The sequence below is a fragment of the Pseudoalteromonas sp. C8 genome, assembly GCF_011378685.1.
Lineage (GTDB): Bacteria > Pseudomonadota > Gammaproteobacteria > Enterobacterales > Alteromonadaceae > Pseudoalteromonas > Pseudoalteromonas arctica.
Window position 1 is genome coordinate 1 of record NZ_WTKT01000017.1, and the last position, 57,671, is coordinate 57,671.

General features: G+C 38.1%; 44 protein-coding genes (1 of these 44 running past the window's edge). 33 read left to right on the plus strand and 11 right to left on the minus strand.

Annotated elements, in window-relative coordinates:
* Positions 1-22 precede the first annotated feature (22 nt).
* Positions 23-2,443 carry a TonB-dependent receptor gene (locus GQR39_RS15300; protein ID WP_165736052.1) on the minus strand — a complete coding sequence of 807 codons (2,421 nt, stop codon included), beginning with the start codon at positions 2,441-2,443 and terminating at the stop codon, positions 23-25.
* A 218-nt stretch (positions 2,444-2,661) separates the two neighbouring features.
* Positions 2,662-3,939, minus strand: a complete 1,278-nt coding sequence (locus GQR39_RS15305) for an amidohydrolase family protein (protein WP_165736053.1) — start codon at positions 3,937-3,939, stop codon at positions 2,662-2,664.
* Between the two features lie 154 nt (positions 3,940-4,093).
* On the opposite strand from GQR39_RS15305, the gene GQR39_RS15310 reads away from it, so the two are divergent.
* The 19 genes from GQR39_RS15310 (at position 4,094) to GQR39_RS15400 (ending at position 30,807) form a co-directional block, all read left to right on the plus strand.
* A complete protein-coding gene (locus GQR39_RS15310; protein WP_165736054.1) occupies positions 4,094-5,935 on the plus strand; it encodes a DUF885 domain-containing protein in 1,842 nt (613 codons plus the stop codon).
* Positions 5,936-6,032: 97 nt separating this feature from the next.
* Complete coding sequence (locus tag GQR39_RS15315) at positions 6,033-6,545, plus strand: YcgN family cysteine cluster protein (RefSeq protein ID WP_165736055.1); 513 nt, start codon at positions 6,033-6,035, stop codon at positions 6,543-6,545.
* On the plus strand, positions 6,545-7,057 hold the full coding sequence (locus GQR39_RS15320; RefSeq protein ID WP_024591050.1) for an RNA methyltransferase: 513 nt from the start codon (positions 6,545-6,547) through the stop codon (positions 7,055-7,057). Before GQR39_RS15315 ends, GQR39_RS15320 begins: the two co-directional genes overlap by 1 nt.
* Positions 7,058-7,135: 78 nt before the next feature.
* Positions 7,136-8,029 (plus strand): transporter substrate-binding domain-containing protein, encoded by an 894-nt coding sequence (locus GQR39_RS15325; protein ID WP_165722024.1) that lies wholly within the window; start codon positions 7,136-7,138, stop codon positions 8,027-8,029.
* Between the two features lie 85 nt (positions 8,030-8,114).
* Entirely contained in the window at positions 8,115-9,371 is a 1,257-nt protein-coding gene (locus tag GQR39_RS15330) for a sugar MFS transporter (protein ID WP_007583255.1), read from the plus strand.
* A gap of 257 nt (positions 9,372-9,628) precedes the next feature.
* Positions 9,629-11,518, plus strand: coding sequence for a methyl-accepting chemotaxis protein (locus tag GQR39_RS15335; protein ID WP_165736056.1), 1,890 nt, complete (start codon positions 9,629-9,631; stop codon positions 11,516-11,518).
* 5 nt (positions 11,519-11,523) lie between these two features.
* The gene (locus GQR39_RS15340) at positions 11,524-12,606 is read left to right on the plus strand and encodes a GGDEF domain-containing protein (RefSeq protein ID WP_165736057.1); all 1,083 of its coding nucleotides are present in this window, start codon (positions 11,524-11,526) and stop codon (positions 12,604-12,606) included.
* A 13-nt stretch (positions 12,607-12,619) separates the two neighbouring features.
* A complete protein-coding gene (locus tag GQR39_RS15345) occupies positions 12,620-13,234 on the plus strand; it encodes a DsbA family protein (protein ID WP_165736058.1) in 615 nt (204 codons plus the stop codon).
* A 240-nt stretch (positions 13,235-13,474) separates the two neighbouring features.
* Positions 13,475-14,227 (plus strand): DUF3450 domain-containing protein, encoded by a 753-nt coding sequence (locus GQR39_RS15350; protein WP_165736059.1) that lies wholly within the window; start codon positions 13,475-13,477, stop codon positions 14,225-14,227.
* A 10-nt stretch (positions 14,228-14,237) separates the two neighbouring features.
* Positions 14,238-15,617: a MotA/TolQ/ExbB proton channel family protein gene (locus tag GQR39_RS15355; RefSeq protein ID WP_165736060.1), complete on the plus strand. Its 1,380-nt coding sequence runs from the start codon at positions 14,238-14,240 to the stop codon at positions 15,615-15,617.
* 3 nt (positions 15,618-15,620) lie between these two features.
* Positions 15,621-16,148 carry a MotA/TolQ/ExbB proton channel family protein gene (locus GQR39_RS15360; RefSeq protein WP_024591043.1) on the plus strand — a complete coding sequence of 176 codons (528 nt, stop codon included), beginning with the start codon at positions 15,621-15,623 and terminating at the stop codon, positions 16,146-16,148.
* Positions 16,149-16,202: 54 nt separating this feature from the next.
* Entirely contained in the window at positions 16,203-16,613 is a 411-nt protein-coding gene (locus GQR39_RS15365; protein WP_024591042.1) for a biopolymer transporter ExbD, read from the plus strand.
* 9 nt (positions 16,614-16,622) lie between these two features.
* Positions 16,623-17,228 carry an energy transducer TonB gene (locus tag GQR39_RS15370; protein WP_024591041.1) on the plus strand — a complete coding sequence of 202 codons (606 nt, stop codon included), beginning with the start codon at positions 16,623-16,625 and terminating at the stop codon, positions 17,226-17,228.
* A 45-nt stretch (positions 17,229-17,273) separates the two neighbouring features.
* Positions 17,274-18,602 carry a tetratricopeptide repeat protein gene (locus GQR39_RS15375; RefSeq protein WP_165736061.1) on the plus strand — a complete coding sequence of 443 codons (1,329 nt, stop codon included), beginning with the start codon at positions 17,274-17,276 and terminating at the stop codon, positions 18,600-18,602.
* A 284-nt stretch (positions 18,603-18,886) separates the two neighbouring features.
* Positions 18,887-22,975 (plus strand): hypothetical protein, encoded by a 4,089-nt coding sequence (locus tag GQR39_RS15380; RefSeq protein WP_165736062.1) that lies wholly within the window; start codon positions 18,887-18,889, stop codon positions 22,973-22,975.
* A gap of 64 nt (positions 22,976-23,039) precedes the next feature.
* The gene (locus GQR39_RS15385; RefSeq protein ID WP_165736063.1) at positions 23,040-25,742 is read left to right on the plus strand and encodes a TonB-dependent receptor; all 2,703 of its coding nucleotides are present in this window, start codon (positions 23,040-23,042) and stop codon (positions 25,740-25,742) included.
* A 220-nt stretch (positions 25,743-25,962) separates the two neighbouring features.
* On the plus strand, positions 25,963-27,102 hold the full coding sequence (gene asd, locus GQR39_RS15390; RefSeq protein WP_165736064.1) for an aspartate-semialdehyde dehydrogenase: 1,140 nt from the start codon (positions 25,963-25,965) through the stop codon (positions 27,100-27,102).
* A 339-nt stretch (positions 27,103-27,441) separates the two neighbouring features.
* Complete coding sequence (locus GQR39_RS15395) at positions 27,442-29,331, plus strand: bifunctional diguanylate cyclase/phosphodiesterase (RefSeq protein ID WP_206007875.1); 1,890 nt, start codon at positions 27,442-27,444, stop codon at positions 29,329-29,331.
* A 351-nt stretch (positions 29,332-29,682) separates the two neighbouring features.
* Positions 29,683-30,807 (plus strand): DUF748 domain-containing protein, encoded by a 1,125-nt coding sequence (locus GQR39_RS15400; RefSeq protein ID WP_165736066.1) that lies wholly within the window; start codon positions 29,683-29,685, stop codon positions 30,805-30,807.
* A gap of 88 nt (positions 30,808-30,895) precedes the next feature.
* Here the strand turns inward: GQR39_RS15400 and GQR39_RS15405 are convergent, their stop codons facing one another.
* The gene (locus GQR39_RS15405) at positions 30,896-31,705 is read right to left on the minus strand and encodes an ion transporter (protein ID WP_165736067.1); all 810 of its coding nucleotides are present in this window, start codon (positions 31,703-31,705) and stop codon (positions 30,896-30,898) included.
* Positions 31,706-31,805: 100 nt separating this feature from the next.
* On the opposite strand from GQR39_RS15405, the gene GQR39_RS15410 reads away from it, so the two are divergent.
* The 5 genes from GQR39_RS15410 (at position 31,806) to GQR39_RS15430 (ending at position 34,003) form a co-directional block, all read left to right on the plus strand.
* Complete coding sequence (locus GQR39_RS15410) at positions 31,806-32,018, plus strand: hypothetical protein (RefSeq protein ID WP_007583226.1); 213 nt, start codon at positions 31,806-31,808, stop codon at positions 32,016-32,018.
* A gap of 15 nt (positions 32,019-32,033) precedes the next feature.
* Positions 32,034-32,315 (plus strand): hypothetical protein, encoded by a 282-nt coding sequence (locus GQR39_RS15415; RefSeq protein ID WP_024591034.1) that lies wholly within the window; start codon positions 32,034-32,036, stop codon positions 32,313-32,315.
* Positions 32,316-32,383: 68 nt separating this feature from the next.
* Complete coding sequence (locus tag GQR39_RS15420; protein WP_007583223.1) at positions 32,384-32,575, plus strand: YwbE family protein; 192 nt, start codon at positions 32,384-32,386, stop codon at positions 32,573-32,575.
* Positions 32,575-33,093 (plus strand): DUF4240 domain-containing protein, encoded by a 519-nt coding sequence (locus GQR39_RS15425; RefSeq protein ID WP_165736068.1) that lies wholly within the window; start codon positions 32,575-32,577, stop codon positions 33,091-33,093. Before GQR39_RS15420 ends, GQR39_RS15425 begins: the two co-directional genes overlap by 1 nt.
* Positions 33,094-33,541: 448 nt before the next feature.
* Positions 33,542-34,003 carry a hypothetical protein gene (locus tag GQR39_RS15430; protein ID WP_010552920.1) on the plus strand — a complete coding sequence of 154 codons (462 nt, stop codon included), beginning with the start codon at positions 33,542-33,544 and terminating at the stop codon, positions 34,001-34,003.
* A 20-nt stretch (positions 34,004-34,023) separates the two neighbouring features.
* On the opposite strand, the gene GQR39_RS15435 is transcribed toward GQR39_RS15430, so the two are convergent.
* The 3 genes from GQR39_RS15435 to GQR39_RS15445 form a co-directional block, all read right to left on the minus strand.
* A complete protein-coding gene (locus GQR39_RS15435; RefSeq protein ID WP_165736069.1) occupies positions 34,024-35,283 on the minus strand; it encodes a Y-family DNA polymerase in 1,260 nt (419 codons plus the stop codon).
* Positions 35,271-35,684 carry a S24 family peptidase gene (locus GQR39_RS15440; protein WP_010552918.1) on the minus strand — a complete coding sequence of 138 codons (414 nt, stop codon included), beginning with the start codon at positions 35,682-35,684 and terminating at the stop codon, positions 35,271-35,273. Before GQR39_RS15440 ends, GQR39_RS15435 begins: the two co-directional genes overlap by 13 nt.
* 81 nt (positions 35,685-35,765) lie before the next feature.
* The gene (locus GQR39_RS15445) at positions 35,766-36,185 is read right to left on the minus strand and encodes a MarR family transcriptional regulator (protein ID WP_010552917.1); all 420 of its coding nucleotides are present in this window, start codon (positions 36,183-36,185) and stop codon (positions 35,766-35,768) included.
* Between the two features lie 561 nt (positions 36,186-36,746).
* Here GQR39_RS15445 and GQR39_RS15450 point away from each other — a divergent pair.
* The 5 genes from GQR39_RS15450 to GQR39_RS15470 all read left to right on the plus strand — a co-directional run bounded on the left by GQR39_RS15450 (position 36,747) and on the right by GQR39_RS15470 (position 42,925).
* Complete coding sequence (locus GQR39_RS15450) at positions 36,747-37,490, plus strand: siderophore-interacting protein (RefSeq protein WP_165736070.1); 744 nt, start codon at positions 36,747-36,749, stop codon at positions 37,488-37,490.
* A 141-nt stretch (positions 37,491-37,631) separates the two neighbouring features.
* Complete coding sequence (locus GQR39_RS15455; RefSeq protein WP_165736071.1) at positions 37,632-38,621, plus strand: LLM class flavin-dependent oxidoreductase; 990 nt, start codon at positions 37,632-37,634, stop codon at positions 38,619-38,621.
* A gap of 282 nt (positions 38,622-38,903) precedes the next feature.
* Complete coding sequence (locus GQR39_RS15460; RefSeq protein ID WP_165736072.1) at positions 38,904-39,917, plus strand: patatin family protein; 1,014 nt, start codon at positions 38,904-38,906, stop codon at positions 39,915-39,917.
* 419 nt (positions 39,918-40,336) lie between these two features.
* Positions 40,337-41,743, plus strand: coding sequence for an alanine/glycine:cation symporter family protein (locus tag GQR39_RS15465; protein ID WP_076924661.1), 1,407 nt, complete (start codon positions 40,337-40,339; stop codon positions 41,741-41,743).
* 138 nt (positions 41,744-41,881) lie between these two features.
* Positions 41,882-42,925: a patatin-like phospholipase family protein gene (locus GQR39_RS15470; RefSeq protein WP_165736073.1), complete on the plus strand. Its 1,044-nt coding sequence runs from the start codon at positions 41,882-41,884 to the stop codon at positions 42,923-42,925.
* 247 nt (positions 42,926-43,172) lie between these two features.
* Here the strand turns inward: GQR39_RS15470 and GQR39_RS15475 are convergent, their stop codons facing one another.
* Together GQR39_RS15475 and GQR39_RS15480 are read right to left on the minus strand one after the other, a co-directional pair.
* Entirely contained in the window at positions 43,173-43,826 is a 654-nt protein-coding gene (locus GQR39_RS15475; RefSeq protein WP_165736074.1) for a hypothetical protein, read from the minus strand.
* Between the two features lie 636 nt (positions 43,827-44,462).
* On the minus strand, positions 44,463-45,038 hold the full coding sequence (locus GQR39_RS15480; protein ID WP_165736075.1) for a YSC84-related protein: 576 nt from the start codon (positions 45,036-45,038) through the stop codon (positions 44,463-44,465).
* A 149-nt stretch (positions 45,039-45,187) separates the two neighbouring features.
* Between GQR39_RS15480 and GQR39_RS15485 the strand changes: the two genes are divergently transcribed.
* Together GQR39_RS15485 and GQR39_RS15490 are read left to right on the plus strand one after the other, a co-directional pair.
* Entirely contained in the window at positions 45,188-46,399 is a 1,212-nt protein-coding gene (locus tag GQR39_RS15485; protein WP_007583195.1) for a tyrosine-type recombinase/integrase, read from the plus strand.
* Entirely contained in the window at positions 46,399-47,592 is a 1,194-nt protein-coding gene (locus tag GQR39_RS15490) for a cation:proton antiporter (protein WP_165736076.1), read from the plus strand. The genes GQR39_RS15485 and GQR39_RS15490 overlap by 1 nt, the downstream gene beginning before the upstream one ends.
* Positions 47,593-47,778: 186 nt before the next feature.
* Here GQR39_RS15490 and GQR39_RS15495 read toward each other — a convergent pair whose 3' ends face one another.
* Together GQR39_RS15495 and ppsA are read right to left on the minus strand one after the other, a co-directional pair.
* Complete coding sequence (locus tag GQR39_RS15495) at positions 47,779-50,826, minus strand: FAD-binding and (Fe-S)-binding domain-containing protein (RefSeq protein ID WP_165736077.1); 3,048 nt, start codon at positions 50,824-50,826, stop codon at positions 47,779-47,781.
* Positions 50,827-51,516: 690 nt separating this feature from the next.
* On the minus strand, positions 51,517-53,892 hold the full coding sequence (gene ppsA / locus GQR39_RS15500; protein WP_165727947.1) for a phosphoenolpyruvate synthase: 2,376 nt from the start codon (positions 53,890-53,892) through the stop codon (positions 51,517-51,519).
* 157 nt (positions 53,893-54,049) lie between these two features.
* On the opposite strand from ppsA, the gene GQR39_RS15505 reads away from it, so the two are divergent.
* Positions 54,050-54,859 carry a pyruvate, water dikinase regulatory protein gene (locus GQR39_RS15505; protein WP_007583184.1) on the plus strand — a complete coding sequence of 270 codons (810 nt, stop codon included), beginning with the start codon at positions 54,050-54,052 and terminating at the stop codon, positions 54,857-54,859.
* Positions 54,860-54,922: 63 nt separating this feature from the next.
* Here the strand turns inward: GQR39_RS15505 and GQR39_RS15510 are convergent, their stop codons facing one another.
* Complete coding sequence (locus GQR39_RS15510; RefSeq protein WP_008167282.1) at positions 54,923-56,272, minus strand: 3-deoxy-7-phosphoheptulonate synthase class II; 1,350 nt, start codon at positions 56,270-56,272, stop codon at positions 54,923-54,925.
* 994 nt (positions 56,273-57,266) lie between these two features.
* On the opposite strand from GQR39_RS15510, the gene GQR39_RS15515 reads away from it, so the two are divergent.
* Positions 57,267-57,671 carry the start of a DNA replication terminus site-binding protein gene (locus GQR39_RS15515; protein ID WP_101217264.1) on the plus strand. It continues 471 nt past the right edge of the window, so only the first 405 of its 876 coding nucleotides appear in the window; it begins with the start codon at positions 57,267-57,269; its stop codon lies beyond the right edge, outside the window.

Here is a 57,671-nt window from a genome sequence, read left to right on the forward strand (position 1 = left end):
ACCATTACATCAGGTTAACTAGTTAAAGAGTGTAACTAAAACTTAGTTTTGCATTACGCTCTTCCCCTGGCATACCACCTAAAAACATCGCTTTTGAGTAATACTTTTTGTTGAACAAGTTATTTAAGTTTAACTGCATATGCCATTTATCAGTTGTATACGATACCGCTGTATCGTAAATCGTGTAACTTGGTACGTAACCATCAGGAATCGAGAATGAACTTGAATTAGTACTTCTGTTATCTACAAATGTAATACCACCACTTATATTTACAGCTTCAGGTAAGTTAAACATATCCGCGTAGTAGGTTACCCATGTACTTGCTGTTACGTAAGGCACACCTTTTTGGCGTGTGTCGTAACTGCTGCTGTTAGGATTACTTTTGTCACGTGCATCTTGATAAATACCGTTTACGTTTACTTTCCATTTATCATTTAAGTAAGCGTTTAAATCAAGTTCAATACCTGTTGTTTCTTCTTTACCATCATAATAGCTTTCAGGTACATTTGAGCCTGATGTTAAAGCGTCATAAAGCGTATTTGCGTATTCTAAATTAGTACGAGAGCTTTCGAATATAACAATAGAAGCCAGTAGTTGATCATCAAACGCTTTAAATCTAAAACCTAAATCGTTACTCATTGATTCAGAATCTTCTCTGTCTGCTTCATTACCCGCCACAGAGCCTAATACACTATACGCTGTACGGCCTTTTGAATGATTTACAAATACAGATAAATCTTCAGATGGCTGATACGTCGCACCCAGGTTATACGTTAAGCCAGAATCTGATGTACTCGCTTCAGGTGTTGGCTCTGCGCGGCTTGAGCTATAGCGCTCATCTACACCAAAGTGCTCATAAGTTTGCTCAATGCGGTTATATGCTACACCAATACGCGTTGTAAGCTCTTCAGTAAGATAACCAACATGTTGAATGCCTAAGCCCCATGCTTGTACTTTTTTATTGTAGTCGCTGGTTTTAAGTGGATCGAAGTCATCAAAGTTGCCAGATGGCCAATTTGGTTCTCTTATATCGTAAATATACGGCAATGAACCTTGGTACGTGACATCACCAGCATCGTTTGTGAGTACGTAATCTTGATCCCATATTGAGAATTGTTTAAAACGAATATCTCTATCTTCGTAGTTGGCGTTAACAAGTAATTCGTTATCTACGTCGCCTAACATAAAGTCATAACGTAAATCTAAAAAGTACTGCCATGATTTTTCATCTGCTTCTACTTGGCGGTATTCTTGGCGGCGTGCTGCATACGGGTAAAGTACACCGTCTTCAACTAATGGAGCACGAGGGTCGTTATTAATAATTCCATCGCGTGTTGAATAGACGTAGTTATATGCACCTGTTTGGCGCGCAAAACTAGATGTGTAGTTGCGGTACTGTAGTTGCTGGTTTAAAAACAAATCGTCAGTAATGTAATAGTTATGCGTTAATTTAAAACGCAGTTCTTCACCTTCGTTAGCATCAGCCATTGGTGAAATAATACCATTTGTGCCAAAGCTATAAGGTGTTAATCCATCAGATGAAGATAGCGAATTAGCAAGTTGGTCGCGTTGTGCATCACTTAACTGTACGCCGCTTCCTGTCGGATCGTTTACTAAATCGGCACCGGTTACTTCACCCGCGCTTAAACCATTTGCAGTTTCTGCATTGTAAATACGAATAGGGTGGCCAATAGAATCAACCGCTATTTCATCTTTTATATAGGCTGCAGAAAGCATGATGTTTTGTCTGTCGTTTAGCACGTATTTAAGCGAAGTATAAATTTCGTCGCGATCTTCTTTTAAATCGCGAAAGCCGTCACTTGACGCTGTTTTAGCCATTACACGATAGGCCAAGTCATCTGTTATAGCGTTAGTGCTATCAAACGATAATGAATAGCTATCCCACTGGCCAAGCTCAGCCGATACTTTGTGTTTCTCTTCAAACTCTGGCTTTTTCTCTATTAGGTTAATTACGCCACCCGCACTACCAATGCCATATAAACCTGTTGCAGGGCCTTTTAAAACCTCAACAGATTCAACATTTGTAAGTGAACGAGTTGGGTTAAATGTATTACCTAGGCCTGCACCACCATACATACCATCGTAGGTGTAGTTTGCATCTAAACCACGAATTACTAAGTTATCACCAATACCGTAGTTATTACCTGCTTGTGTTAAACCACTTACGTTTCTAACTAAATCTTGTAGGCTATCTACACCTTGAGATTCAATAAGTTCACGGTCAATAATAACAACCGGTGCAGGTGTTTCCATTAAAGACATGTCTGATTTAGTAGCAAGACCTGAGCTCATCACCACGCGGTTTTGTTTTTCGTATACGCTGATGCGTTCAATATCAGCATCAACTTGTGTATTTTGGGCAAATGCCATATTTGCATTTAAACAAGCAAGAGTAATAAGAGAGTACTTAAACGTTTTCATAGAGTGATAACTATTCGCGTTATTGAATTTGCGCGAATGATAATGGTTATTGTTTTTAAAGTGAATAGAAAGTTCATTTTATTTGATTAAATAAAACTGTTCGGATAATTAATAAACAAAGTTAAGCCTATAAAAGGTACGTTGTACCTTTTATAGGATGTTTGAGATGGGTGAGGGGTTTATTAAGGCTAAGTAAGCTCAGCCTTAATAGCGTGTATTTACAATTGGTTTTTATAAACAACACCTGCTTTCATTACGAAGGGTACTGACTCTAAGGTTTTAATGTTTTTAAGAGGGTTTGCTTTTACAGCAATTATATCAGCAGCAAATCCGGTTTTAATTTGTCCTAACTGAGTATCCATTTTTAATAACTTAGCGCTATTAATAGTGGATGCTTGAATGGCTTGTAGTTCTGTCATGCCAAATTCAACCATGCGGCTAAACTGTTTTGCATTATCTCCGTGCGGGTAAATTGCTGCATCCGTTCCAAAGACCATTTTCACACCCGCTTTTACAGCACGGCTAAAGCTATCACGTTGCCTTTTTGATACTTGGCGTTCTTTATTTAGATTTTCTTCGTCAACACCATTTTGCTCGCCATAAGTCAAAGTGTATTCGGTGTTATAAATATCCATAGAAAGCCAAGTTCCATGCTCTTTGGCAAGGGCTATGGCTTCGTCATCTAAAAAGCTGGCGTGCTCTACGCTATCAACACCTGCTTTAATGGCTGTTTTAATCCCGCTTGTACCGTGTGCATGAGCTGCAACAGGTAAATCTCGCATATGGGCTTCATCAACGATGGCTTTCATTTCTTCAAAAGAATACTGCTGTGCACCTACTTTAGTCCCTTTTGAAAATACTCCACCTGTGGCGCAAAACTTAATAGCGTTTGCCCCGTATTTAATGTTTTCGCGTACTTTTATACGCGCAGCCCATGGACCGTCTGCGACACCACTTGAAGTATATTTAAGCTCAGGAGGTAATCGGTTGTTATCACAGTGCCCGCCAGTAATTCCGAGTGATGGGCCTGCAGCCCAAATACGAGGGCCAACTATGTCACCCGCATTTATGCCGTCACGCACCGCTATAACGCTGTAACCTTCTGCGCCAACATTACGAACTGTTGTAAATCCGGCTTCTAAGGTTCTTTTAGCAAAATGAGCCGCTTTAATTGCCATTCTAGGAACTGACTGGCCTAAACGTTCACTGCGTGGAACCGTAGGGTCGCTTGTTAAATGCACATGCATATCCATTAAACCTGGCATAAGGGTTAAATCAAGTAGTTGAATATGTTTATCATCTTTAGTCAGCGTTGGTTTTTTATTTTGTTCAATGTTTGTAATTACGCCATCATCAATAGTAATCAAGGGCAATTTAATGAGCGTGCCATCTTCCACATTAACCATGGCTTTAGCCGATAGGTATGTAACGGCATGGGCATTAAAAGTAGTTAAACAAAGTAAGGCTATAGAGGTGCTGAGTAGTTGTTTTTTCATTTTATTTTTCTTTTAAATCATATTTGAATTAATAGAAATGTAACAAGCTCAGATAAAAGTGCAAATTTAATACGATGAACGCAATCTATCGTAATTACTTTATTAAGTAAGGCTTAATGCGCATAATCAAAAAACGATATTAAAAAGGATTATCATGAAATCAATTAAATTAGCATTAGTTGCCAGTGGCGTTATGTTTGCTTTAAGTGGCTGTATGAATACTGAGCTTAGTACACACACTAATACCAGTGCGCAGCTAAACACCGTTAACGCATCGGCAGGTATTGTTTCAGAGCTTTCAGCAGAGCAACAGCTCGATGTACTTGTTGCACAGTATTACGATGAATCGCTTACATATAGCCCCATCAGCGCAACGTATAATGGTCGTAACGAGTTTAACGATCAATTTACACCTGAGATTTCAAAAGAAAATAGAGCTAAAAAAGTGGCTTTTTATAAAAAATATCAACAGCGTTTAAACTTTATAGATAAAGCACAGTTAACAGGGCAGTCGCTTTTAAGTTTTGAAATATTAGAGCGCGACCTTGCACTTAAATTAGAAGGCATGCAGTTTCCTGATTATTTACTACCAATTAACCAAATGGCGGGTGCGCATAACACCTTTGCAGGTTTTGGTTCAGGTCAAAGTGCTCAGCCGTTTAATAGCGTTGAAGATTACACGGCTTTTATCTCGCGCAGCGAAGGTTTTGTAAAGTGGCTAGCCAGTGTAGAGCGTTCAATGGCGCAAGGCATTAAACTAGGTATTACGTTACCAAAACCACTTGCTGAAAAACTGCAGCCACAATTTGCAGCTCATGTAGTTAAAAATGCCGAAGACTCACTATTTTGGGGACCAATTAAAAAATTACCAGACTCGTTTAGCGCACAGCAAAAGCAAAAAATTACAGCGCAGTATCGTCAATTGATTATGAAGCACTTAGTACCTGCTTATAAAAGCATGAGTGACTTTCTAGCTAATCAGTATATTGTAAATAGCCGAGAAAGCGTTGGTTACAGTGACCTACCAAACGGTAAAGCATGGTACGAATACCAAATTAAGAAAAACACGACGCTTAGCTTATCTGCAGATGAAATTCATGACATTGGCTTAAGTGAAGTGTCGCGTATTTTAAGCGAAATGAAAAAAGTAAAAGAAACCGTGGGCTTTAAAGGTGAGTTATCAGAATTTTTTGACCATTTACGCGATTCAGATGAATTTTACTACGACACGCCCGAGGAGTTAATTGCGGCATATGAAAACGTTAAGAAAAAAATAGACGCACGTTTGCCTCTGCTTTTTAACATCGCACCCAAAGCACCTTACGTTGTAAAAGCTGTTGAAGCATACAGAGCGCAGTCTGCAGCTGGTGCATCATACGCATCTCCGGCGCCTGATGGCTCTCGCCCTGGTATTTTTTATATCAATGCTTATAACTTAAAAGCGCAGCCTAAATTTTTACTCGAAACTTTATCGATTCACGAAGCAGCCCCGGGCCATCACTTTCAAATAGCACTTCAGCAAGAAATAGAGAGCTTACCTGATTTTCGCAAATTTGGTGGTTACACTGTGTTTGCAGAAGGTTGGGCGCTTTACGCAGAAAGCTTAGGCAAAGAGCTAGGTTTATTTACCGACCCTTATATGTGGTACGGACGTTTATCAGACGAGCAATTACGCGCAATGCGTTTAGTGCTTGATACTGGTTTTCATGCAAAAGGGTGGACGCGTCAACAAGGTATAGACTACATGCTTGCAAATTCGTCTATGGCTAAAAGTGACGTAATTGCTGAAGTAGAGCGCTATATAGCATGGCCAGGCCAAGCGCTTTCTTACAAGTTAGGGCAATTTAAAATTCAAGAATTACGTGATTTTTCTAAAAAAGAACTCGGCAATAAATTTGATATTAAAGCGTTCCACACGCAAATATTAATTGATGGCGCATTGCCAATGCCAATCCTTGAGGAAAAAATTAAGCGTTGGGTTAAATCTCAAAGCTAATTTGTAGCGCAAAGCCTGTACTTTGAAAGGGTATTGGCTTTGCGCCATTTACAGCAATACGGTAGAATGCGCGCTCTTTAGGGGGCACGAGTAAACTATGTTTGATCAACAATTAGCAAATACACAATTTTGGCTTAAAAAAAGCTTAAGCGACATGAGTCAAAACGAATGGGAAGCCATTTGTGATGGATGCGGAAAATGTTGTTTAAATACGTTTATTGATAGCGAAGATGAAGACGAATTTACCGCCACCGATCAGTTACGCGAAGGTGAGCAATTAATATTTACTAATATTGTATGTCAGTATCTTGATAACAACACCTGTGGTTGTAGCGAATACGAAAACCGCCAAACGCTTGTTCCTTCTTGTGTAAAACTCACAAAAGAAAACCTTAAAGACATCTTTTTTATGCCACAAAGCTGCAGTTACCGTCGTTTACATGAAGGCCGGGGTTTGGCTTCTTGGCACCCATTATTAAACAGTGGCGATAAAGCAAAGATGCATGAGCTAGGTATTTCTGTAAAAGACAAAACAGTAAAAGATTGCGATGTAAAGCTAGACGACTTTGATTTGTACATCGCAGAGTGGCCAACAAAGGACGCTGAGTAATGAGCAAACAACAAGCGGTAATTGGGTTAATCAATCCTAAAAGCCCGACTAATGTTGGCGGTGTATTACGTGCAGCAGGTTGTTACGATGCCAAACAGGTGTTTTTTACAGGTAATCGTTACTTAAACGCTAAAAAGTTTCATACCGATACTAAGAACGCACTTGAGCGTATCCCTTTAACTGAAACTAATAGTTTAGAAGCGGTAAAACCAGAGGGCGCAACCGTTGTTGTTATTGAGCTTATTGAAGGTGCAACACCTTTACCTGAGTTTAAGCATCCTGAAAATGCGTTTTATGTTTTTGGCCCAGAAGATGGCTCTGTATCAAAAGACGTTTTAAAGTGGTGTGATGAAGTGGTATATATTCCAACTATTGGCTGCATGAACTTAGCGGCTACCTGTAATGTTGTTTTGTATGATCGCTTAGCTAAATTAGGCGGCGTTGAGAGTAGTGACGATACTATTATTAGCTCACGTGATACAAACAATAAAATGAGGTGGCAAAAAAGCTGATTAGTTAAGGTTTATTTGTGCAAAAATGTTAGTTTTGGCTAAACTTAAAAACATTATAAATCATAAATAGATACTAAAATGCGCTGGTTTTATTTTATATTATTACTGACAAGTAGTAATTGTTTTGCTGAAACATCAGTTGAGTATTATCAAAATGGTACTCAACATGTTTTAACTGGACATTACCACAAATCAGGAGTGCTCTATGAAGCGAAAAACCCCAAACAAACACTCCATTTAGCCACACTCGATTGGCCTCCTTATATTGGTAATAATTTATGTAATAAAGGCTGGGTTTATCAATTTTCAATTGCTCTATTAAATAGTAAGGGCTACAGCGTATATATTGAATTTTTGCCTTGGGCAAGAGCTGTACGAAATGTAGAACTAGGCAAAGCTGATATATTAATGCCTGAATATTTTATAGAAGATACAGCCCCCTCCGATTATGTTAATGGTAAAACACGTCGAGAATTACTCGGTTTATCTAATTCATTTAAAGGTGGCGAAATTGCATTTTTAAAAAGGAAAGGCGATACAGACCGTTTCACTGGAAACTTAAAATCGCTTAAAGGGCAAAAGATTGGTGTTGTTCGTGGGTATCAAAATACGCCTGAGTTTGATGCTATGATGGACAATGCTGAGTTTGAAGTTATTACCTCTGTTGATGATTTACAGCTTGTTCAGCTTCTGGTTGCTAAACGTGTTGATTTGATTATAGGCGACCCTCAAGTTCTTAAATTCTCTGTAACTTATTCTTCTTTAACTAAACCTGAAAAACAATCTTTGCTTTCTTCTATTGAGCAAGAAAGCATTCCTCTGCAATACAACCCTTTATATTTTGCTATTAGTAAGCTTACACCTAAATGGCTTTTAGTCTTAGAGGACATAAATGAAGGGCTTTATCAGTTTCATAATAGTGGCGAGATAGACCGTATTATCAATACGACAAATACTCAATGCAAGCCATAAAATTGGAACGTTCCTTTGTTGCGCTGACTAATTTATATATAAACATGTAGAATCGTTTTCAACTTGTTAATGGAGTGAAAACGACGTGAGTGAAATAAATACAAATCAATCATTCGCGGTCAACGAACAGCCAAATAAAAATTATCTGTTTCCACTGACTGCAATGACGACCCTATTTTTTTTATGGGGTTTTATTACTGTTTTAAACGATGTACTAATACCACGATTAAAAGGCGTATTTGATTTAAGCTTTTTTGAAGCGATGCTAGTACAGTTTTGCTTTTTTGGTGCTTATTTTATTGTTTCTATCCCTGCGGGGATTTTAGTTAAGCAGTTTGGTTATAAAAAAGGGATTTTAACTGGTTTAATTGTAGCTTCAATTGGGTGCATGTTGTTTTATCCTGCTGTTGTAGTACATGAATATTGGCTATTTTTGAGCGCTTTATTTGTACTTGCCGCTGGTGTAACGGTGCTTCAGGTTTCTGCCAATCCTTATGTTGCTGCTCTTGGGAGCGAAAAAACAGCTTCTTCTCGTTTAAATTTGGCACAAGCACTTAATGCGCTTGGTACTACCGTTGGGCCTTATGTAGGTGGTTTATTATTTTTTGGTACAGCAGGTAGTCTAGCTGCTTCTGCAGCAACTGCTGAGTCTGTAAAAGTGCCTTATTTAATGCTCGCTGGTGCCTTATTACTTATCGCTATTATATTTGCCTTTATAAAGCTTCCAGAAATTGAAGCCCATAAAGAGGAAAATAATGCTGCAGTAGAATCTCGTTCATTAACTCAAGCACCGCACTTAACTATGGGTGTACTTGCTATATTTTGTTATGTAGGTGGGGAGGTTGCCATTGGCAGCTTTTTAGTTAACTACTTTGGTGAGGCGCACATAGCAGGACTTGAAGAGCATACTGCGGCTGCACTTATTAGTTATTACTGGGGCGGAGCAATGGTAGGGCGTTTTATTGGCTCTGTATTATTACAAAAAATAGCGCCTTCTAAGGCGATCGCATTTAATGCATTTAGTATTATTGCGCTATTGCTGATCACCATTTTTACTCAAGGTGACGTCGCTTTATATTCAGTATTGGCAATTGGTTTATTTAACTCAATTATGTTCCCGACTATATTTTCAGTTGCAATCGAGCGACTAGGATCATTGACCAGTAAGGGTTCTGGTTGGTTGTGCTTAGCTATTGTAGGTGGTGCACTTGTACCATTACTGCAAGGGTTTATAGCTGACACAGTAAATATACAGCAAAGCTTTTTTGTTCCAATGCTATGTTATGTATTTATTGCATGGTATGGATTAAATGTTGTTCGCTTAGCAAATAAGTGGAAATAACAGACTATACAAGAGTGACTGAATACGTATTCAGTCACTTATAAAGCTACATTTAATAGGAACGTTCCATAAGTAATTAATACGAGTCACAATTTATTTCAATATTAGTCAGTTATCCCCTACAGCCTTTTGTTTTTTAATCCTTTATCCTTATTTTTATCTAATAACCTAGTCACAAGCCTTATTTATTAGGACATTTAGCTAAATTTTTGCTAAAACTGTATGGATAATAAAGATAAATAATAAAAAGGATGTATATGCTTAACTCGTTGAAATTTACTTCCAAAGTGACTATTGCAGCCTCTTTAATTTTGGTTTTGGTGCTAGGGTTATTTACTTTTAATAACTACATTGCGATGCGCAAGCAAACCGAGCAGCAGTTAAGCCTTGTATTACAACAAAATTCCGAATCTGTTTCACAAAATATAGCGAGTTGGTTAAATGCAAAGTTGGCGATTGTTATATCAATTGCTAAAACCCATAAAGCTAATGATTCTAAAGCACTCACCCTTTCACAATTAAATACTGCAGAGCTTGCCGGAAGCTTTAAAAATACGTATATAGGTAAATCCAGCGGCACGTTTATATTAAACGATCAATCAGTTGTTTTACCTGCTGATTTTGATGCGACCTCTCGCCCTTGGTATAAATTAGTCGAAAACAAATCAAATACCGCATTTACAACTCCCTATATTGATGTAACAACTAACGAGCTTACAATTTCAGCGGTAGTACCCATGCTACAAAATGGCCAGTTTAGCGGCGTTGCAGGTGCCGATATTGATATGCAAACCGTGACTAAAATTATTAACGATATTGATTTTTTAGGTCTCGGTTATGGTTTTTTACTCGATAACAAAGGTCAAGTGTTAAGCCATCCTAATGCTAAGTTAAACTTAAAAAATACATCAGACATTTTTGGTACTAATACGCCCTTGCAAAGTGAGTTTACCCAATACGAGATAAACGGAGAGTCTAAGCTTATCTCGTTTACAAAAATCAGTGGTATTGAAAACGTAGATTGGTACCTAGGTGTTGTCATAGATAAAGATAAAGCGTATGTCAGCGTTTCTAACTTTGGCCAAACTGCGGCTGTTTTTATGGTAATAGGGATCATTACTATCATTATTATGATGCAGCTTTTATTACGCTATTTAATGCAGCCTATGAACCGCTTAAACGATGCCATTAAAGATATAGCACAAGGCGAAGGCGATTTAACAAGGCGCTTAACCGTTGAAAATGATGATGAGTTTGGCGACTTAAGTCATTCATTTAATATTTTTATCGAAAAAATTCAGCATTCAATAGAGCAAGTAAAAGAGTCCACTGAGCAATTAGATACAGCTATTGAGAGCTTGGTATCACAAACACATTCATCACTATCTATGTATGATGATCAAAGTAAACGAACCGATAGCGTTGCAGCGGCTATTAATCAGTTTTCAGCTACATCAATGGATATTTCAAGTAATGCAGAGAGTGCTTCGCAGCTTGCTAAAAATGCAGATGAGCACTCAACACAAAACCAAGAAGCATTAAGCCACAGTGTTGCAACCATCCACCAGCTTTCAGCTAATATGGAGAAAGCTCAGCAAACTATAAACAGTTTAAATACACACACAGCCAGTATTGGGCAAGTGCTTGAAGTTATTAAAGGTGTAAGCGAGCAAACTAATCTATTGGCACTCAATGCAGCAATAGAAGCCGCTAGAGCAGGAGAGGCAGGACGCGGTTTTGCCGTTGTAGCAGATGAAGTACGCCAATTAGCACACCGCACTCAACAATCAACGCAAGAAATTGAAGACACAGTGAGCCAGTTACAAAAAGGCTCAAACCTTGCTGTAGAGCTTATGAAAACAAGCCTTCAAGACAGTGAAAAAAGCGTACAACAAGCAGATGCCGTCGGCAATTTAATGAGTCATGTTATTCAAGCTATTAAGCAAATTAACGATGCAAATCATTCTGTGGCCAGTGCAACAGATGAGCAAAACCAAGTTGTTAAGTTATTAGATACTGATATTCAAACAATTAGTGCGCTTTCTATACAAGGCAAGGCTAACTTAAATGACACGCTTAACGAATGTACCAAACTAAAACAGCAGTTTAGTGCCTTAGAAAATATGGTTCAAAAGTTTAAAGTATAAAATTAATGACTAAAAAAAATGTGAATAAACCAAATTGGCTCAGTCTAATAAATATCGACAGTGTTTATAGCTCAGACATGCAACGCAAAGCGTTTTCTTTATTTACCATGATTGGGATATCAATTGTGGTGATTGCTGTATTAGTGTTTTTGAATTATAAGGTTTACTCACCGATACTCACTGCTTCATTAATTATCGTTAACATTACAAATATAAGCTGTTCTATCTACTTTATAAGAACGGGTAATCTTCAAGTAGTGGCATTAATAAGTATGAGCATTGTGTGCATGATGTTTGTTGCACTTGTTTATACCGGTGGTAAAGACAACACCGCGCTATATTGGCTAATGTTTTATCCTGTAGTGACGTTTGCATCTTTAGGGGTCAGATTAGGTGCTTGGTTAGGTTTTACTTTACTGTTTTCTTGTATTGTTATTTTATACGGCCCTGATTTTGGTCAAGTTAGCTATGGCAATGTAGAAAAAACACGATTTATAGCGTCCTTTTCTATGGTGTTTTTATTCTCATTTATTGGTGAGTATTTTAGGCATAAAAGCCACATGGCTATTGCCGATATTACGCTCGAGCAAAAACAAGATGCTTATACCGACCCCCTTACTGGTATAGCAAACAGACGTTTCATTACCTCTCATTTTTTAAAGCTTGCCCAAACACGCCCAGAGCAGTACTTACCTTTTTCAATTTTGTTAATTGATTTAGATAACTTCAAATCTTTAAACGATACGCATGGTCACGATTTTGGTGATACGGTATTGATCGAATTTACCAAGCTCCTTGAATCTCAGTTTTTGGCAACTGCGTTAAAGGCTCGTTATGGCGGTGAGGAGTTTGTTGTTATTTTACCGCAGGTTACTATTTCTACAGCCACTGTAATAGCAAACAAATTTCGAGAGGCTGTTGCAGGGCACGTTATATTTACTGATGACAAGCAGCGTATTTCAATCACCTGTAGCATTGGTATTTCCCAAGTAAATAAAGTAACTGATTATGATGATTCGTTAAAACAAGCTGATGAAGCTCTTTATAGTGCAAAGGCTGCTGGTCGTAATAGTGTCGTCTCGAACTAGTTGAAGGATTAATATGTCTCAAAGTAAATTAATATATGTTCATGACCCAATGTGTAGTTGGTGTTGGGGTTACTCACCAACCTGGCTTAAGCTAAAATCAGAGCTTGCTGGTAAAGTAGCAATTGAATATAAAGTAGGTGGATTAGCACCTGATAGCCAAGACCCAATGCCACAAAATATGAAAGAGATGCTTGAGCGTACTTGGCATAAAATTTCAGCGCAGTTAGGTACGCAATTTAATTATAACTTTTGGCGTAATTGCCAGCCAAGGCGTTCAACGTATCACGCATGTAGAGCCGCACTTATAGCGCGTAAAGCGGATAAAGAAGCTCAAATGGTGGCTGCAATTCAAAATGCTTATTACCTAAATGCGCAAAACCCGTCAGATGAAAGTACATTAATTAGTTTGGCTGAAAAAATTGGCTTAGATAAAAATGAGTTTACCGCGCAGCTAACGTCAAGCGAGCTTAATGATGAATTTAATGCTGAGTTATCCTTTGTTCGTACACTACCAATCCAAGGTTTTCCCTCACTAGTGCTTATTAAAGGTAATAAAGCATACCCAATTGAAATAAATTACACTGATTGGCACTATTCTCTTAATCAAATTAATTCAATTTTAAAATAACCCAGCCTGTTTATAGGGCATTTGGTTAACAAATGCTCTTATCATCTTAAAAACCCCCTCGTAAGTCTTAATTATTACCACTGTCATAAAAGCGACTTTTTTGCGCAACATCCTTGTCATGTTTCATCTATAAACTCCTGCTCATTGAAATTATTAAGTCATAAATTATTTATATAACAAAGTTTATGACCTAAAAAACAAACTAGCAAATCCGCTAACTAACGAGTAAAGGTGTATGCGATGAAAGGCGTTAAACCATTAATCTTAGCTGGTATTGTGGCCGCAAGTGCAGCAGTACACGCAAACGATTTAGATAAGGTTATTGATAAAAGCAGTGAAATTAATAAATCAGCTGCGCAATCACAAACAAAAATAGACAAGATTGCAGATTCAATGCAAGGACGTTTACAGCAATTTAAAACCCTCAATAAAGAAATTGACGGTTTAGCTGTTTACAACGCTCAGCTAACTAAACAGTTAAATAATCAAGTAGAAGAGATGGAATCTTTAAACCTGTCTATGGATCAGGTTTCTATTATTGAACGTCAAATTACACCTTTAATGATGCGTATGATCACAGGCCTTGAGCAGTTTGTATCACTCGACGTGCCATTTCTACAAGATGAGCGTGCAAAACGTTTAGCCTCATTAAAAACCATGATGGATCGCGCTGATATCACCTCAAGCGAGAAATTTCGCCGTGTTTTGGAAGCTTATCAAGTGGAAGTTGATTACGGGCGTACCATTGAAGCATATACCGCTCTATTAGAAGTAAGTGGTAAAGAGCGAGAAGTAGACTTTTTACGCATTGGTCGTTTAGAGCTTATTTATTTAACGCGCGATGGCAAGCAAGCAGGTAGTTGGGATACAAACACAAAAACGTTTGTAGCGCTTTCTGACTCTACTATAAGCCAAATTAACAAAGGTCTTCGCATAGCGCGTAAGCAACTTGCCCCAGATATGTTAACTCTGCCAGTACACGCAGCAGAATAAGAGGTTAAAAATGAAATTGTTTACTCAAATGACAAAAAAGGCTCTTTTTGCTGCAAGCCTTACACTAAGCCTAGGTTTTACAGGTAATAGTATCGCGGCAGAGTCAATGAATCTTGACTCGTTACTTAAATCAATTGAAGACGGGAAATCGGTTCAAAGCGCACAAAACAAGCAACGAGAGCAAGAATTTACCTCGCGTCAAAACGAACAAGTGCAAATGCTAAAAGATACACAAGCAAAACGCAGTCAAATGCTTGGTGAATCAGAGCGATTAGAAACACAGTTTGAAGAAAACGAAATTAAGCTTGCTAATTTAACCGATACTTTATCAAAGCGTATGGGATCACTTAAAGAACTATATGGCGTTCTTCAGCAAGTTGCTGGTGATTCAAGCAATAAATTTGCAACATCGGTTGTATCGGCAGAAATTCCGGGGCGAAGTGCTTTTATGGACGATCTCGCTCAAAAAATGGGCTCAACATCAAAGCTTGCTTCAATCGACGATATTGAAAAAGTGTGGTACGAGCTGCAACGCGAAATGACCGAGCAAGGCAAAGTAAGTCGCTTTAATACTACGGTTATAGTCGAAGGTGGTAATAAAGCACAGCAAGAAGTTGTTCGCGTAGGTGCTTTTAACCTTATATCGGGCGGTAAATATTTAGAATACAACCCAGGTACGAATACACTAAGCGAACTAACTCGCCAACCAGTATCGCGCTACACATCAACAGCGGGCGATTTACAAGAAGCTAAGACAGGTGTTGTGCAGTTTGCACTTGACCCAACAGGTGGTTCAATTTTAGGTTTACTCGTTCAAGCCCCAGATACTGCAGAGCAAGTACATCAAGGTGGCGCTGTTGGTTACGTAATCTTAGGTGTAGGTTTACTTGCATTATTAATTGCAATTGAGCGTTTTGTATCGCTATTACTTGTTGGTGGGAAAATTCGCCGCCAGCTAAAAGACAGCGTAGCGAGAGATGACAATCCACTAGGTCGTGTTATGAAAGTTAAAGATGACTACCCAAATGTTGCCTACGACACGTTAGAGCTTAAATTAAGCGAAGCTATTTTACGCGAAATGCCAAAAATAACGCGTAACTTAACACTTATCAAAATTATATCGGTAGTTGCACCGCTATTAGGTTTACTTGGTACGGTAACCGGTATGATCAATACCTTCCAAGCAATTACACTATTTGGTACTGGCGACCCTAAACTAATGGCTGGTGGTATTTCTCAAGCACTAGTAACAACCGTATTAGGCTTAGTTGTTGCAATACCAACCGTATTTATTTACACGCTACTTAATACTCGCTCAAAAGGTTTACTGCTTATATTACAAGAGCAAAGCGCCGGTATTATTGCAGAGCGAAGTGAGAAAGGAGAATAAGCCATGGTGCTATTGATTGACTCAATCAATGCTATCCGTGATTTTCTCGACACTGGTGGCCAAGTTCTCTTGGTCATTGGGGTGTTAATCTTCGCGATGTGGTTATTGATACTCGAGCGATTTATTTATTTTTTTAATGGTTTTCGTGGTTATAAAAAAGACGCTAAAAGCACATGGAGTTCTCGCTGTGAGCGTAACAGCTGGAATGCAGAGCAAATTCGTCAAGCGATGATCTCGCGTGCAAGTATGCGCCTAAATACTAATTTACCGCTTATTAACGTAATGGTTGCGTTATGCCCGTTACTTGGCTTATTGGGCACAGTAACAGGAATGATTGAAGTATTTGATGTGATGGCAATTACAGGCACAGGCAGTGCGCGCTCAATGGCATCGGGTGTATCTAAAGCAACTATTCCAACAATGGCGGGTATGGTAGGTGCGTTATCGGGTGTATTTGCATCAACGTATTTACAACGCAAAGCCAAGCGAGAAGTAGAGCTACTACAAGACAGCATGGTTTTAGACCATTAAGCAAAATTTTGATAAGCGGCCCATTTAAAGCCGTTCATCCTAGGAGAATAAAAAATGAGAGCCCCTTTAGGTAATTTAATGCAAGAAGACGAAGCTGAAGAAATAAACATGACACCTATGTTAGATGTTGTATTTATTATGCTTATTTTCTTTATTGTTACAGCGTCGTTTGTAAAAGAATCGGGTATTGACGTAAACCGACCTGAAGCAGCAACAGCTGTTAAAAAAGAACGTGCAAACATATTAGTGGCGATTTCTGACACGGGTGAAATCTGGATTAATAAACGTCAAATAGACATACGTGCAGTGCAAGCCAATATTGAGCGTTTAAAAGCTGAAAACCCGCAAGGTAGTGTTGTTATTCAAGCTGATAAAAAATCAACAACCGATACTTTAATAAAAGTAATGGATGCAGCACGCGCAGCAGGTGTGTTTGATGTGTCGATTGCGGCTCAAGAAGCATAAGGGCAGGCAATGCGTTATTTAGTAGCATTAGTTATAGCCGGTGTAGTGACCTTTATGTTGTTTTTAGGCATGCAGGCACTTATTACTGGTGGCGAAGGTGTAATGAGTGAACCCGCCAAGGGTAACGTACTTGATTTTGTCAGGCTTAAAAAAGAAGAAAGCGTGCAAAAAAAAGAACGCAAACCACAAAAACCACCAACGCCTAAAGAGCCACCTCCGCCAATGGAATCGCCGCAAATGCAAAATAGCGACGCGACTGCGAACGCTAATAACTTCGACTTTGGCGCCAATGTGGATGCAGATGTAAATTTAGCCGGTGGTTTAGCGCTTGAAACAAGTGATGGTGAGTATTTACCTATTGTTAAAGTGGCGCCTGTTTATCCTCGTCGCGCATTATCACGTGGCATTGAAGGCTACGTTATTGTTGAATTTACAGTAACTAAGCAAGGTACGGTGCGAGACCCACAAGTGATTAAAGCAGAGCCTGAGTCTCTCTTTGATAGAGCGGCGATGGATGCAGCCCTTAAATTTAAATATAAACCGCGCGTAGTAAATGGTGAAGCCGTTGAAGTTGCGGGTGTTCAGAACAAAATATCTTTCCAAATTAGCGGTTAATTTAGTAATTAACCACGAGTAAACGGACAGAAATGCGAGGCGATTATGAAATTACTACCTATAGCTAAATTTTTAAAATTAACACTATTTTGTACTGCTGCGATCAGTACAAGTATTGTTGCACCAAGTGCCCTAAGCCTAATACCAGGGTTAAATGTAGCTACGGCATATGCAGAGCAAGAGCAAAAAACAAAACGTGTCCCAGCGCTACGTGAAAAGGTTTATAGTCAACTGGCTCGTGCCCAAAAACTTGCTGACGATGGCGATGTTAAAGGCGGACTTGAAGCGCTCGATAGCATTAAAGAACGAGCCTCGAGTATGAATTCGTACGAAGTTGCAATGATGCATAATTTTTATGGATTTATTTATTACAACGAAAACGATTTACCAAAAGCGATAGCTTCGTTTGAAAAGGTCGTAGCAGAGGAGGCCATTCCTGAATCGCTTCGTTTAAGTACTACCTTTAGTTTGGCGCAACTAGCTATGGCTAATAGTGATTACACTAAAGTTATCGCATTTTTAGATGACTGGGACAGTATTAACACTAAGCCTAAAACAGAAGGCTATTACTTGCTAAGGGCTCAAACATACTATCAGTTAAAGGATTATAAAAAAGGGCTTGAGTATATCTCCCAAGTTATCTCCTTAAGTGATAGCGAAGGTAAAACCCCTAAGGAAAACTGGTTAGTACTACAGCGTGCCATGTACTACTCACTTAATCAAACTGACAAAGTTGTTGAAGTACTTGAGCGCATGGTAAAGCTCTATAACAAACCTGAGTACTGGGTACAATTATCGGGTATGTATGGCGAAACTGGGCAAGAAAAAAAGCAGCTAGCAATTATTGAGGCGGCTTACCAGCAAGGTTTTTTAACATCTAAATCTGATCTACGCCAATTAGCGCAAGTGTATTTATATAACGGTTTGGCTTACAAAGCAGGCGTTGTAATGAGTAAAGCGATTAAAGAAGGTGTCGCAGAGCAAAACGCTAAAAACTATGCCTTTATAGCTGAGGCGATGATCCAAGCAAAAGAAGACGAAAAATCAATAGAATATTTTGTAAAAGCAGCTGATTTATCATCCAGTGGTAAGTATGACCAACGCTTAGCTGAAGTGTATGTTAACACTGAGCAATACGAGGAAGCGGCCGACGCAGCGCGTAAAGCACTTGATAAAGGCTCACTTGATTTTGAATCAAATGCATTTGTTGCCTTGGGTATGGCTCAGTACAACTTACAAAATTTTGATGCCTCTATTTTAGCGTTTGAACAGGCAGAAAAACACAAAAAATCACAGCGTTTAGCACAACAATGGATTAAATATGTAAAGCGCGAGAAAGTGCATGCAGAAACATTAAGAACGGCACTGCTTTAAGCTTTAGTAATAACGTTTAAATATAATTTCATAATCGCAAATCCAAACCACACTATTTTTAGTGTGGTTTTTTTATGTTTTTAATAAATTAACTACTTGAATTTTATGTAAATAACTTTGTCATCTTATGTTTATTAAAGTGTAACTGTAATGTCATATAGCTACCGTAAGGTAGGCGCTGCTGATAACTCAAGTGACCTTAAAGCATTACTTAATGTTTTAAGGTGACTTGAGTTTATTTAAAGCACTTAACAAAATAATTAAATACTTTAACGGAGTGAACAATGAAATTATCTGACTTATTTAAAGTTAGTTTGATTGCAACTGCAATATCATTAGCGGGTTGTGGTGGTGACTTAGTTGTATCTGAAGGCGACACAACAATAAATGAAGGCGACACAGTTACTAATGTTGTTGAAGGTGGCAGTGATACAGTAGATGAAACATCATCGCGTGATGATTCTCAAAATGGAACTACGGGTTTTCCTGCTGATATCGACAATGCACTTGTTCAAGGCTTAGCAACGGATGTCTCAAGTGAATTTCCAGCAATAACAGATAAACCAGTGTATCGCTTAAGTGCTGATACAACATTGATTGCTGATGTTTCATTAACTAATGATGCACATTGGATTGTGAGTGGTCGTACTGCTGTGGGTAATGACCGCGCAGATAGTACAACGCTTTATGTTCAGCAAGGTACAACGATTATTGGTGAGTCAGGTGATGACTTTTTAGTTGTGCGTCGAGGTTCACAAATTGAATCAGTAGGCACTGCAAGCCAGCCTATTACGATGACATCAATTCAAGATGTTACGGGTAGCGAGACAGCAATTGGCCAATGGGGTGGTTTGGTATTACTTGGTAATGCACCTGCAAATTCATGTGGAGACCAACAAGGTGAAGCAACAGCAGACGAACTTGCTAACTGTGGTGTGTCAGCTGAAGGTGATGCAGGTCAATTCGGTGGAAATATTAGTGATGATAATTCAGGTACTCTAAAATATGTACTTGTTAAGCAAGCAGGTAAAACGCTTGGTAATGGTGATGAGTTAAATGGTATTACATTTGCCGGTGTTGGCTCTGCAACTACGGTTGATTATATCCAGGTTCATGAAAACCTGGATGACGGTATCGAGTTTTTTGGTGGTACGGTTAATGTAAGTAATGTAGTGCTGACTAACATTGGTGATGATTCACTAGATTGGTCTTTTGGTTGGACGGGTTCGGCTACTAATGTTTACATTCAACAAGCTGCTAACGTAGGCGATAACGCTATTGAAGCGGATAACTCTGAGTTTGATTCAAGCGCCACGCCATTAACACTGCCTACTATATCTAACGTAACAATCGTCGGTGCAGAAGGTAATAATGGTATTCGTCTACGCGCTGGTACTGCGGGCGCTCTTAAAAATGTATTTGTAACGGGTCCTGCTACTTACGAAAACTGTTTACGTGTAGGGTCTGATTCAGTTCCTCGCGCTGAAGATGGCACACTAACGATTGTAAACTCTATTGTGGCGTGTCAAACAACGGCAAATAATTTTGGTAGTGAAGTAATTAACGGTGGCGATGTACAATCTTGGTTTGAAGGACAAGATGGTAACCAAGTACTTACGCCGGCAGAGCTTATGCTTGCTGATGACGGTTACACGCCACTTGCTGGTTCACCGCTTATCGCAAATGGTCAAATTGGTGCTTTTGATGGATCAACTAACTGGATGGAAGGTTGGACTGTCGGTATTAATGGCGGCTTCCCTACTGATATTGATAACGCGCTCGCACAAGGCTTAGCATCAGATGTTTCTAGTGAATTTCCAGCAATTACAGATAAACCAGTATACCGTTTAACTGAAGATACAACGTTCACAGCAGATGTAACGCTTACTAACGATGCACATTGGATTTTAAATGGTCGTACTGCAGTTGGTAATGACCGTGCAGATGCAACTATATTATATGTTCAAGCGGGTACAACGCTAATTGGTGAAACAGGTGATGACTTTTTAGTTGTACGTCGTGGTTCACAAATTAATGCCAATGGTAATGCAACTGCGCCAATCACTATGACATCTATTCAAGATGTAACAGGTGCTGAAACAACGATTGGTCAATGGGGCGGCTTAGTATTATTAGGTAATGCACCTGCTAACTCGTGTGGCGATCAAACCGGTGAAACGACAGCTGAAGAATTAGCTAACTGTGGTGTATCAGCTGAAGGTGACGCTGGTCAGTTTGGTGGTGATATTAGCGATGATAACTCAGGTGTTCTTCGTTATATTGTTGTTAAACATGCAGGTAAAACGCTGGGTAATGGCGATGAACTTAACGGTATCTCATTTGCAGGTGTTGGCTCACAAACGAAAGTTGAATACATTCAAATTCACCAAAACCTAGATGATGGTGTTGAGTTTTTTGGTGGCACAGTTAATGTTCGTAACATTGTACTAACTGATATTGGCGACGATGCATTCGATTGGTCATTTGGTTGGTCGGGTCGTGCACAAAATATCTATATTCAACAAAGTTCAGTTGAGGGTGATAACGCAATAGAAGCTGATAACTCAGAATTCGATTCAAATGCGACACCATTGACTAAACCGCTTATTTCTAACGTAACAATTGTTGGTGCTGATGGTACTAACGGTGTTCGTTTACGTGCAGGTACAGCGGGCGTTCTACGAAATGTTGTTATAACGGGCCCTGAAGGTTACTCAAACTGTTTACGTGTAGGCTCAGACTCTGCTGCTAATGCAGAATCGGGTGAGTTGTCTATCGAAAACTCAGCTGTTGCATGTAGTGAAGATAATAACTTTGGTTCACAAGCAATTGGTAGTGGCAATGTGCAGTCTTGGTTTGAAGGTCAAACGGGTAACTTAACGCTTACGGCTTCAGCACTTAATTTAGCGACAGACGGCTTTACCCCAAAATCGGGTTCACCTTTATTAGGTGCTGGTGGGGATTCATCTGAGCTTGACTCGTTCTTTACCAAAACAGATTACATCGGCGCATTCGATGGCGATAATAATTGGATGGATGGTTGGACAGTTGCTATTACACCAAGCTTTCCTGACGATATTGCTAATGCATTAGCACAAGGACTTGCAACAGATGTTTCTGCTAGCTTCCCTACAATTACAGACAAACCTGTATATCAATTAACCTCTGATGTTGTATTTACATCTGATGTAACACTGACTAACGATGCGCATTGGATTTTAAAAGGACGTACAGCCGTTGGTAATGACCGGGCTGACAACACAACACTTTATGTTCAGTTTGGTACAACGTTAATTGGTGAGTCGGGTGATGACTTCTTAGTTGTTCGCCGTGGTTCTAAAATTGAAGCGGTAGGCAGTGTAAATCAACCAATTACTATGACGTCAATCCAGGATATGACGGGCGGCGAAACTACGATTGGTCAATGGGGCGGTTTAGTATTATTGGGTAATGCACCTGCTAACTCATGTGGCGACCAACAAGGTGAAGCTACCGCAGATGAACTTGCAAACTGTGGTGTGTCTGCTGAAGGTGACGCAGGCCAGTTCGGTGGTAATGACCCTGAAGATAATTCAGGTACGCTAAAGTATGTTGCAGTTAAGCAAGCGGGTAAAACGCTGGGTAATGGCGATGAACTTAACGGTATTACACTTGCGGGTGTTGGTCGTCAGACTGAACTAGATTACATTCACGTTCATGAAAATCTAGACGATGGTGTTGAATTTTTTGGTGGTACTGCAAATATTAGTCACCTTGTTTTAACAAGCATAGGCGATGATTCACTTGATTGGTCATTCGGTTGGACGGGTAAAGCGCAATATGTACTGATTAAACAATCAGACTCTGAGGGCGACAATGCAATTGAAGCTGATAACTCTGAGTTTGATTCAAGTGCAACGCCACTAACAATGCCAACTATCTCTAATGTAACAATTATTGGTAATGTGGGTGTAAATGGTATCCGCTTACGTGCAGGTACTGCGGGTATGCTTAAAAACGTAGTGGTGACAGGCGGGGCAGACTATTCAAACTGTTTACGAGTAGGCTCTGATTCAGCGCCGCGAGCAGAGGACGGTACATTAACTGTTACTCACTCAATCGTTGCGTGTGAAACCGCTAACAACTTTGGTACGCAAGCAATTGGTACAGGTAATGTTGAATCTTGGTTCTTAGGACAAACAGGCAATTCAGTTCAAGTAGCCGCTGACCTTGGGCTAGCAGATAATGGCTATATGCCAACTGCTGAGTCGTTATTACTCGGTAATGGCTTTGATTCATCAAGCTTAGATAGTTACTTTGATTCTGTAGATTACATTGGTGCGATGGATGCACAAACAGACTGGACAGCAGGTTGGGTAAAAGTAGGCCTTTAACCCAAACCACATTATAGCCGAGCGAAAGCTCGGCTAATGTCTTGTTTTGTTTCGGAGTATAAAAATGAAATCTTTTAAACCCTCTACACTTGCTTTATCAAAGTTAAACTACGCTGTAATGGCTGCGTTACTTGGTTTATCAGTAAATACAGTCACGGCTGCTGAGCAGCAAGTAGAAGAGCAAGAAATAGAAGAAGTTGTTGCTGTAGGGCAACGATTAAAGGGCAGTGCGGGTGCGGTACTGCAAGAACGTCAAAACCAAGCGTTTGTTGCTGATATTATGGGTGCAGACCAAATATCACGTACTGGTGATGGCGATGCCGCCTCTGCACTTCGTCGTGTTACTGGTTTAACGTTAGTCGATGGCAAATTTATTTATGTGCGTGGTTTAGGTGAACGCTATTCTAGTACTCAGCTAAATAGCATGTATGTACCAAGTCCTGATCCTACTCGCTCAGTGGTTCCTTTGGATTTATTTCCATCTGAAATTATTGAAAGCTTGAGTGTACAAAAGTCATTTTCACCGGATATGCCAGCGCATTTTGGTGGAGGTAATGTAAATATTCGCACTAAATCAATTCCTTCTGACTTTTTATTAAAAGTACAAGTGGGTACATCGTACAATACTTCTAATAGCGATACCGGTTACTTTTACAGTGGCGGTGATGATGACTGGATGGGTCGAGATGATGGTTCGCGAGCATTATCGGATGTGTTTACTACTGCGCTTACCAGTGATGCTGGTCTTGAGGGCAATATAAACACTACGTTAGCTGAGCGTAAAAACCTGATTCAATCGCTTGATTGGGATGTAGGTATTTCAGAAAAGGATGTTGACCCTGCCATGAACTTCTCTATTGCCTTAGGTGATAGATTTGAAAGTGAGGTCGGTACTTTTGGTGTGCTTGCAGCCGTATCTTACGATAACGAGTGGGAAGTAGTTCAAGAGCAAAGCGGCTCAAGCCTTGGTAGCTTAGGCTGTGAAGACAAATGTTTTGCCCAGTATTACGATGGTACATCGACTGAGCAAAATGTACGTTGGAGCGGCACATTAAATTTAGGATATGAGTTAAATTCAAACCATAAGTTTGAGCTTACTAATATTGCACTTCATGACATGAGTGACCGCGTACGTAACCGCGATTACTTTGATGCAAATGAAACCGAAGAAGGTGTCACCGAATTACGCCGAGTAGATATTACGTACGAAGAGCGCGAAATGTTTTCGACTCAGCTTAAGGGGACGCACAACTTTCCAGAGCTAAATAATTTATTTTTTGATTGGTATGGCGGTTTAAGTCGAGCAAACCGTAATGCACCAGGTGGTTTAGATGTTGTTTATCAGCAAAACTTAGTTGATGGCGTGCTTGAATCTGAACAATTACAAGATGTAGCTGCAACAAATATCACCCGTGAGTATCAAGTATTACACGACGATGTTGAAACATTTGGTTGGAATATGGGTATGCCTTTTTATGGTGACGGCTATGAGCTTGAGTTAAAAATAGGCGGCGATTTTTCAGAGAAAAAACGTGATGCAAGTAATGTGAAGTTTGGCATTACGCACCGTGGTATAAGCGATGAGTACTCGTTCGGTTCTAACGTAAGCGATATTTTTGCGGATGAAAACACGGCGAATGACGCTTTTTATGCAAGTGTAACTGGCTCAGGTATTTTTGATGACGGCACCACTGATGGTGATAAGTACAGTGCAGCGCATAAATTAGATGCTTATTATTTTATGGCGGATTACTTCTATCAAAACACTTGGCGTTTTACTGGTGGCGTTCGATGGGAAGATTTTTCGCAAGTATCAGTCGGTTATGAAGCGCATACTAATTTCTTTGAAAATACGCTACAAGAAATCCAAGATGTAGCTATTAATGAAGATAACTTTTTTCCTTCTTTAGCTGTTACGTACATCATGGATGAAGAGATGCAATTTCGCTTAAATTTAAGTGAAACAACCATTCGCCCAGATCTACGTGATGTAAGCTCGTCTTTCTTTGTTGACCCGTTAACTGAGTTTTTGGTGAGAGGATCTCCTAGTTTACAAAGTTCTAATTTAAAAAATGTTGATTTTAGGTTTGAATGGTATATGCCATCAGGTAATAACCTTTCTGTTGCATTGTTTTATAAAGACATTGAAAACCCAATTGAAATGGTTGAGCTTGCGGGCGTAGGGGGAGCATCTCCACAGTTATTAACAGCTAATGCTCAGTCGGGTAAATTGTCGGGTATTGAAGTTGATTTTTTAACTGACTTTGGCTTTATAAATAAAGATTGGTCCTCAGCATTCTTGTCAGGCAACGTTACGCTATCTGACTCAAGTGTTAATTTGGGGATTAATGATTCAGACGGTGTTGACTCACTGTTTGAAACACAACTCAAAGAAGCCCTTGAGGCCGATACGGTATCGAATATTGTAACTAACAATGAGCGTCGTTTAGTTGGTCATTCTGAGTGGGTTGCAAACTTACAAATGGGCTATGACTCGGATGATGGATTTCATTCAACTTCATTAATTTATAATGTGTTTGGTCCTCGTATAATTGTACCTGGTACACGTGGTAATGAAGATGCCGAAGAAAAGTCGTTTCACTCAGTTGATTTAGTTTATTCTTACTTCCCTAACTTTAACTCTAAAGTTAATTTTAAGGTTAAGAATATGCTTGGCCAAGAAAAAGAAATTGAACAAGAAGGTCTTACCCTTTGGGGACAAGACACCGGCACTGAGTTTAGTTTAAGTTATAGCTATGAGTTTTAAGCTTTATTTAAAATAAAACTCAAGGAATGAAATAATAAACTTCACTATCTATTAGCTCTGTATTTTAATACAGAGCTTTTTTGTGTTTATGCTCAGTATGAAAAATATTTAAGTTCTGTTTTATTCGCTAGTTTTAGCTTTCAGCCAGTGTTAGTTTAGCGTTAATGAAAATTAAATCTCACGCAATGAATTTAATTTTTAATGTATTAAGGCATCTTTTATGAATCAAACAGTGGAACAAACAATGAAAAAAGTAGGATTAGTCGGTTGGCGTGGCATGGTTGGCTCTGTGTTATTAGAACGTATGCAGCAGCAAAGTGATTTTGCCCATATCGACACCACCTTTTTCACCACCTCACAAGCGGGTCAACTAGGCCCAGATATAGCAGGCGACGCAAAACCATTACTAGATGCAAGTGACATTAGCAAACTTGCTAAAATGGATATTATTGTTACTTGCCAAGGCGGTGACTACACTAATGCGGTATATCCAAAACTTCGAGAGTCGGGTTGGGATGGTTACTGGATTGATGCAGCTTCAGCACTGCGTATGAGTGAGGACAGCATAATAGTGCTAGATCCCGTAAACAAAGATGTTATTGAACAAGGCTTAGAGCAAGGCGTTAAAACCTTTGTGGGCGGTAACTGTACTGTATCGCTGATGCTACTTGCATTAGGTGGTTTATTTGAGCAAGACCTAATTGAATGGGTAAGCCCAATGACTTACCAAGCGGCGTCGGGCGCTGGTGCACGAAATATGAAAGAGCTTATTGCACAAATGGGCGCTATTCATGCAAGTGTTGCAGATAAACTAGATAACCCAAGCTCTGCTATTTTAGAAATTGATAAAATAGTCAGTGAAACAATGGCGTCAAAAGACTTACCACAAGACCAATTTGGTGTGCCATTAGCGGGCAGTTTAATCCCTTGGATTGACGTACCTATGCCAAGTGGTCAGTCTAAAGAAGAATGGAAAGCGCAAGTTGAAGCGAACAAAATTTTAGGTTCTTCAAAGCAACCAGTACCAATTGATGGTTTATGTGTACGTATTGGCGCTATGCGTTGTCATTCACAAGCGATGACCATTAAATTACGTGAAGATATTAGCGTAGAAAAAATTGAAGAAATTTTAGCGTCTCATAACGAGTGGGTTAAGGTTATTCCTAACGAGCGTGAAATTAGCGCAACAGACTTAACACCCGTTAAAGTAACAGGCACTTTAACAATTCCTGTTGGCCGTATTCGTAAATTAGCGATGGGGCCAAAATACATCAGCGCATTTACAGTAGGCGATCAGCTTTTGTGGGGAGCGGCAGAGCCACTTCGTCGTATGCTACGCATAATTGTTGATGGTGAGTAATACCAATTCGCAATAATACTTAATCAATTTGAGGGGTTAAATCTGACGCTAACTACGTTAAATATTTCTGATATAGAACAACTAAATAACGAAATCTTTGCCTTGTTATCGACACGATTTTTCTTCCCTCAAAATAGATCACTTAATTAAGCGAATTGGTATAATATATAATCAGTATTAACAAAAGGGGTTGGCAATTTACCAGCCCTTTTTAGTTTAATGGCTTATAAAACCGCTTAAGAGGCTTAAACAATACTTTTTTATGAATGTTCACTGTTGTTTATTATTGAACTTAAGTAAACTGTTTACATTGTGCAACAGCCTATTCAAGTAACATTAATGACCTCTCATATAAATAACTTTGCCAATAAGCGATTAGCATTTGTTAGCTCCTATTTTAGTTCTGCAATTGCTATAAACACGGTTGTTTCTTGTTTTCTTATTTTTAGCAGTATTAACCACAGCGCCTCGCAAGAAAAACTTTACTGGCTTTTTACGTTATCATTTATTTCATTACTTCGAATAGCCAGCCATGTATTTGTTAACAACACCCATGCTTTTAAATATCATCTGTATTTTATAGGTTTATTATTAACAGCCGTAACTTGGGCTGCTTTCCCCATTTTGTTTTATGAAAATATGCCAATGCAGGAGAAGTTTGTATCACTCGTTGTTTTTAGCTCCCTTGCTGGTGGCGGTGTAAATGTTTTAGCTTCTGATATTCGTTCCTCCTTGTCGTATATAACCTGTTTACTGGTTCCTTTTAGTATTTTATTACTTTTACAGCCTATTGAAGATGAGAATGTACTAGGTATTTTAGGGCTCGTTTTATGGTTTATTTTGTGTTTTGTTACCGCTGTACGTTCTGCTAAAGATGTAAAGTCATCAATTAATAATGAACTTAAGTTAGATCAATTTATTGAAAACTTAGAAAACGAAGTGCAACTTCGTACCGAACAAATAATCCTTTTAGAGCAAAAAGATAATTTAACTAAATTGTTTAACAGGGGGAGCTTTGTTTCTAATGTTGAACTTGATTTAGCCAATCAAAATGATGATATTAAAGCCGTTTTATTTTTAGATATGGATGACTTTAAAATCATCAACGATAAATACGGTCACGATTTTGGTGACTTTGTTCTGGCCCAAACAGGTAAACGATTAGTTGAAACACAAACTCAGGGCGATTTTATTGCTTGTCGTTGGGGAGGGGATGAGTTTATTTTTTATTCTCGTAGTAACACCGAAGACGAACTTTTTGACTGTGTTTTTAGATTAGTTAAAACTTTAACGAAAACAGTAAGCATGGATAGCTATCAAGTAAACCCTTCTTTTAAGGTTGGGCTGTATTTTACGCGTGAAAATTTTAACCTTGAAGACGCGATTAAATACGCTGATGTTGCTATGTATGAAGGTAAGAAAAGCCGTAATGAAATATCAGTATTTGACGAGCGAATGCATGAATCGCTTAAAAGAGAAGAAGTACTTCGTAGCTCAATTAAAGAGTGCGTAGAAAAAGGTGACTTTCATCTGTGTTATCAACCTATTGTTGATATAAGTACAAATGAAATAACCACGTTTGAAGTACTACTTCGTTGGCAGTTTAATGATGAATTTATCCCCCCTTCAGAATTTATAGATATTGCAGAGCGATATGGAAAAATTAATATATTAGGTGAATTTGTACTAGAACAAGCCATCGCGAGTTTAAGTAAGTTAAACGCTGTGAATAGTAAGATTGGATTGTCGATTAATGTGTCGGTGCTGCAACTAGAAAACCATAACTTTTTAGATTTTTTAGTTGCGCTTTTAAGTAGGTACGCAGTCAAACCATACAATGTGCATTTAGAGATAACAGAAACAGTCATGATCAAAAATTTACCGTATTTGTCAAAAGTGATTACGGCCATAAAAAATACCGGTGTGCGTATCTCTATTGATGACTTTGGTACTGGGTTTTCTTCTATATCGGTTTTAAAAGAGCTATCAGTTGATTACATTAAAATAGACAAATCTTATATTGATAACATTTGTGAATGCTCAAAAGATAAAAGTATTGTATCTGCGGTAACTAACATGTCGCATATGATTGGATGCCAAGTAATAGCTGAGGGCGTAGAAAGTCCAGCTCAGTTAACGTTATTACAAAGCTTACAAATTGATAAGTATCAAGGTTTTATATTCAGTAAACCAGTTAGATTTGATCAAGCATTTTCACTTATAAGTTAAAGGGATACACTCGCTTTATATTCAATTAAGCATTGCTGTATAAATTACATTTTGCAGCAATGTCTTATTTTAAATACTGGATTTACATCATTTTTTCAGAAAAACTTAAAATCTATATTGCATTTTACTACCTTAGAATATTTCCCTACTCGTACTTTTGAATCTTCATATTCATCGTTCACTCTTAAAGTGGTATAACCTTTGCTCTTAATACGTAGATTAGCCTGTTTAGCTACAATGAGGCTACCAACGATGTATTTTAAATGCGTTATACGTAGTGTTATTACAATTTTGCGTAATTCTTACATGTTTAAAATGCTCATTTGAAAGTATTAGGTAAAGGAAATTACAATGAGCTCGGTTTCTAATGTATTTCATAGCAAATGGTTTAACTCATTAGCGGTTATTTTATTAGTTCTTATTATTGCCAGAATAGCTGCGCCTTATGTGCTTCAGCAGTACGTAAATTATCAGCTAAAACACACACAAGGTGTTACGGGGCATGTTGGTGATGTAGATTTGTTTTTATATCGCGGTGCCTACGCGATTGACGACGTTGAAATTTACGCTGTTGATGCAACTTCAGCTCCTAAGCCTTTGCTGAGTATTCAAACTCTCGATTTTTCACTTGCGTGGTCAGCCCTTTTAAAAGGGAATTTAGTAACAAATATGGCGTTTACGCGTCCTAAAATAGTTATTTACGATAAAGATCCCAATGCTTCTGAGCAAAATAAACAAGTAAAAGACGAAACTACTTGGGTAGGTCTCGCCAATAATTTAGTACTGTTTTCTATTGATACCTTAACAATTGAGCAAGGCAAGTTAACTTTAGTTAACTCAACGAATAGTGGTGAAAAACCCACTTTTATATCAAATATCAACGCTCGAATTGAAAATATAACCAACGCGCAAAACCTATCAAAAACACTAGTGACTACTCTAAACGTAGAAGGTGCATTAATGGGGGAGGCCGCATTAAAGTTTGATGGCAAATTAGATCCCTTTAGCAAACAAGCCAATTTTGATTTTAACGCAGAAGTACAGCGTTTCTCTGTTAAAAACCTCGATACTGTATTTAAGGTATACACGCCTTTTGATATTGAAGCGGGTGGCATTGATGGTGCTATGGAACTTGTGGCTAAAGATAATAACTTAAATGGTTATGTAAAGGCGGGCGTTCAAAACTTGAGCGTGTTCTCGTGGCGCGAAGATATAGAAAAAGATGACGATGGAATATTTACAGCCATATTTGAAGGCAGTGTTGATTTACTGGGCTCTATACTCGAAAACGATGAGTCTAAACTTGTTGCTGCACGTATCCCTATAGAGGGGCAATTAGATAATACGGATGTTTCGACTTTTCAAGCTGTGATTTCGGTATTAGAAAACGCATTTTTTGATGCGTTTAAAATGAAAGTAGATAACGTTATTTCTTTTGAAGATACGGATGAAAAATCTGATAACGAGGAGAATTAAAGCTCTTTGGTAATGTTCGTTTTAGTTAAATACTTAAGCTGCACCCACTTTTTAAACTTTAAGTGGGTGCTTTAGTACTCTTCTCAGATTAGTTTTTGCGGTTACTCAATAGCTCTTTAAGCTCAGCAATTTGGGATTGTAGTTCGTTTACCTGCCCTTGCGTTGCAGGTAATGAGCTGTCGTCTGCGAGCTCTTCTCGCGCTTTGCGGTGCTCTTCACTCATTACTTCTAAAATGGCACCTACCATCATATTTAAAAATACAAATGCGGTTAAAAATATAAACGTAAGGTAATAAATCCAGCTTAGTTCGTACACCGCCATTGTCTCGTACATTATATCGGTCCAATCTTCAAACGTTGCCACCCTAAACAGAGTAAGCATTGAGATTGATACGTCTTGCCAAAGTACGGGGTTTATTTCAGCAAACATCATGCTGCCCATTGCAGCGTATATATAAAAAATAACAAACATTAATAGGGCTATATAACCCATTTGCGGAATGGCTTTAAGCAATGAGTTAACTAATAAGCGCAGCTCTGGGATCATCGATACCAATCGCAATACCCTAAATATGCGAAGTAGACGAGCAATTAACATAGTAGAGCCAGCAGCAGGATATAAACTGCCCAATACTATGATGGTGTCGAATATATTCCATCCTTTAGAAAAAAAGTGTTTTATGCCTTTACTTGCAATAAAGCGGATTACTAGTTCAACTAAAAAGAATGCGGTAATGCCAACGTCCATCCAATTTAGAGCAAGCTCTACGGTAGGATGTAGTGAGTAAGTGTGCGCACCGACTGTCAGGGCAGAAACAATAATTACAGCTATAACAAATGATTGAAATATCTTGCTTTTGTCTATACGCTGAAACAACTTTTGTAACTGCGACATCATATAAATAGATCCTTTAGAGATTAAGATTTTATGGCGCTAATATACAATAATATTGTAATAATTTAACGCTTTTTCGATATAGAAAGTGTAAGGAAATTTAATGTTTATCAATAAACTAAAAAGTAGCGCATTACTTATTGTTGGATTATGTGTTTTAGCTGGTTGCAGCTCCGACGCGCGTTTTCATGAAGTTCAATCGGCGCGCCTTGATGAATGTAACTATAAAGCCGACAAAGAATATTACGAATGCCTAGATAAACAAGACTCTAACTACGAAGAGTTTAAAAAACAGCAACAAGCAGAAACTAAATAAGTAACCTTTATATTTATGACTAAAACTCAAAAGCAGCGCGATAAGCACATTCGACTAGCACTTACTAATGCATGCGAGGCAATAAAAGAAAGCGTAATTGGTTTTGATTATCTAACGCATACCATTGATTTAAATAACGAGGCCAATACGTTAAAAGTACAGTGCTATTTTAACGATGATATAGCCCTTGAAAGTGCAAAACCGCAACTTAACGAATTAACAGCTATTATACTTAACGAGTTAGCAGTTATTAAGTTGAACGCAAAACCAGCACATATTTCATTTTCCGCCAATTAACAGAGCTTTTGTTGGTTTGATAGCACATGGACGTTATAATTAGATAAATTATTTTTAGGGTTTAAATTATGGCTGTTCCTACGCGTTCGCAAATTTCACCAGGTACCACAGTAAATATTGTATTAAAAGAAGATCAACGCAGTGGCACATTAACTGAGGGTGTTGTTGAGCGCCTTTTAACAAAATCACCCAATCACCCACACGGCATTAAAGTACGTTTAGAAGATGGTCAAGTTGGCCGAGTAAAAGAGATTTTATAATGGCAGCGTTAACAGAACAGGCTTTTTGGGAATTAGTAACAACGCCTGATTTAGGGCTCGATCCGCAAAGTGTGAGCGATAACCTAAAAACTAAACTTAATGATTTAAGCGATCAACACCTTATTGATTTTGATAAGCATTTTGGCATACATATGCGCAAGTGTTTTACCTGGGATGTGTTTGGTGCCGCCTTTGTGATGGCTGGATGTAACGACGATTACGGCTTTAGCGAATTTAGATGTTGGTTAATTTCGCGCGGTAAAACAGTATTCGAAAACGCCTTAGAAAATGCTGATTCGATAGCGCAGTGTACACCTGTTTATTACTTAAACGAGCAGCCTTATCCGTACATTGATGAGTACGACTTAATAGCCGGTTTATTATTTGAAGAACGTAACGAAGACGAATTGCCGTTTATCCCATCTGGCAGTGATGAACCCAAAGGTAAACGTTTTAAAGACAAACCTAAGTTTTTAAAACAGAGCTACCCTTTATTATTTGCAAAGTACTGGCAATAAAATAAATACCAATTCGTATAACTAGTTAAACAATCTGATGAGTTCAATTTACCCTTACAATTAAGCGCATTGGTATAAATCGTTTTGTTGTTTAAGTACGTATTAAATAAAGTGCTTAACAACAAAATGGTTTGTAATGAGTATCTAGGGCATGTTTACCTTTGGTGGTTGAATTTGTTCAATCTAAGAAGGATTTAATCGCGGCGCGAAACTTGTAAACTAGTGGGCTCGACAACTGCTCCTGGGTTATTCTAATGGCTTACATCCATGTAAGAATAAGTAAAAACCGAGCAAAGCTTCCGCGTCCTACTCACGCGCTCGCTCCTGTAATACGACTTCTCTCCTTTTATAGTAAATCTCTGTTATAGTTGTTAAAAGTTATAAAAGCTAAGTGATTAGGCATTTTGCTATTATTTAACACGCTGACTCACGAGGATACACCCACGAAATGAAATATTTAACACTCGCTTTATTAACTGTCGCTTTTACAAGTGCAAATGCTTTTTCTGAGCCGAGTAATAAAACACGATTTATACCGTTTTTAAAGTCAAAATTGGGGGCATACGAAGTTGTGTCGACCAATTCAGGGTTATGCGTTAATAGCGATTTGAGTTTGACAGACGAAAGTGATTTAAGTGCAGGTTTTAAACTTGGAGAACAAATTGTATTTGGATCGCTCCACAATGGTACTCGCACTATTAAAAAACCAAACTTTTGTTTTATAACCAGTACGCTTAAATATAAAAGTGATGGCCTTGAAAACGGTTTAAGAATGAGCCGTTGTGAAAACCCTGCAAACGAAAAAACAATCAGTCAAAGTATCAAATTCTTAGCTGATAACACACTAAAATACACATTAAGCGAACCTAGTGTAGAGTGCACATTTAAAAAAGCAGACGAGAGCAAGTAAAGCATCTAGTAAGTAGTAAATCATTCGCAGTATATTTTAGGGATATCGCGCCAACGCGTAGTGTACTGCGGCGATAAAAAATCACGGTTCATGTGCCATCGGTCATTTAATTTACTGCTTGCAAGGCTGAGTATCCCTTTTCCGTATCGATTATTGATTGTATCTAGGCATTGCATAAGCTTTGGATTATCAGGGCTCTTATTAAATAAGTCATTTTGCTGAAACTGTTCTGATATTAGCTCTACCGCGCCCACACCACACTTATAAAATCGGATCCCCGGTTGGTAAATATTATTAAATACCTCAGATACAGCATTAGCCATCACACAGGTGTCGTTAGTGGGTGAGGGGAACTTATACACAAACGACTTTTTATAATATCTGTTTTCGTGCGCGCCACTGGCTGCAAAAATATAAAGCTGGTGAGTGAGCGAACGTTGCGCCCTTAGTTTATTAGCTACTGTGGTTACATGGTTAATTAGCGCTGTTTTAAGGGCTGTTGGCTCGCATATGCGCTCTCCAAAACTACGGGTCGAATAAATCTCTCGCTTGTCTTGTCGTACATCATCCCAGTTTAAACATGTTATCCCGTTAAGTTCGCTTACTGTACGTTCAACAACCACACTAAATGCACGGCGCATTGTTTTAGGGTTTTGCTGAGCAAGATCCCAAGCGGTGTGTATATTCATTATTTTAAGCTTTTTAGCTAGTCGCCGGCCTATTCCCCAGACATCTTCGCAGCTCATTCTTTGTAAAATAGCTTGGCGAGTTTGCTCGCTATTTATTACTGCTACACCATTAAAACCACTGAGCTTTTTAGCTGCATGGTTAGCGGCTTTTGCTAAAGTAGGGGTTGGGCCAAAACCTACACCTACAGGAAGCTTTGTTTCGCGCCATACTGTGCGCCTTATTGTATGGCCGTACTCATGCCAGTCTTTAATTAATGATGTGTAGCCATTAAAGTGCAAAAACGATTCATCAATACTGTATATGTGTTGTGTATCGCAAAAGCGGCCAATAATATTCATCATCTTGTCGCTTAAATCAGCATAAAGCTCGTAATTGCTAGAGCGAATAACAACGTTGTTTTGCTCAAGTAAATGCTTAACTTTAAAGTACGGGCCAAATTTAGGAATATTTAAGCGCCGAGCAATAGGACAAATAGCGCATACACAGCCATCGTTATTAGTAAGTACAACCACGGGTTTGGAGCGAATAGCAGGGTCGAATACTTTTTCGGCACTGGCATAAAATGACACAGCATCAACTAAGGCATACATTTTAGTAACTCTGGGCTTTGCCTGTGCATTCTTATTGATAGCGTTACTACGCCTTCTAGCTGAAATTCGTCTGCAGAGGTTAGTTGTACAGGCTTATGTAAAGAAGAAGCTGAAAGCAGCCGTGCATTGGTTTTATCAAGCAGCTTGCATACAAAAAGACCATTTAAGTTCGCAACAATAACGTCACCATTTTCTGCAGGCTCTGCACGGTCGATAACTAATAAATCCCCTTCAAAAATTCCGACTTCTTGCATAGAGTTACCTGATGCAATACCAATAAACGTGGCATCTGGATGCTTTATTAAAAGCTCATCAAGGGTTACACCTAGCTCGGTGTACTGCGCTGCGGGGGATTCAAAACCACACACGCCTGCTTCTATATAAATGGGAATGACAAACATAACACAACCTAAAACGCATATACTGTATAAGTGTACAGTATATGCGTTTTGTGTAAGTTATGCCAAGAAATGTATGGCTGATCAATCCATGTTTTTGATCATTTGTTGTGCGGTATCTAAAAAGTCTTTGATTTGTTGAGGGTTTAAGTTTTTACACATTTGATTATTTATTTTTTTCTCTGAGGCTAATAACTTATCAAAAAGAACTTTACCTTGCTCTGTGAGCGACAAAATAAAGCAGCGTTTATCGTGCTCACTCGCCTGTTTATTAATTAAATTTAAGCCAATAAGATCTTTAATTAAACGTGCTATTTGCGCTTTGTCGCGCTGTGTTTTAGTAACAATATCGTTAGCCGTACAGTTATTTACGTTCGCGATAATATGTATGCAGCGTACGTGCATAGCATTAATACCCAGTTCGCCTGCGTTAATTGCTTCACGAATTGTGACACGGTAATTTTGCATTAGTTCAAACAGCGTATTTGATAAAGGTGTATTCATAGAATTCTCAATATAGTTGACAAAGTCAATTAATTTGACTATAGTTGATTTTATCAACCAATGGGGCGTTGTGCAATACCTGCTTTTTATAGCAGCCAATTATTATACCAATCTGCTTATATATGGGGTCTATTTAACGTTAAGAAAATTACGCTAGAACTAGGCAAAAACTTTTGTATCTAGGGTCTGTTGTTCTTTGCGGATTAAAATTTGTTCAAACTAGGGGCTATTTAATCGCGGCGCGAGATTTGTAACCTAGTGGGCTAAGTAAAAACCGAGCAACAAAGAGTAAGTAGCCCCTAGGAAGAACCCTTTGGGCAGCGCCTGTTTGGCATTAATGCTACGTTATCGCCCATTTATGGGGAATAACCACACTGCATAGTCTCTGCCTTGCCTAAATACCAAACAGGCTGCTGCAAATTTAATCTTGAAATATCAACAGACCCTAGTCGTTCTAAATAAAAATTTTTAACAACGTTATAGTGCAATTTAATTCGTTAAATTGATCAAAGATTTATGCAGGTGGTATTAAAGTCTAAGTTTTGTAAAACGAGGTAATACATGAGTAAACAAGTTCGCAAAGCCAACGTATTAAGTACACAGCAAATCACACCCCACCTACAGCGTATTGTTGTAGGCTCTGATGATTTTAAAGACTTAACCTCACAGTACATTGGTAACTATGTAAAAGTACTGTTCCCAAAAAATGGTGAAGTAGATTTTAACTTAAAAACAGCCTGTATACGGTCATATACAATAAGGCATGTAGATGCACAAACAGGGGCGCTAACGCTTGATTTTGTTATAAATATGCACCAAGGCCCTGCAACTGACTGGGCTAAAATTGCAAAAGTAGGCGACGAGCTAGGTATTGCAGGACCAGGCCCTAAAAAGCTAGATAATTATGAGCATTCGCATTATGTATTACTAGGCGATTTAACATCGGTAAATGCAATAAAAGGGTATGCGCAGCAATTACCTTTAACTTCAAAAATTGATGCCTTTGTACATGTACCCACCGAAAAAGACATTATTGATTTAGAAACAAGCCGCGATGTTAATTGGCTTGTTACCGACAACGCTGACGAAGTGCTACTGAGCGCGCTTCAAAATTTGCACATTACATCAGAGCCTCCCATTGTATTTATGGCATTGGAAGCTGGGCTTGTACGTAGGGTAAAAACACTGCTAACAGAGCAATTTAATATACCGCGCAGTAATATTGTTTCCTCAGGTTATTGGAAAAAAGGCGTAGACTCAGAAGGCTATAAAAAGCAGCGCCAACGTGATGCACAGCTTGCCTGAATACCTTAGAGCAAAATAACATATACCTATTTTGCTTTAATACCTCTGCGTAACTTGAATTGAGCTAATAGCAGACCCATTTAAGTGTTTTATGCTAATGATGTAATCCATTATTAGCATGCATTTTTAGGAGCTGCTATTTTGTTAAATTCCATTCCTTTTTCGTTATTAGAACTTGCCCCCATGATCAAAGGGGACAGCGTTACTAACACTCTTCATAAAAGTACTAAGTACGCACAACGTGCAGATGAACTTGGCTTTAACCGTTTTTGGCTTGCTGAGCATCATAATATGCCAGGTATAATTTGTGCTGCTACTTCAATTTTGGTTGGTCACATTGCAGGTAATACTAAAAAGATACGCGTTGGATCGGGCGGTATTATGCTGCCAAACCACTCCCCGTTAGTTGTTGCTGAACAATTTGGTACGTTAGAGAGCTTATATCCAGGGCGAATAGATTTAGGACTAGGGCGAGCACCAGGCAGCGACCAAGTAACAAGCCGCGCATTAAATAGCGATATGAGCCGTGCTGAACGCTTTCCTCAAGAAGTAAGCGAGTTGCAAACCTTGTTAGGTCCTTATAACGGCACGCATCCTATACGTGCTATTCCAGGCGAGAACACAAACGTTCCTATTTGGTTATTAGGCTCGAGTTTATTTAGCGCGCAGCTAGCGGCACAAAAAGGGTTACCGTATGTATTTGCAGGGCATTTTGCACCACGTTTTGTGCACGACGCAATAGCGTTGTATAAGCGCGAATTTAAAGCATCAAGCGACCTTGATAAGCCATACGTTATGCTTGCACTGCCTTTAGTGGCAGCAGACACCGACGATGAAGCGCAATACCTGTCGACTACTTCTAAGCAACGTGTGCTCGAACTCATACGCGGTAACGAGTTGTGGCTAAAACCACCCGTTGAAAGCATGGACGGCTTATGGAGCGAACAAGAGCGCGCTCATGTAGAGAACTTTTTAAGCCTAAGCGTAGTAGGCGGACATGTAAGTATTAAACACAAGTTAGAGATGATAGCGAAACAGCTAGAAGTTGATGAGTTTATATTTACCAATGATGTATTCGATAGTGAAAAACGCCACCGTGCACTCGAAATTTTAATGGAAATAAAACACTAAAATATAGTTAGTTAAGCAAGCGTACACTCTGGGCTTGTTAACATACAGACATCATCAAAAGTTAAACTTTTTTAACTCATTTTATTAACTTTAAGTGATGTCTGTATTTGTTATTTAAATATTCAAAGTAAATTTGATTGCTATTTTTAGTATATATTTTGCTTTACATACCGTTCTATTTTTTCAATCGAACTGATTTAAACAATCAATTTTAAGATATCACTTTTATTTTTTATAATGTATGTATTAAACCAAACATCATTAAATAAAGGTAGGTTCACCGTGAAGTCTCTAAATAGCGCAACAGCTAATTCAGTTAACGAAACAGCGCAACCAAAAGTTGCACTGATTGCTGAAGGTGGCGGGCAGCGAGGGATCTTCACAGCTGGCGTACTTGATGCGTGGTTAGAGCAAGAATATGACCCATTCGATTTATTCATTGGCACCTCTGCAGGTTCGCAAAACCTAACTAGTTACTTAGCGCGTCAAAAAGGCTATGCAAAACGCCTAATCAGAGGGCTTTCGCGTAACAAACGCTTTTTTCAGCTTGGTCGCGGATTAGTGGGTAAACATATAGTTGATTTAGATTGGTACTTTGACAAAACCACTGAGGTAAAAAGAGCCATAGATTTTAAAACAGCTAAAACGAGTTTAGGCGCGCGTGAGCTACTTATAACAGCCACTAATGCACGAGACAGAAAAGCATATTACTTATCGCCAACAGGTGAGAGTGGCCAATGGCGTGATTTGTTAAAGGCTTCTAGCGCACTCCCGTTTTTATACAAACAAGGTGTAAAGTTAACACCTTGGTTAAACGCAAAAGCAGCTAACGAAATACACCTTGCTGAAGAGCAAGCACAGAGCGATTTTTACCTAGACGGCGGTTTAGCCGCTCCATTACCAGTGCGTGAAGCTTACAACCGAGGGGCTCGTAAAATTGTTGTAATAAGAACGGTTGACGCTAATTTTCAGGCGCAATCTGCATGGGTACAAAAGCTAAGATCATTTGCTATAGCATCAGGCTATTGTCCAAAAACATTGGACTACTTGATACAGCACGAGAAAGCGTATTTAGATGAGCTTGAGTTTATTGCAAACCCACCAAGTGATGTGGAAATAATACAAATTTTTGCAGACGAAAAACTGCATAGCAAATTATTAGGTAGTTCAAATAACGATTTACGTTTTGATCATAAATTAGGCTTAGATGCCGGTCGCTCATACTTAGCAATGCAAAATTTACAGATTAACAGCAACAACCATTACAGTGCACCTACACAATACAGCTATAACTAATTAAATATAATTACAAAAAAGCGCATAACTTTATGCGCTATTTTTTTGCCATTCTTAATCCTCATTACGCCTCATATAAACCTTACTGCATCAAAATAAAAAATATTGCATCCCGCACCTATGCGCAAAATAAAATACTGAATCTTAAAAAGATATTATTGATTTTTTAACTAATCAATATAAAGTGTAGGTGTGATTTATTATTCATATTTATAGAAATAAAATTCAGTGTTGAATGTGCTTACTTACAGATTATTAAACACCAATACACACTTCACTATCGGGTAAAGCCAAACTTAAACATTATTATGTTTAATGCATAATTAGCTGCCGGAGTTTTAAAGTTGAGTAGCGCTACATGCAGAGTTTAAAGTCGGTGCTAACATAAAGTAAAAGTATAAAATAAAAAGGGATTAGTAATGTTCGATACCGTCGTCAAAAGTGTAAACAACCTTTTATGGGGAGAAGGTCAGGTACTTATTTATATACTTTTGTTTACAGGTATATGGTTTTCGGTACGACTAAAAGCAATTCAAATACTTAAATTTAAACATATGTTTAGCCTTTTAAAAGGCAGCAGCAAATGTAAAAAAGACGACATTTCGTCATTCCAAGCGTTGTGTACAGGGCTTTGTGCACGGGTAGGTACCGGTAATTTAGCCGGTGTGGCAGTGGCAATTTCACTTGGCGGCAGCGGCGCTATATTTTGGATGTGGGTAATCGCCATATTGGGTATGGCTACAGGCTTTGCCGAAAGCGTACTTGGGCAAGTATATAAAGTGCGCGATAGTGGCGGCGAGTTTAGAGGTGGCCCTGCGTATTATATTCAACAAGGTTTGGGTAGCCGAGCATTCGCAATTGTGTTTGCCGCATGTTTATTTTTAGGTTACGGCTTTACGTTTAGCGCAATGCAAACGAACACAATTACCGACGCACTTAATTACGCGTTTGAAGTTCCTACATTTTATTCAGGTCTGGTTATTACCGTACTAGCAGGCTCAATTATACTCGGTGGCTTTAAGGCAATTGCCCGATTTGCAGAGCGTGTTGTGCCAATAATGGGCATTGTGTTTGTACTTGCTGCGGTAATTATTACTATTATAAATTTCACGCAAGTACCCGCCATGCTTAAAGATATATTTTTATCGGCGTTTGGTTTACAAGAAGCCGGAGCGGGTGCAATGGGCGCAGCCATTAAAAACGGTATTCAACGTGGTTTATATTCTAATGAGGCCGGTGCAGGTAGTGTTCCGCATGCTTCAGCAAGTGCCAGCCCAATTCCTAATCACCCAGTAACGCAAGGTTACATACAAATGCTAGGCGTATTTTTCGATACAATAGTACTGTGTAGCTGTACCGCTGTGATCATTTTATTGGCCGATATAGACATAAGCGGCGAAATGGAAGGCATTCGTTTAACACAAAGCGCGATGACCGCTCATTTAGCACAAGGTGGTGTTTACTTTGTAGCAGCCGCTATAACCTTATTTGCTTTTACATCGGTGGTGGCAAACTACGCCTATGCAGAGAGTAACTTGCATTTATTTAAGCTCGACAACAAAGTAGGGCGCGGCATTTACACTTTGCTTTATTTATCAATGATGTTGTGGGGCGCGTCGGCCACCTTAAAAGAAGTCTGGGATTTAGCCGATATTGCCTTAGGGTTAATGACAGTGGTTAACGTTATCGCTATTATACTGTTAACGCCGACTATTTTGTCTGTCACGAGTGATTACCACGCACAAAGAGACAAAGGTCTAGAGCCCGAATTTAAAGTAAAAGATGTAAAAGTACAGGGCAAATGCGAAGACGGTATTTGGGACTAATTCACGTATTTTAAGCATACTTAACTATAAAAAGCGGCTTTATGGGAACATAAAGCTGCTTTTTATTTTGCATAAATATTCACTCTCAGTGTTATAAAAATAACTGAAGAAACTAAAATTAAAGGCACAATTTTTTAGATGATCGAGATTCACGCAGGGAAAACAGCGGCTAAAATTATTAACGAACAGGGCTTTAAGCCTGAACTTTTCACCTCTTTTTTAGGTGCAAGTGGCGGCCCTAAATGGTTTACTTTATTTGGCTTAGATAAATATATTTTTGGTGAATTTTTTAAAAATCGTACCCAACCACTTAATTTAATTGGGTCATCTGCCGGCGCTTTTCGCTCTGCGTGTTTTGCACAAAACGATCCTGTTGCTGCCATTGAGCGATTAGCAAAATCGTATTCGCAAACTAGGTACTCAAGTAATAAACCAACACCAAATGAAATAACAATAAAAGCGCGCGCATTACTTGAAGATGTTTTTGGCGATAACGGTGTGGCCGAAATTATAAATAACCCCGTATTTAAAGCGCACTTTATTGTAGCGAAATCGAATGGTTTTATTGCCAGCGAAAATAAATTAATACAGTTAATGGGTTTATCAAAAAGTTACATGCTTAACCGCGTTAACCGAAAATTATTAGGCTCACAGTATGAGCGCTTTATATTTGGCCCAGCAACAAGTGACTTATCAATTACCGACAGCTACAATTTTAAAACGCAAAACATAGCGCTTACTCAAAATAATTTAAAAGATGCATTACTTGCATCGGGTTCAATACCACTTGTTATGCAAGGCATAAAAAATATTGCAGGCTCGCCGCAAGGAATATATCGCGATGGCGGAATAATTGATTACCACTTTGATTTAAAAATTAATAACCCAGGACTTATTTTATATCCGCATTTTAATAGCGAGCCAAAAGCAGGGTGGTTCGATAAAAATTTAAAACGTAAAGTATCACCACTTAATTACGATAACGTAGTGATGATCACCCCCTCAAAAGAATTCGTAGCAAGCTTACCTTACGGAAAAATTCCAGATAGAAATGATTTTACCGATCTTGATGCCGATACACGTATTAAATATTGGAATACTGTTTTTAGTGAAACTGAGAAATTAGCTGAGGCGTTTGATAAAAATTTAGATACGGAAAAATTTGATTCTAAATATTTCTAATTTTTTTACTGCAACCTACACCCTATCAATTACGGTATATAGTAATTGATAGGGCGGAAAGCCCTTTATTATTAACGTCTTGATTGAACTATTTGTTATGACAGTTTGGCGTTATAAGACAGTAATTATGCTTGAAATTGATCCTTCCCATGTAGATTGCAACTAAGGTATGTTGTACATAAAAAAGAGTAGAAGCTCTTTTCTGATAAAGATATAGTTTTTACTGATATATTGTTTAGTTTAAAAGCTAGAATTTAAATATTGCACCTAGTACATAACCTAAGCATAAAAATGCTCCAGCTATTTTTAGATCATCAGCTTTTCTTATAAGAAAACTATCATTGTTATTACTCATTAATATCTTAGCTCGCGACATGATCTCGGTCAGAAATTTAATAAATGATATGGAAAAAAAGAATATGACAAAAGATATAAAATGAAATTTTTGGTATATAAATATATTTATGAGCGTATAAAGTAATGTTGAAAAAATAATGAAATGAAATGGCTTTCTTTCTATAAATCCAAATACTGAAGAGGTTCTGAGTTTTAAAGTTTCTATAGCAATATCAGATATAAGATGACCTATTCTAGAATTTATTTCATAGTTTATCTCAATAAAACTAGGGTCTAATTGTAAAACTATAGTGTTGTCTATAAATAAATCAAAGGAGGATATTCTAGTGCTTTCTAATGCTTTTATATTATCGATATTTAAAACATCTTCTATCGAATCAAAAGTGTATCGAACATCTTCACCTGATGAAAAAGAGATGTAAAAAACTTTAATCCCATTTAAAAGTTCATCTTTAGAACTGATTAAATCTAAAAATATAATGATATCTTTAAAATAAACTTTAGATTCGTAAATTTTTTTACTAATTGATTTTGAAATTTTCATATACTTCCCTGATTATATAACTAAGTATTATTAATACTTGCGGAAAAATTTCTAACTTAAAGATTAACCCGTCCTTTGTGATATTTCACCAACGATAAGTAAAAGCTGGTCTTGCAGATCAGATAAATACAAATCCTGAGTATTATTATTTTTTTTGAGCATTTTATATATTGATTCAGACTTTCTCGCTGAACATCAGAGGGTTTAACCTTTCCCCAAGGAGTAGTCATTGTATGATCTTCCATTGAAATTTTACAGTCTGACCATGCACCTTTTTCTGGTTAATATACTCGATAGATTATGGCTGCTAGTTTTTCTTCGGGTGCGCTAGCTTTACATGCTAATACATAGCTACTGATTTACCTTTCACTCAAACCTCGCTCTTTAGTTGCTTTAGTATATAGTTAGTCAAATAGTGTAAGTAATTATAAACATGGTAACTTTTATACAAATTATGATTGATTAGGTAGTATAAATACTGAAAAATTAGTAGGGACTTATATAACGTGAATACACAACCATAGAACGCTTTCAATTATAATAACCCATAAATTACGTTATGTTAAATTGGTTGGGTTTTAATAAAGCGAGCGTGATTATACAAACCAGCTCGCTTTTAGGAGAGTAATTTGGTGGTTAATTAAGCTCTGAATCAACCCAAAACTTAGTTCCCTTTAATACAGCTTGTAGTGCAAGGCCATTTTCGGTTACAGAATATACAGTAACTTGATCTGCAATCGCTTCGGCAACTAGTGCACCGCCTTTATCTTCATATTTTGCTGCTGCATCAGCGTTTCCGCCAAATGCCCAACCATGTTCAATAAATCTATTTAGTGCAGCTTGGTTATGAAAAACCATTACAACGTTAAAATCTTTAACGCCTAAACCAAGTCCTAAACCGGCTTCGCCCATATTCATGTAAGTCGATTTACCTGTGAGATTATTTCTAACAACACCGTAACCACCGCCAAAGCTAGCAAGCACTACATTTACATTTGCGTTATCGAATACAGCATAACCAGCAGAGTTAGCAATTTGTTTTTTAACATCAGGTTTTTCAGCGTATAATTTATCTAATGTGTTTGCTTTCATACTTTGTACAAGTGAACGTTTTTCGCTTGGCGATGCACTACCTGTAGTAGCACACCCAGTTAACGCAACAGTTAAAGCAACAGTTAAAGCAAGTACGCTTAGTATAATTAGTTTTTTCATAATGTTTTCCTTAATAAGATATAGCAACCAACAACCATAGAATAATCACGGTATTAAAATAATTAGAGCTTTACTATGTCCAATACTAGACAGTATCGGACTTTAACGTTATTCTGTAAGTCTATTATTTAATTGAATATTTATACATTATGCTTGTTGCTTTGGTTGATACGTTAAAACAATTAAGATATCAAATTGCCCATCTAGATGACGGTACTCTCAATTCAGAATACCCAGAACTTGCATCCTTTATACAGGAAATTGGCTTGACTGTAACTGAATCAAAAGCCGATCTGACATTCTTGTATCAGTTTTTATATGTTTATGGCCGAAAATCAGAAGCCACTTATAGTCGTTTTCGAAATGAGCTTGAACGCTTTTATTTATGGTCATGGTTAATCGCAGAAAAATCAGTATTCGATTTAAAACGTGAAGATATTGAAGCTTACGTTGATTTTATGGTCGAACCCGATAAAGCATGGGCTGCAACTTCAGTGCAATGGCGTTATAAAGATGAACAAGGAATTCGTCGATTAAACCAAAATTGGCGCCCTTTTATGCTTAAAGAATCCATTGCTAGTCAGCAAACTTTATCGTCTATGTTTACAGCATTAAATGTGTTTTATAAGTTTGCCTTACTAGAAGAAAAAACATTTGCTAACTTTGTCCCTGTTGTTAAAAAAAATAGTCCGTACTTAGTTGTTCAATCACAAATTCAAATTCCAGACACATTAAGCGATATTCAATGGGAATACGTTTTTGGTGTAACGCGTGATTTATGCGAACATAACCCTGATTTAGAGCGGAACTTATTTACGCTTGCCTGCTTAAAAGGTCTTTATTTACGAATTTCAGAATTATCTGAGCGCCCACAATGGTCGCCGGTGATGTCTCATTTTTGGCAAGATAATGATGGTTTTTGGTTTTTACGTATAATGGGAAAAGGTAATAAATTACGAGATGTAACCTTAAGCGATGATTTTGTTGAATATTTAAAACGTTATAGACTATACAGAGGTTTACCTGCCCTTCCCCGTGTTGATGAATCAGATCCTTTGGTTCATAAAATTCGCGGGCAAGGTGGCATGACCGTAAGGCAAATTAGGCGTTTAGTTCAACAAAGTTTTGATTATGCACAGCAATCATTACTCGATGATGGTTTTAAAGATGATGCTGAACAACTTGGCGCTGCAACTGCGCATTGGCTTCGTCATACTGGTGCCACACATGATGCGCAAACTAGACCGCTCAAACATTTATCAGAAGATTTAGGTCATTCTAAAATTGCGACTACCGATCAAATTTATATTCAAACAAATATTAAAGAGCGAGCAAAGTCAGGACTTAAAAGGAAAATTTAATGGAGTATTTAGTAATAGCATTCATAGGCGGATTATTTTTAATTTATTCTTTAACACTTCGCCAGTTAGAAAAAACAGAAGTAACAGGCCCAATGTTTTTTGTTGTTGGCGGAATATGTTTAGCTTCAATGCTACCCAACGAAGGGGATAAAATAAAAGAAGGCGTTGATCTTTTATTACCATTTATAGAGCTTACGCTAAGTATTTTTTTATTTTCTGATGCAGCTAAATCAAAGTTGAGTGTATTAAGGCATAGTTTTCAGTATCCTAGTTTACTGTTGTTTGTTGCCCTACCCTTAACTTTGTTACTTGGTATTGCTGTTGCTTTATTTTTCTTTGCTGAGCTTTCACTTATTCAAGCAGCGTTGCTCGCTATTATTTTAACACCTACCGATGCAGCTTTAAGTAAAGGGTTACTAGCAAGTACACAAGTGCCTGAAAAAATACGCGAAGGAATAAATACTGAAAGTGGTTTGAACGATGGATTATGCGTACCTATATTTTTAATATTTATATTACTCGCTAAAAATCCTGATTCAGCTATTACTGCAACACAAACATTAAGTGTGTTTGGCCGAGAGCTTGGCTTGGCTTTATTAATAGCTATTACAAGTATTGTTGTTTTTATACCGAGTTTAAACTTTGCAATGAAACGTCATTACTTTGCACAAAATACCAGTCCGTTTTTATTACTCGGTTTTGCTATGGCTGTGTTTTCTGTGACTCAATATTTTCATGGCAGTGGATTTATTGCGGTGTTTATTGCAGGCTTATTATTTGATAAATTTTCGACCGAAGAAGTTAGAACAGAATTAATTGAAGACTCAGAGCATATCGCAGATTTCACATCGTTAATGATTTGGTGCTTGTTCGGGTTTGTTTGTGCTTACTTAGTTATTCCTAAATTAAATACTGAAATTATAATTTACGCTTTGTTAAGTACAACATTGATTAGAATAATTCCAGTTATGCTGTCTCTGCAGTTTACGGCATTGAGTATTAAAGAGCGTTTTACATTTGCGTGGTTTGGACCAAGAGGATTAGCATCAATTGTTTTTACATTGATGGTGATTGATACGCAAATAGAAAACAAATATCAAATAGCGACAATAGCAATGACGACTATTTTGTTTAGTGTATTTATACATGGTATTAGCACTAAACCTATTGCCGATAGTTTTGTTAAAAAATAATTATTTAAACTAGGTAAATTAAGAATACGTATTAAAAAAGGCGTAACGGTTATTTTCATCACTGATGAAGTTAATCGTTGCGCCTTTTTGTATTTAATGAATAATTCACTAAATTGGTATTTAGATAAAACTATTTAAGTACCTCTTATATAAGTGATCTTATTTAAGTACTCTTATTTTATAAAGTTATTTAAGAACCTGTGCTAGTAATTCAATTGGGTGTTTTGGTTTAAATTGTTCAAAACGTTTAACTTGGCTACGACAAGAAAATCCCGTAGATAAAAGTTGCTCAGGTTTATTTTTATCTACAATTGGTTTCCAGCTCATTTCGTAAAGCGCACGTGAGTTATCTTGATTTTGTGCTTCGTGGCCATAAGTTCCCGCCATTCCACAACAACCTGTATTTGTTGTTTTTAATGTTAAACCAATATCATTGAAAATTGTTTGCCATACATTTGCTGCTTTTGGCAGCGCAGTTGTTTCAGTACAATGACTCAGTAATGTAAATTCGGTATCTGTATTTTGCTTTGCGCTTAGTGATTTAAACGATTGTGTTTCTAGCCATTCATGAGCAAGCTGCACATTAAATTCGCCACGGTTATTTTCTAAAATTGTATTATATTCATCGCGATAACACATAACGAGTGACGCATCTAAACCGACTAACGGTGCATTAATATCATTTAATTTATTTAAAAACTCGGCTGCATTTTTAGCTGTAACTTTAAATTCATGCAAAAAACCTTTTACGTGTTGCGGTTTACCATTTGGTTTAAAAGGTAATAGCATTGGTTTTTTGCCAAGTTGGGTTATTAAAGTAATAAAACTTTCTACTAATTCGGCTTCGTAAAAGCTCGTAAATGGGTCTTGTACTATTAATACATATTCACTTTGTTGCTCTGCATTTAATTTATTTAGTAAATCAAAATCGAATTTTTGTATTTTAGTAACACGCTTTGAAAGTGCAGGAATACTTAACTGTGGTGTATCAACATAGCCAACCGTTTTTTTAATAACATTACTAACTAATGATGTTTTAACAATTGGATTTATAACTTTAGCGAACTTTGCCATTAATGGCGCGCTATTTTCTATGTTACCAACAAGGTAATCTTTTAGCGGGCGTGCATAATAACTATGATAATAATTTAAAAAGCGCGAACGAAAAGTGGGTACATCTACTTTAATTGGGCATGCTGTTGTACATGCCTTACATGCTAAACATTCATCCATTGACGCTTTTACTTCGTGAGAAAAGTCGTAAATACCTTTTCGTTTTTCGCGGCTATGAACAAAACGTTCCCACCAGGTAATGACTTCACCTTTGTTAAGCTGTTTTTCTACTTCGAGCAAATCTACATTTTTTGACTCTTGTAGACGAAGCCATTCGCGCATTAAACTTGCGCGTCCTTTTGGTGAATTACGGCGATCGCCAGTTACTTTATACGATGGACACATAGGTGAATTTTCATCGTAATTAAAGCATATGCCATTACCATTACAGGTCATTGCATTGTTAAAACTGGTTTTAACTTCTATTGATATTTGCTTATCGAAGTGCGATCTCTTTTGTCCATCTACACTAACTAGTGAGTCTTCACTATCGATAGGAGTGCATATTTTACCGGGGTTAATACGGTTGTTAGGATCGAAAGCTGTTTTTATTTTACGAAGTTGCGTATATAAATGCTCACCAAAAAACTCAGGGCTATATTCACTACGGTAACCTTTACCGTGCTCGCCCCACATTAAACCGCCGTACTTAGCGGTTAGTTTTACGACCTGATCTGAAATAGTTCTAAGTAGTTTTTCTTGTTCTGGGTCACACATATCAAGTGCTGGGCGTACGTGTAAAACGCCCGCATCAACATGGCCAAACATACCATACTGTAAATTATGACTGTCGAGTAATGCTCTAAATTCGACAATATAATCTGCTAAATTTTCAGGCGGTACAGCGGTGTCTTCTGCAAAGGCGAGAGGTTTTTGGCTGCCTTTTACATTACCTAATAAACCCACTGACTTTTTACGCATTGCGTAAATTTTTAGTATATCGCTTTTATCACTGGTTAACTGATAACCAATAACGCCATTAGTTTGATTTGCTACGCATTGCTCTAGAAGCTTACAAAGCGTGTCTACTTTGTCTTTTATTTCATCGTTTGATACTGCATTAAACTCGACCATGTTAAGGCCTTGCATATCTTTATTTGGTACGTCGGTTATTAAGTCCGATACTAAATTCCAAATGATATCTTCACGCGCCAAGTTTAAAACTTTACTATCAACGGTTTCTACCGATGTTGCACGTGCATCGACTAAAAATGGTGAATGACGAAGTGCTGAGTCAAAACTATCATACTTAATATTAATAAGCGTTTTAAATTCAGCAATAGGCGTTAGGTTTAATTTTGCTTCAGTTACTATACCTAATGAGCCTTCTGAACCCGTTATTAGTCGGCTCATGTCAAAGGTAAGTAAGTCATCACTTAGCACATGCTCTAGGTCATAGCCGGTTAAAAAACGATTTAACCGTGGAAACTTAGCTAAAATAGCAGCGCGTTCATTAATTGAAATATCTAAAACTGTTTTATATAAACTGCCAATTAATGAGTCTTGATTAGCTATAATTTGTGCTTTGTCGATGTCTATTGGGGAGGTACACATAGGTGTGCCATCAACTAAATAAGTTGTTAGCCCTAAAACATGATCGCTCGTTTTACCGTAAACTAACGAGCCTTGCCCCGATGCGTCAGTACTTATCATGCCACCAATAGTTGCCCTGTTACTGGTAGATAAATCAGGTGAGAAGAAAAAACCATAAGGTTTTAAAAAGTCATTAAGTTGATCTTTTATTACGCCGGTTTGAACGCGTACCCAGCCTTCTTCTACATTTATTTCGAGGATTTCGCGCATATAGCGAGACAAATCTACAACAATACCAGGTGTTAACGATTGTCCGTTAGTGCCTGTTCCACCGCCACGAGGACCAAAAGTTAATGATAAAAACGGGTCGCGAGATGCTGTTTGCAATGCGAGCTGAATATCTTTTTCACTTTTTGGAAAAATAACACCTCGCGGTATTTGCTGATACACACTGTTATCGGTTGAAGCGGTAATACGCGTTGCATAACTTGCGTCGGTATCTCCGGTAAAACCTTGGTTTGCAATGGTATTTAGGTAGTTTGCGACAAGTTCTGTCGCGGCATCTTGCTGTGTAATTGTTGCTATCATGACGGCGATATTTTAGGGCATTTGACTAATTATATCATGGTGATGGCGAATAGAAATTGAAGATTTTACAGTTTGTAACACTCTTTTAGTCGATTTTAATGCAGCTTAAATTATACTCATACTAACAAGTAATGAGGTGTGTTATATGAAAAAATTACTATTACAGATCAGTGGCGTGTTATTTATTTTGCTAGGATTATTTTTTGCGGTTGTAGCTAGGGCGTGTTGACCTTTGGTTGTTGAATTTGCAGCAGTATGTTTGGTTTTTAGGCAAGGCAGAGCCTATGTAGTGTGGTTACTCCCCATAAATAGGCGATAACGCAGCATAAATACCAAACATGCGCTGCCCAATGGGTTCTTTCTAGGGACGATTAACTCTTTGTTGCTCGGTTTTTACTTAGCCCACTAGGTTACAAACCTCGCGCCGCGATTAAATCGCCCTTAGATTGAACAAATTTCAATCCACAAAGCTCAACACGCCCTTAGCCTTCACTTATATTTTTTATGGCGGGTTTATTATGCTTTTCGTTTTACTATCCTAAAGCGCGACATTACTTATCATTTTGTCAAAAGGCGTTAACTAAATCATGTGCCTATTTAGATAAAAAATTAGCCCGGTAATTCACTTTTAATTGAATATAAAAAAATGCCAGCAATACATTGCTGGCATTTTTATAGCTTACCTATTTATTACTTTGCTAATTTTTTAGCTAGGTATAACCATGTTTCTATTACTGTATCTGGATTTAGTGAAACAGAGTCAATACCCTGCTCTACTAACCATGCAGCAAAGTCTTCATGATCTGAAGGACCTTGGCCACAAATACCTACGTACTTTCCTTTTGCTTTAGCTGTTTTAATTGCCATAGAAAGTAGCTTTTTAATTGCAGGGTCACGCTCATCAAATAAATGTGCGATTAAACCAGAATCACGGTCAAGACCAAGCGTTAATTGTGTTAAATCGTTAGAGCCGATAGAAAAACCATCAAACATTTCTAGAAATTCATCAGCAAGTAATGCATTTGAAGGTAGCTCACACATCATGATTACTTTAAGACCATTTTCGCCGCGTTTAAGGCCATGCTCTTCTAGTAATTCAATTACGCGTTTGCCTTCTTCAAGGGTACGTACGAATGGGATCATGATTTCTATGTTAGCCATATCCATGTCGTTTCTTACACGTTTTATAGCTTCACATTCTAGTGCAAAACAATCGCGGAAGTCTTCAGAGATATAACGTGCGGCACCACGAAAGCCAATCATTGGGTTTTCTTCTTCTGGCTCGTATTGCTGACCGCCAACTAGGTTTGCGTATTCGTTTGATTTAAAATCAGACATACGAACAATTACACGCTCTGGTGCAAATGCACACCCTAGAGTAGAAATACCTTCAACCAGTTTTGTTATGTAAAACTCTACTGGTGATTCGTAACCGGCAATCATGTCAGTAATTTCTGCTTTTAATGCATCTGTTTGAGCATCAAAATTTAATAACGCTTTAGGATGAACGCCAATCATACGGTTGATAATAAATTCAACTCGCGCAAGGCCAACACCTGCATGCGGTAAGCGTGCAAAGTCAAATGCACGATCGGGGTTACCTACGTTCATCATAACTTTCATTGGTAGTTCTGGCATTTTATCAACGCGTGACGTTAGTATTTCAAAATCTAAAATACCTTCGTAAATAAAGCCGGTATCGCCTTCGGCGCACGATACTGTTACTTCTTGGCCCGCTTTAATTAAATCAGTTGCGTTGCCACAGCCTACCACTGCCGGAATACCAAGTTCGCGTGCAATGATTGCCGCGTGACACGTACGTCCACCACGATTTGTAACAATCGCTGCTGCACGTTTCATGATTGGTTCCCAATCAGGGTCGGTCATATCGGTAACTAAAATATCGCCTACTTGTACCTGATCCATTTCTTTGATTGAATCAAGAACACGAACAACACCGCTACCAATTTTATGACCAATTGCACGGCCTTCAACAACAACGTTGCTTGTACCATTTAATTGAAAGCGTTCCATTACGTTAGAGTCTTCGTTTGAGCGTACAGTTTCTGGACGTGCTTGAACTATATATAGTTTGCCGTCGTTACCGTCTTTTGCCCATTCGATGTCCATAGGACGACCGTAATGTTTTTCGATGATTACAGCTTGCTTGGCAAGTTCTTGCACTTCTTCATCTGTAATCGAAAATTTATTTGAAAGCTCAGGGGCAACATCAACGATGTCTACTTGCTTACCGTGTGCTTTATCTTCTGAGTAAATCATTTGAATGGCTTTAGAACCAATGTTACGACGTACTACTGAAGGTTTATTTTTAAGGAGTGTTGGTTTATGAACATAAAACTCATCAGGGTTAACTGCGCCCTGTACAACCATTTCACCTAAGCCGTAGCTTGATGTAATAAATACAACGTCTTCAAAACCAGACTCTGTATCAATGCTAAACATTACGCCAGATGCTGATTTATCTGAACGTACCATGCGCTGAATACCAGCCGATAACGCCACACCACGGTGATCGTAACCTTGGTGAACTCGATATGAGATTGCACGGTCGTTAAATAATGAAGCAAATACGTGTTTAATAGCGACCATGACTGAATCGATACCAACAACGTTAAGGAAAGTTTCTTGCTGGCCTGCGAATGATGCATCTGGCATATCTTCAGCGGTAGCTGATGAACGTACTGCGAATGATACATCTGCTGCAGTATCGCCATGGAGTTGGCTATATGCGTCGCGAATGGCTTGATCTAGGTTTGGTTGGAATGGTGTGTCGATTATCCATTGGCGGATGTCGGCACCGACTTTAGCGAGTGTATTTACATCATCAACATCAAGTGTATCTAGGATGTTGTGAATCTTTGCTGTGAGTCCTGATTGATCTAAAAACTCATTAAAAGCATCTGCGGTAGTTGCGAAACCACCCGGTACTTGTACACCAGCGTTTGCTAGGTTTGAAATCATTTCGCCAAGTGAAGCGTTTTTACCGCCAACTCGAGGAACATCTTGCATACCAAGCTCTTGATACCAGAGAACGTATTCTTGCACGGATCTTTCTCCAAAAAAAACAAATTGTAGGTCTAACTGTGAGAGTTAAGAAAGAAAACCTTTTATAAAGGTCATCATCATTCTACACTGGCAATAGTCCTCACGTAAACCGTGAGAAACCCATTTTAGGGATTTAAACGCAATAAAAAGGTTAATTATGAGAACTGCTTTTTATATATCAGATGGAACCGCTATTACTTCAGAGGTGTTTGGGCATGCGACTTTGTCGTTGTTTCCTATCGATTTTAATCATAAAACAATTCCATTTGTAGAAACTGAAGAAAAAGCGCACGAAATTAAAGCATTAATTAATGCAACCGCTGCAAAAACAGGCGAAAAGCCATTTGTTTTTTTTACTTTTGTTAATCACAATTTAAGTGAAATTATAAAATCGGCTGATGCAGTCACGTATGACTTTTTAACTACATATAGCGAAAAAATAGAAAAAGAACTGAATGTAGCCCCAGTTCCTAAAATGCATCGTACGCATTCTATCCACGAAAAAAGTTATGACTTTAGAATTGATGCCGTTAATTATGCTCTTATGAATGATGATGGCGGAAATATTAAAAACTTTTCTGAAGCAGACATCATTTTAATTGGCGTTAGTAGAAGTGGTAAAACACCCACAAGCTTATACTTAGCACTGCAGTACGGCATTAAAGCGGCTAACTACCCTATTACAGAAGAAGATTTAGACAATGAAGGTTTGCCTAAGTGTTTAGTCCCTTATAAACATAAGTTATTTGGACTTACGATTGACCCTGAGAGACTTGCGGCTATTAGGCATCGACGTATGGCGAACTCTAAGTATGCTTCAATTAAACAGTGTCGTATTGAGGTTCGCGAAGTGGAAATGTTGTATAAGCGTCATAAAATTGCTTATTTTAATTCTACGCATCATTCTGTTGAAGAAATATCTGCTAAAATACTGATAGAAACAGATTTAGAGCGACGTAAGTACTAACTTACTAATAAAATTAAAAACAAAAAAACCGCAATTAAGCGGTTTTTTTAGTATCAACAAATATTATTTACGTGCGTCTTTTAGTAAATCAGCTACTAAAAAGCCTAACTCTAATACTTGGTCGGCGTTAAGGCGTGGATCACACTGCGTTTTGTAACGCTGTGCTAGGTCATCGTCAGATAAACCGTAAGCACCGCCAGTACACTCTGTAACGTGCTGGCCTGTCATTTCTAGGTGAACACCACCTGCGTATGAACCTTCAGCTTTGTGTACAGCGAAGAACTGACTGATCTCGCGCATAATATTGTCGAAGTTACGTGTTTTGTAACCTGATGTCGCTTTTTCAGTGTTACCGTGCATTGGATCTGAGCTCCAAATTACTTTACGGCCTTCTTGTTGAACTCTTCTTACTAGTGCTGGAAGTTTTTCAGGAAGTATATCTGCACCCATACGCGTAATTAGCGTTAAACGACCAGGAATGTTATCTGGGTTTAATGCATCAATTAAACGAATTAGGTCATCTGGGTCCATACCTGGGCCAACTTTAACACCAATTGGGTTTTTAATGCCTTTAAAAAATTCAATATGTGCATGGTCTAGTTGACGAGTACGTTCACCAATCCAAACAAAGTGAGCAGAACAATCGTACCAATCACCAGATAAGTGGTCGCGACGAGTAAGCGCCTCTTCGTAACCAAGTAGTAACGCTTCGTGAGAAGTGTATAAATCGGTTTCTTTTAAGCTTGGCGCAATTGTAGAGTTAATTCCGCACACTTCCATAAACTCTAGTGCGTCTTGAATTTTATCAGCAAGCTGTTGGTATTTTTCTTTAAGTGGATTTGCAGCAACAAAGCCCATGTTCCAACGGTTTACCTGGTGAAGATCGGCAAGACCACCTTGTGCAAAAGCACGTAATAAGTTTAACGTAGCGGCACTATGATGGTATGCAGTCATTAAGCGTTGTGGATCGGGTATACGTGCTTCTTCTGTAAACTCGATATTATTAATAATGTCGCCACGGTAAGATGGTAAAGACACGCCATTAATTGTTTCTAAGTCTGCTGAACGAGGTTTAGCGTATTGACCAGCCATGCGCGCTATTTTAACTACAGGGCATTTACCGCCGTAAGTTAATACAACAGCCATCTGTAAGATTGTTTTGAATGTATCGCGAATGTTAGCGGCATTAAAATCGCTAAATGATTCTGCACAGTCACCACCTTGAAGTAAAAAAGCACGACCTTCGCACACATCTTCAAGTTGTTTGAATAGGCTTCTTGTTTCTTCAGCAAAAACTAAAGGCGGTGCCGTTTTTAATTGGCTTTCTACTGATTTAAGTATTTCTTGATCCGGGTACTGTGGCTGCTGCAGTATTGGCAGCTCTCTCCAGCTATTTGGGTTCCACGATTGCATAATTTTTCCTCATTCCTACATTACCTGATAAGAAGAAATTAACGTATGCAGGCCCCTATGTTCAAGGACTAAATTCACTATTTTCCAATTATTTAGTTATGAGTTAAGTATAATAGTAATCTTACTTAACCTAGGTGGTTATATAACATACACTTTAGTTTTATTTCGAAGAAACTAAAGTGTTTAAATACATGCGTTTAGAGCTAACTATTTACAATTTTAACGCATTGAGAATAAAGAGTACATAAGGGTATGTTATACGTAATTTTGCTAGGAACACATCATACTTAAATAACAGCTTCTGTAATCTTAACTTTACGCGGATAATTAATTAATAGCTATCAAGTGCTATGTGCAGACCTTAATGTATGATATGAGTGTTTGTGGTAATCATTTATCTGCGCTTTAAATCCTAGACGCATAGTCTTGTATAGCACTCGTATGCAGGACTATATTCACAAGTGCCACAACTTAAAGGTGTGGTAGGCCATTAAGTTTTCTCTTCAAAGTGATAGTGCTAATTTACAATTCATCATGATTAAAGCCGCTACTGCTTGAAGTATCCTTAAAGAGGAACTGATATCAAAAAGCATTTGTAGTCATTGTAACCTTTAGCCTGATCACCGTACTGCCAACACGGTGTAATATGAGTCAGTAATTATAAATACTAGGACTGTTAGATAAATATATGAAAATTATATAACTCCGCTTAACTCATTTTTCTAAACTTAGTTTTATCATCTACTACTTAGATAATCTAGTACTTGGCGTATTAGCCTTTTTATATACGACAAAGTAAATACTCCAATCTCATATGAATTAGTAAGGAGTTTCAATCTTTCTTCATTTATATATTCCCACGTTAAAGAACACATCATACTTAATTGAAATATAATATTACTATGAGCCCCGATTACTATTTGTTATTTGTTTAGACAAAACAAAGTGCATGTAATAATATATGACTAGTAAGATGTGTTCTTTGAGGTGTGTAATGGTAACTAAGGTACAAATTAGAAGTCAGTTTGATTTAATGAACGAATTAACTTTGAGGTTGATTGAAGAACTAAAAGAGTGTGAATTCTCCAAAGCGGAATATTATCAATTACCAGATGTAAGTAGTTTCGATGAGAGTAAAGTTCCAGAATCTATACTTGTTTCTAAAATCACTGGAGTACCTGCTCAAAAAGCAATCCTAAACTCTTTTTCAGACATGTATAAAAAATCAGGATTAAGCAGTCGTGTTTTAAAAAGGCACCCTGGTTTGCTCGTTATTAAAAATGCAGATAAACAAGCTTTAAATAATCGTATAGCTCAAGTAAATAAAGCTAAAGCTACGTTTAAAGAATGTATTTTAGCTATTGATAGCAACGATGCTCGATTTGAGGCAGTTCACAAT

Coding starts and splice junctions, on each gene's coding strand:
- GQR39_RS15300 (WP_165736052.1), bottom strand. CDS start 2,443: ATGAAAACGTTTAAGTACTCTCTTATTACTCTTGCTTGTTTAAATGCA.
- GQR39_RS15305 (WP_165736053.1), bottom strand. CDS start 3,939: ATGAAAAAACAACTACTCAGCACCTCTATAGCCTTACTTTGTTTAACT.
- GQR39_RS15310 (WP_165736054.1), top strand. CDS start 4,094: ATGAAATCAATTAAATTAGCATTAGTTGCCAGTGGCGTTATGTTTGCT.
- GQR39_RS15315 (WP_165736055.1), top strand. CDS start 6,033: ATGTTTGATCAACAATTAGCAAATACACAATTTTGGCTTAAAAAAAGC.
- GQR39_RS15320 (WP_024591050.1), top strand. CDS start 6,545: ATGAGCAAACAACAAGCGGTAATTGGGTTAATCAATCCTAAAAGCCCG.
- GQR39_RS15325 (WP_165722024.1), top strand. CDS start 7,136: ATGCGCTGGTTTTATTTTATATTATTACTGACAAGTAGTAATTGTTTT.
- GQR39_RS15335 (WP_165736056.1), top strand. CDS start 9,629: ATGCTTAACTCGTTGAAATTTACTTCCAAAGTGACTATTGCAGCCTCT.
- GQR39_RS15340 (WP_165736057.1), top strand. CDS start 11,524: ATGACTAAAAAAAATGTGAATAAACCAAATTGGCTCAGTCTAATAAAT.
- GQR39_RS15345 (WP_165736058.1), top strand. CDS start 12,620: ATGTCTCAAAGTAAATTAATATATGTTCATGACCCAATGTGTAGTTGG.
- GQR39_RS15350 (WP_165736059.1), top strand. CDS start 13,475: ATGAAAGGCGTTAAACCATTAATCTTAGCTGGTATTGTGGCCGCAAGT.
- GQR39_RS15355 (WP_165736060.1), top strand. CDS start 14,238: ATGAAATTGTTTACTCAAATGACAAAAAAGGCTCTTTTTGCTGCAAGC.
- GQR39_RS15360 (WP_024591043.1), top strand. CDS start 15,621: ATGGTGCTATTGATTGACTCAATCAATGCTATCCGTGATTTTCTCGAC.
- GQR39_RS15365 (WP_024591042.1), top strand. CDS start 16,203: ATGAGAGCCCCTTTAGGTAATTTAATGCAAGAAGACGAAGCTGAAGAA.
- GQR39_RS15370 (WP_024591041.1), top strand. CDS start 16,623: ATGCGTTATTTAGTAGCATTAGTTATAGCCGGTGTAGTGACCTTTATG.
- GQR39_RS15375 (WP_165736061.1), top strand. CDS start 17,274: ATGAAATTACTACCTATAGCTAAATTTTTAAAATTAACACTATTTTGT.
- GQR39_RS15380 (WP_165736062.1), top strand. CDS start 18,887: ATGAAATTATCTGACTTATTTAAAGTTAGTTTGATTGCAACTGCAATA.
- GQR39_RS15385 (WP_165736063.1), top strand. CDS start 23,040: ATGAAATCTTTTAAACCCTCTACACTTGCTTTATCAAAGTTAAACTAC.
- asd (WP_165736064.1), top strand. CDS start 25,963: ATGAATCAAACAGTGGAACAAACAATGAAAAAAGTAGGATTAGTCGGT.
- GQR39_RS15395 (WP_206007875.1), top strand. CDS start 27,442: ATGACCTCTCATATAAATAACTTTGCCAATAAGCGATTAGCATTTGTT.
- GQR39_RS15400 (WP_165736066.1), top strand. CDS start 29,683: ATGAGCTCGGTTTCTAATGTATTTCATAGCAAATGGTTTAACTCATTA.
- GQR39_RS15405 (WP_165736067.1), bottom strand. CDS start 31,705: ATGATGTCGCAGTTACAAAAGTTGTTTCAGCGTATAGACAAAAGCAAG.
- GQR39_RS15410 (WP_007583226.1), top strand. CDS start 31,806: ATGTTTATCAATAAACTAAAAAGTAGCGCATTACTTATTGTTGGATTA.
- GQR39_RS15415 (WP_024591034.1), top strand. CDS start 32,034: ATGACTAAAACTCAAAAGCAGCGCGATAAGCACATTCGACTAGCACTT.
- GQR39_RS15420 (WP_007583223.1), top strand. CDS start 32,384: ATGGCTGTTCCTACGCGTTCGCAAATTTCACCAGGTACCACAGTAAAT.
- GQR39_RS15425 (WP_165736068.1), top strand. CDS start 32,575: ATGGCAGCGTTAACAGAACAGGCTTTTTGGGAATTAGTAACAACGCCT.
- GQR39_RS15430 (WP_010552920.1), top strand. CDS start 33,542: ATGAAATATTTAACACTCGCTTTATTAACTGTCGCTTTTACAAGTGCA.
- GQR39_RS15435 (WP_165736069.1), bottom strand. CDS start 35,283: ATGTATGCCTTAGTTGATGCTGTGTCATTTTATGCCAGTGCCGAAAAA.
- GQR39_RS15440 (WP_010552918.1), bottom strand. CDS start 35,684: ATGTTTGTCATTCCCATTTATATAGAAGCAGGCGTGTGTGGTTTTGAA.
- GQR39_RS15445 (WP_010552917.1), bottom strand. CDS start 36,185: ATGAATACACCTTTATCAAATACGCTGTTTGAACTAATGCAAAATTAC.
- GQR39_RS15450 (WP_165736070.1), top strand. CDS start 36,747: ATGAGTAAACAAGTTCGCAAAGCCAACGTATTAAGTACACAGCAAATC.
- GQR39_RS15465 (WP_076924661.1), top strand. CDS start 40,337: ATGTTCGATACCGTCGTCAAAAGTGTAAACAACCTTTTATGGGGAGAA.
- GQR39_RS15470 (WP_165736073.1), top strand. CDS start 41,882: ATGATCGAGATTCACGCAGGGAAAACAGCGGCTAAAATTATTAACGAA.
- GQR39_RS15475 (WP_165736074.1), bottom strand. CDS start 43,826: ATGAAAATTTCAAAATCAATTAGTAAAAAAATTTACGAATCTAAAGTT.
- GQR39_RS15480 (WP_165736075.1), bottom strand. CDS start 45,038: ATGAAAAAACTAATTATACTAAGCGTACTTGCTTTAACTGTTGCTTTA.
- GQR39_RS15485 (WP_007583195.1), top strand. CDS start 45,188: ATGCTTGTTGCTTTGGTTGATACGTTAAAACAATTAAGATATCAAATT.
- GQR39_RS15490 (WP_165736076.1), top strand. CDS start 46,399: ATGGAGTATTTAGTAATAGCATTCATAGGCGGATTATTTTTAATTTAT.
- GQR39_RS15495 (WP_165736077.1), bottom strand. CDS start 50,826: ATGATAGCAACAATTACACAGCAAGATGCCGCGACAGAACTTGTCGCA.
- GQR39_RS15505 (WP_007583184.1), top strand. CDS start 54,050: ATGAGAACTGCTTTTTATATATCAGATGGAACCGCTATTACTTCAGAG.
- GQR39_RS15510 (WP_008167282.1), bottom strand. CDS start 56,272: ATGCAATCGTGGAACCCAAATAGCTGGAGAGAGCTGCCAATACTGCAG.